The sequence below is a fragment of the Commensalibacter communis genome, from assembly GCF_947179015.1.
Classification (GTDB): Bacteria; Pseudomonadota; Alphaproteobacteria; order Acetobacterales; family Acetobacteraceae; genus Commensalibacter; species Commensalibacter communis.
On sequence record NZ_CAMXCM010000001.1, the window covers coordinates 692,060 to 749,730 of the forward strand.

The 57,671-nt window shown below is 37.8% G+C and carries 49 protein-coding genes and 5 tRNA genes (2 of these 54 running past the window's edge); 46 read left to right on the forward strand and 8 right to left on the reverse strand.

The annotated features are described in order from the left end of the window. The 3 genes from PQG54_RS03275 to fusA form a co-directional block, all read left to right on the forward strand. Positions 1-770, forward strand: the end of a protein-coding gene (locus PQG54_RS03275) for an ABCB family ABC transporter ATP-binding protein/permease (protein WP_271788898.1). 1,057 nt of this gene lie to the left of the window's left edge; 770 of the gene's 1,827 nt are visible here — the last part of the coding sequence; the start codon falls outside the window, past its left edge; its stop codon occupies positions 768-770. A gap of 149 nt (positions 771-919) precedes the next feature. Continuing rightward, positions 920-1,222, forward strand: a complete 303-nt coding sequence (gene rpmB / locus PQG54_RS03280) for a 50S ribosomal protein L28 (protein WP_271788897.1) — start codon at positions 920-922, stop codon at positions 1,220-1,222. A gap of 139 nt (positions 1,223-1,361) precedes the next feature. Continuing rightward, positions 1,362-3,449, forward strand: a complete 2,088-nt coding sequence (gene fusA, locus PQG54_RS03285) for an elongation factor G (RefSeq protein ID WP_271788896.1) — start codon at positions 1,362-1,364, stop codon at positions 3,447-3,449. A gap of 280 nt (positions 3,450-3,729) precedes the next feature. Here fusA and PQG54_RS03290 read toward each other — a convergent pair whose 3' ends face one another. Next, a complete protein-coding gene (locus tag PQG54_RS03290; protein WP_271788895.1) occupies positions 3,730-3,996 on the reverse strand; it encodes a GlsB/YeaQ/YmgE family stress response membrane protein in 267 nt (88 codons plus the stop codon). A gap of 82 nt (positions 3,997-4,078) precedes the next feature. Beyond that, a complete protein-coding gene (locus PQG54_RS03295; protein WP_271788894.1) occupies positions 4,079-6,901 on the reverse strand; it encodes a phosphoenolpyruvate carboxylase in 2,823 nt (940 codons plus the stop codon). A 104-nt stretch (positions 6,902-7,005) separates the two neighbouring features. On the opposite strand from PQG54_RS03295, the gene PQG54_RS03300 reads away from it, so the two are divergent. The 8 genes from PQG54_RS03300 to PQG54_RS03335 all read left to right on the forward strand — a co-directional run bounded on the left by PQG54_RS03300 (position 7,006) and on the right by PQG54_RS03335 (position 15,933). After that, the gene (locus tag PQG54_RS03300) at positions 7,006-8,316 is read left to right on the forward strand and encodes a DUF445 domain-containing protein (RefSeq protein ID WP_271788893.1); all 1,311 of its coding nucleotides are present in this window, start codon (positions 7,006-7,008) and stop codon (positions 8,314-8,316) included. A 133-nt stretch (positions 8,317-8,449) separates the two neighbouring features. Beyond that, positions 8,450-8,866 (forward strand): RrF2 family transcriptional regulator, encoded by a 417-nt coding sequence (locus tag PQG54_RS03305; RefSeq protein WP_271788892.1) that lies wholly within the window; start codon positions 8,450-8,452, stop codon positions 8,864-8,866. Positions 8,867-8,926: 60 nt separating this feature from the next. Beyond that, positions 8,927-10,420 (forward strand): Fe-S cluster assembly protein SufB, encoded by a 1,494-nt coding sequence (gene sufB / locus PQG54_RS03310; RefSeq protein ID WP_271788891.1) that lies wholly within the window; start codon positions 8,927-8,929, stop codon positions 10,418-10,420. Between the two features lie 9 nt (positions 10,421-10,429). After that, positions 10,430-11,212, forward strand: coding sequence for a Fe-S cluster assembly ATPase SufC (gene sufC, locus PQG54_RS03315; protein WP_271788890.1), 783 nt, complete (start codon positions 10,430-10,432; stop codon positions 11,210-11,212). After that, positions 11,205-12,485: a Fe-S cluster assembly protein SufD gene (gene sufD / locus PQG54_RS03320; protein WP_271788889.1), complete on the forward strand. Its 1,281-nt coding sequence runs from the start codon at positions 11,205-11,207 to the stop codon at positions 12,483-12,485. Before sufC ends, sufD begins: the two co-directional genes overlap by 8 nt. After that, positions 12,485-13,717: an aminotransferase class V-fold PLP-dependent enzyme gene (locus PQG54_RS03325; protein ID WP_271788888.1), complete on the forward strand. Its 1,233-nt coding sequence runs from the start codon at positions 12,485-12,487 to the stop codon at positions 13,715-13,717. Before sufD ends, PQG54_RS03325 begins: the two co-directional genes overlap by 1 nt. Before the next feature lie 64 nt (positions 13,718-13,781). Continuing rightward, on the forward strand, positions 13,782-14,252 hold the full coding sequence (locus tag PQG54_RS03330; RefSeq protein WP_271788887.1) for an SUF system Fe-S cluster assembly protein: 471 nt from the start codon (positions 13,782-13,784) through the stop codon (positions 14,250-14,252). 124 nt (positions 14,253-14,376) lie between these two features. Next, positions 14,377-15,933: a glycosyltransferase family 2 protein gene (locus tag PQG54_RS03335; protein ID WP_271788886.1), complete on the forward strand. Its 1,557-nt coding sequence runs from the start codon at positions 14,377-14,379 to the stop codon at positions 15,931-15,933. Between the two features lie 34 nt (positions 15,934-15,967). Here the strand turns inward: PQG54_RS03335 and PQG54_RS03340 are convergent, their stop codons facing one another. Both PQG54_RS03340 and PQG54_RS03345 read right to left on the reverse strand, forming a co-directional pair. Next, a complete protein-coding gene (locus PQG54_RS03340) occupies positions 15,968-17,398 on the reverse strand; it encodes a DEAD/DEAH box helicase (RefSeq protein ID WP_271788885.1) in 1,431 nt (476 codons plus the stop codon). A gap of 131 nt (positions 17,399-17,529) precedes the next feature. Further along, the gene (locus tag PQG54_RS03345) at positions 17,530-17,976 is read right to left on the reverse strand and encodes a hypothetical protein (protein ID WP_271788884.1); all 447 of its coding nucleotides are present in this window, start codon (positions 17,974-17,976) and stop codon (positions 17,530-17,532) included. Between the two features lie 147 nt (positions 17,977-18,123). Here PQG54_RS03345 and PQG54_RS03350 point away from each other — a divergent pair, with 147 nt between their 5' ends. The 34 genes from PQG54_RS03350 to PQG54_RS03515 all read left to right on the forward strand — a co-directional run bounded on the left by PQG54_RS03350 (position 18,124) and on the right by PQG54_RS03515 (position 53,700). Further along, complete coding sequence (locus PQG54_RS03350; protein WP_271788883.1) at positions 18,124-18,693, forward strand: hypothetical protein; 570 nt, start codon at positions 18,124-18,126, stop codon at positions 18,691-18,693. A 121-nt stretch (positions 18,694-18,814) separates the two neighbouring features. After that, positions 18,815-20,230: an NAD(P)H-hydrate dehydratase gene (locus PQG54_RS03355; protein WP_271788882.1), complete on the forward strand. Its 1,416-nt coding sequence runs from the start codon at positions 18,815-18,817 to the stop codon at positions 20,228-20,230. 91 nt (positions 20,231-20,321) lie between these two features. Beyond that, a tRNA-Leu gene (locus PQG54_RS03360) sits at positions 20,322-20,406 on the forward strand. A 114-nt stretch (positions 20,407-20,520) separates the two neighbouring features. Beyond that, positions 20,521-21,852, forward strand: a complete 1,332-nt coding sequence (tig, locus tag PQG54_RS03365) for a trigger factor (protein WP_271788881.1) — start codon at positions 20,521-20,523, stop codon at positions 21,850-21,852. A 175-nt stretch (positions 21,853-22,027) separates the two neighbouring features. After that, positions 22,028-22,666, forward strand: coding sequence for an ATP-dependent Clp endopeptidase proteolytic subunit ClpP (gene clpP, locus PQG54_RS03370; protein WP_271788880.1), 639 nt, complete (start codon positions 22,028-22,030; stop codon positions 22,664-22,666). 70 nt (positions 22,667-22,736) lie between these two features. Continuing rightward, entirely contained in the window at positions 22,737-23,996 is a 1,260-nt protein-coding gene (gene clpX / locus PQG54_RS03375; RefSeq protein ID WP_271788879.1) for an ATP-dependent Clp protease ATP-binding subunit ClpX, read from the forward strand. A 328-nt stretch (positions 23,997-24,324) separates the two neighbouring features. After that, positions 24,325-26,784 (forward strand): endopeptidase La, encoded by a 2,460-nt coding sequence (lon, locus tag PQG54_RS03380; RefSeq protein WP_271788878.1) that lies wholly within the window; start codon positions 24,325-24,327, stop codon positions 26,782-26,784. Between the two features lie 172 nt (positions 26,785-26,956). Continuing rightward, on the forward strand, positions 26,957-27,244 hold the full coding sequence (locus PQG54_RS03385; protein WP_008853656.1) for an HU family DNA-binding protein: 288 nt from the start codon (positions 26,957-26,959) through the stop codon (positions 27,242-27,244). Between the two features lie 93 nt (positions 27,245-27,337). Next, positions 27,338-27,413: transfer RNA gene (locus PQG54_RS03390), tRNA-Val, on the forward strand. A gap of 67 nt (positions 27,414-27,480) precedes the next feature. Then, a tRNA-Asp gene (locus PQG54_RS03395) sits at positions 27,481-27,558 on the forward strand. 32 nt (positions 27,559-27,590) lie between these two features. Further along, a tRNA-Val gene (locus PQG54_RS03400) sits at positions 27,591-27,666 on the forward strand. A gap of 66 nt (positions 27,667-27,732) precedes the next feature. Then, a tRNA-Asp gene (locus tag PQG54_RS03405) sits at positions 27,733-27,810 on the forward strand. A 690-nt stretch (positions 27,811-28,500) separates the two neighbouring features. After that, on the forward strand, positions 28,501-28,866 hold the full coding sequence (ndhC, locus tag PQG54_RS03410; RefSeq protein ID WP_271788877.1) for an NADH-quinone oxidoreductase subunit A: 366 nt from the start codon (positions 28,501-28,503) through the stop codon (positions 28,864-28,866). A 59-nt stretch (positions 28,867-28,925) separates the two neighbouring features. Next, positions 28,926-29,501, forward strand: coding sequence for a NuoB/complex I 20 kDa subunit family protein (locus tag PQG54_RS03415; RefSeq protein ID WP_271788876.1), 576 nt, complete (start codon positions 28,926-28,928; stop codon positions 29,499-29,501). Between the two features lie 61 nt (positions 29,502-29,562). After that, a complete protein-coding gene (locus PQG54_RS03420) occupies positions 29,563-30,159 on the forward strand; it encodes an NADH-quinone oxidoreductase subunit C (RefSeq protein ID WP_271789525.1) in 597 nt (198 codons plus the stop codon). A gap of 33 nt (positions 30,160-30,192) precedes the next feature. Then, positions 30,193-31,446, forward strand: a complete 1,254-nt coding sequence (locus PQG54_RS03425; protein WP_271788875.1) for an NADH-quinone oxidoreductase subunit D — start codon at positions 30,193-30,195, stop codon at positions 31,444-31,446. A gap of 6 nt (positions 31,447-31,452) precedes the next feature. Next, positions 31,453-32,082, forward strand: a complete 630-nt coding sequence (locus PQG54_RS03430) for a complex I 24 kDa subunit family protein (RefSeq protein ID WP_271788874.1) — start codon at positions 31,453-31,455, stop codon at positions 32,080-32,082. Then, positions 32,072-33,397 (forward strand): NADH-quinone oxidoreductase subunit NuoF, encoded by a 1,326-nt coding sequence (gene nuoF, locus PQG54_RS03435; protein ID WP_271788873.1) that lies wholly within the window; start codon positions 32,072-32,074, stop codon positions 33,395-33,397. The genes PQG54_RS03430 and nuoF overlap by 11 nt, the downstream gene beginning before the upstream one ends. 9 nt (positions 33,398-33,406) lie before the next feature. After that, entirely contained in the window at positions 33,407-35,470 is a 2,064-nt protein-coding gene (gene nuoG / locus PQG54_RS03440) for an NADH-quinone oxidoreductase subunit NuoG (protein WP_271788872.1), read from the forward strand. 5 nt (positions 35,471-35,475) lie between these two features. After that, the gene (gene nuoH / locus PQG54_RS03445) at positions 35,476-36,501 is read left to right on the forward strand and encodes an NADH-quinone oxidoreductase subunit NuoH (RefSeq protein ID WP_271788871.1); all 1,026 of its coding nucleotides are present in this window, start codon (positions 35,476-35,478) and stop codon (positions 36,499-36,501) included. A 1-nt stretch (position 36,502) separates the two neighbouring features. After that, a complete protein-coding gene (gene nuoI, locus PQG54_RS03450; RefSeq protein ID WP_271788870.1) occupies positions 36,503-36,991 on the forward strand; it encodes an NADH-quinone oxidoreductase subunit NuoI in 489 nt (162 codons plus the stop codon). A gap of 78 nt (positions 36,992-37,069) precedes the next feature. Beyond that, positions 37,070-37,804, forward strand: a complete 735-nt coding sequence (locus PQG54_RS03455) for an NADH-quinone oxidoreductase subunit J (RefSeq protein ID WP_271788869.1) — start codon at positions 37,070-37,072, stop codon at positions 37,802-37,804. Continuing rightward, positions 37,801-38,121 carry an NADH-quinone oxidoreductase subunit NuoK gene (gene nuoK / locus PQG54_RS03460; protein WP_271788868.1) on the forward strand — a complete coding sequence of 107 codons (321 nt, stop codon included), beginning with the start codon at positions 37,801-37,803 and terminating at the stop codon, positions 38,119-38,121. The genes PQG54_RS03455 and nuoK overlap by 4 nt, the downstream gene beginning before the upstream one ends. 7 nt (positions 38,122-38,128) lie before the next feature. Beyond that, positions 38,129-40,075: an NADH-quinone oxidoreductase subunit L gene (gene nuoL, locus PQG54_RS03465; protein ID WP_271788867.1), complete on the forward strand. Its 1,947-nt coding sequence runs from the start codon at positions 38,129-38,131 to the stop codon at positions 40,073-40,075. A gap of 24 nt (positions 40,076-40,099) precedes the next feature. After that, positions 40,100-41,524: an NADH-quinone oxidoreductase subunit NuoN gene (nuoN, locus tag PQG54_RS03470; RefSeq protein WP_271788866.1), complete on the forward strand. Its 1,425-nt coding sequence runs from the start codon at positions 40,100-40,102 to the stop codon at positions 41,522-41,524. Positions 41,525-41,538: 14 nt separating this feature from the next. After that, on the forward strand, positions 41,539-42,300 hold the full coding sequence (locus PQG54_RS03475; RefSeq protein WP_271788865.1) for a biotin--[acetyl-CoA-carboxylase] ligase: 762 nt from the start codon (positions 41,539-41,541) through the stop codon (positions 42,298-42,300). Positions 42,301-42,302: 2 nt separating this feature from the next. Continuing rightward, positions 42,303-43,097: a type III pantothenate kinase gene (locus tag PQG54_RS03480; RefSeq protein WP_271788864.1), complete on the forward strand. Its 795-nt coding sequence runs from the start codon at positions 42,303-42,305 to the stop codon at positions 43,095-43,097. A 15-nt stretch (positions 43,098-43,112) separates the two neighbouring features. Then, positions 43,113-44,759, forward strand: coding sequence for a ribonuclease J (locus PQG54_RS03485; protein ID WP_271788863.1), 1,647 nt, complete (start codon positions 43,113-43,115; stop codon positions 44,757-44,759). Between the two features lie 85 nt (positions 44,760-44,844). Beyond that, positions 44,845-46,167 carry a proline--tRNA ligase gene (proS, locus tag PQG54_RS03490; protein ID WP_271788862.1) on the forward strand — a complete coding sequence of 441 codons (1,323 nt, stop codon included), beginning with the start codon at positions 44,845-44,847 and terminating at the stop codon, positions 46,165-46,167. A 5-nt stretch (positions 46,168-46,172) separates the two neighbouring features. Further along, positions 46,173-47,435, forward strand: coding sequence for a lipoprotein-releasing ABC transporter permease subunit (locus tag PQG54_RS03495; RefSeq protein WP_271788861.1), 1,263 nt, complete (start codon positions 46,173-46,175; stop codon positions 47,433-47,435). After that, the gene (locus tag PQG54_RS03500) at positions 47,428-48,123 is read left to right on the forward strand and encodes an ABC transporter ATP-binding protein (RefSeq protein WP_271788860.1); all 696 of its coding nucleotides are present in this window, start codon (positions 47,428-47,430) and stop codon (positions 48,121-48,123) included. The genes PQG54_RS03495 and PQG54_RS03500 overlap by 8 nt, the downstream gene beginning before the upstream one ends. 19 nt (positions 48,124-48,142) lie before the next feature. Next, entirely contained in the window at positions 48,143-51,574 is a 3,432-nt protein-coding gene (gene dnaE / locus PQG54_RS03505) for a DNA polymerase III subunit alpha (RefSeq protein ID WP_271788859.1), read from the forward strand. A 448-nt stretch (positions 51,575-52,022) separates the two neighbouring features. Beyond that, complete coding sequence (locus tag PQG54_RS03510; protein ID WP_271788858.1) at positions 52,023-52,469, forward strand: hypothetical protein; 447 nt, start codon at positions 52,023-52,025, stop codon at positions 52,467-52,469. Continuing rightward, positions 52,456-53,700 (forward strand): hypothetical protein, encoded by a 1,245-nt coding sequence (locus PQG54_RS03515; protein WP_271788857.1) that lies wholly within the window; start codon positions 52,456-52,458, stop codon positions 53,698-53,700. The genes PQG54_RS03510 and PQG54_RS03515 overlap by 14 nt, the downstream gene beginning before the upstream one ends. Before the next feature lie 6 nt (positions 53,701-53,706). On the opposite strand, the gene PQG54_RS03520 is transcribed toward PQG54_RS03515, so the two are convergent. Further along, positions 53,707-54,306 carry a cysteine hydrolase gene (locus tag PQG54_RS03520; RefSeq protein ID WP_271788856.1) on the reverse strand — a complete coding sequence of 200 codons (600 nt, stop codon included), beginning with the start codon at positions 54,304-54,306 and terminating at the stop codon, positions 53,707-53,709. Positions 54,307-54,449: 143 nt separating this feature from the next. On the opposite strand from PQG54_RS03520, the gene panB reads away from it, so the two are divergent. Then, positions 54,450-55,271, forward strand: a complete 822-nt coding sequence (gene panB / locus PQG54_RS03525) for a 3-methyl-2-oxobutanoate hydroxymethyltransferase (RefSeq protein WP_271788855.1) — start codon at positions 54,450-54,452, stop codon at positions 55,269-55,271. Between the two features lie 36 nt (positions 55,272-55,307). Here the strand turns inward: panB and PQG54_RS03530 are convergent, their stop codons facing one another. The 3 genes from PQG54_RS03530 to htpG form a co-directional block, all read right to left on the reverse strand. After that, on the reverse strand, positions 55,308-56,201 hold the full coding sequence (locus tag PQG54_RS03530; RefSeq protein ID WP_271788854.1) for a hypothetical protein: 894 nt from the start codon (positions 56,199-56,201) through the stop codon (positions 55,308-55,310). Between the two features lie 70 nt (positions 56,202-56,271). Continuing rightward, positions 56,272-56,928: a bifunctional nicotinamidase/pyrazinamidase gene (pncA, locus tag PQG54_RS03535; RefSeq protein ID WP_271788853.1), complete on the reverse strand. Its 657-nt coding sequence runs from the start codon at positions 56,926-56,928 to the stop codon at positions 56,272-56,274. Position 56,929: 1 nt separating this feature from the next. After that, positions 56,930-57,671 carry the end of a molecular chaperone HtpG gene (gene htpG, locus PQG54_RS03540; protein WP_271788852.1) on the reverse strand. Its footprint extends 1,109 nt past the window's final position, so only the last 742 of its 1,851 coding nucleotides appear in the window; the start codon falls outside the window, past its right edge — the gene reads right to left on this strand; the stop codon is at positions 56,930-56,932.

Here is a 57,671-nt window from a genome sequence, read left to right on the forward strand (position 1 = left end):
AACATTTGCCAGCTAATCTTTCAGAAGCAGGGCCAGCTAAGATCGAATTTCAAGATGTATATTTTGGCTATGATATAGAAAGAGAAATCCTTCATGGGGTCAGCTTTGCAGCCGAACCAGGCAGTCAAGTCGCGATTGTTGGACCAACGGGGGCAGGAAAATCAACGATTAGCCGTTTGTTATTCCGTTTTTATGATGTTAATTCAGGTTCCGTTAAAATTGATGGGCAGGATATTCGTGACTATATTCAATCGAATTTACGCGCTGCAATAGGGGTTGTTCCCCAAGATACCGTCCTTTTCAATGACACCATTGAGTATAATATTGCCTATGGGCGGTTAGGGTGTAGCAAAGAAGAAATAGAACATGCGGCAAAATTAGCACAAATACACGATTTTATTCAAAGCTTACCCGATGGTTATCAAACATATGTAGGGGAGCGCGGATTAAAATTATCAGGCGGTGAAAAGCAACGTATTGCGATTGCTAGGGCAATTTTAAAGAACCCTCGAATTCTGATTTTAGACGAGGCTACGAGTGCATTAGACAGCCGCACGGAACAGGAAATACAGCAAGCTTTGGATAGGGTGGCAAAAGGTCGAACAGTTGTCACGATTGCTCATCGCTTATCGACCATTGTACATTCTGATTTAATTCTCGTGATGATTGATGGGAAAGTCAGAGAGCAAGGCACTCATGAATTTTTGCTTGCAAAAAATGGTTTTTATGCCAGTATGTGGGCTATTCAAGCAAAACAATCTGATGAATAAATTTTATTTATAGAATTTTTCTGGATTTTAATGTAGAAACATTTAAAACCCTTGACTATTATTATAAATTTAGTCATTTAGAACGTATTAAGTATTCGTTATTCTTGCCGAGCATTCGTGTGTCGGCTTTATTATCTGGGGATAAAAGCATGTCTCGCCGTTGCCAAATTACAGGCAAAGGTGTGTTGACAGGAAATAATGTCAGTCACGCCAACAATAAAAATCGCCGTCGTTTCTTGCCTAACTTGCAAGATTATTCTTTATTGTCTGAAATTCTAGGACAATCAATCCGTTTACGTGTTACCAATCATGGATTGCGTACCATTGAACATAATGGTGGTCTTGATAACTTTTTGTTAACAACACCGAATCGTAAACTTACAGAAGAATCTATGGTTATTAAACGCCGTATTCTTCAAGCTCGTAATAAGAAAATGGCTGCAACAGCCTAATTTATTACTTGAATGCTAATAGATAAAACCCCTCTTAAATAATTATTTATTTAGAGGGTATTCTTGTTTTTTATCGATTTGATACTGAATATTTCTTTTATTAAAAATTGTATCATTCATCGTTTGTGGAGGTTTCCCTTTGTCCGCCCAGTCTGAACTTTCAAAAATTCGTAATATAGGTATTACCGCACATATTGATGCTGGTAAAACAACAACAACTGAACGTATTTTATATTACACTGGTGTTTCTCATAAGATTGGTGAGGTTCACGATGGAAACACCACAACCGACTATATGGATCAAGAACGCGAAAGAGGGATTACCATTACCTCTGCTGCGGTGACTTGTGAATGGAAAGATCACCGTATTAACATCATCGACACCCCGGGTCACATCGATTTTAACATCGAAGTGAACCGTTCTTTGCGCGTTCTCGATGGTGCTGTGTTCGTTATCGAAGGTGTTGCTGGTGTTCAACCACAATCTGAAACAAACTGGCGTTTGGCTGATCGTTACAACGTTCCACGCGTGATCTATATCAATAAATTAGATCGTACAGGTGCTAATTTCGATTATGCGTTCAGCACATTAAAAGAAAAATTAGACATCGTTGCAATTCCATTGCAATTCCCAATTGGTGCCGAAGAAAATCTTAAAGGTATTGTTGACCTTGTAGAAATGAAAGCATTAGTTTGGGAAGGTGATGAACTCGGCGCTAAATTTAACGTTGTTGAAATCCCAGAAGAGCTACAAGAAAAAGCAGCAGAGTGGCGTGAAAACCTACTAGATACAGCTTTGGCTATGGATAATGCTGCTATGGAAGAATACTTTGAAAAAGGTGACGTTTCCGTAGAAGTTCTAAAGAAATGTATTAAAAAAGGTACAATTTCTGGTGAATTCCGTCCTGTTGTTTGTGGATCATCTTTCAAAAACAAAGGCGTTCAACCTTTGTTAGATGCAATTATTGATTACTTGCCAGCTCCCGATGATGTTGAAGGTATTCGTATTGCGCCTCCTGAAGATGAAGAAGTTGACGAAAATACATTACCAATTATTCCAGTCGATCCAGATGGAAAATTTGCAGGTCTAGCATTTAAAATTATCAATGATAAATATGGTTCACTGACATTCGTTCGTGTGTATCGTGGTGTATTACGTTCTGGTGATACAGTGTTAAATACAACCCATGGTCATAAAGAACGTATTGGTCGTATTTTCCAAATGCATGCTGATAAACGTCTTGAACTTAAAGAGGTTCATGCAGGGGATATTGCAGCATTCGTTGGGTTGAAAGACACAAAAACGGGTGATACTTTGGCAGATTCTTCTGATCCGGTCATTTTGGAACGTATGCAATTCCCAGTACCTGTTATTGATATTTCTGTTGAGCCAAAAACAAAAGAAGCAGTGGAAAAAATGACACTTGCTCTTCAAAAATTGGCTGCTGAAGATCCTTCTTTGCAATTAAAAACAGATCAAGAAACTGGACAAACCATTCTTTCTGGTATGGGTGAGTTGCATCTTGACATTATCATTGATCGTTTGCGTCGTGAATATGGCGTTGATGCGAATATTGGTGCACCTCAAGTTGCTTATCGTGAAACCATTACTCAGCCTCATACTGAAGTTTATACACATAAGAAACAATCTGGTGGTGCAGGTCAGTACGCTGAAGTCAAAATTATTTTCGAACCAACCGAGCGTAATGAAGGTATTGTGTTTGAAAATAAAATTGTTGGTGGTGCGGTTCCAAGAGAATATATCCCAGCTGTTGATAAAGGGATCAGAAACCAAGCATCTTCTGGTGTTCTAGCTGGCTTCCAAACCGTTGACTTTAAGTTCACATTGGTTGACGGTAAATACCATGATGTTGACTCTTCTGCATTGGCGTTCGAAATCGCTGGTAAAGCTTGTTTCCGTGAAGGTATGAAAAAAGCTGGTCCAGTCATTCTTGAACCAATTATGGACGTTGAAATTACCACACCAAATGATCACGTTGGTGATGTGGTTGGTGATCTTAATCGTCGCCGTGGAATGATCCAAAATCAAGAAACAGCAGGCAGCACCGTTATGGTTCGTGCTTATGTTCCTTTGAAAGAAATGTTTGGATATATTTCTGACTTACGTTCTATGACAAAAGGTCGTGCATCATTTACGATGCAATTCCATCACTACGATCCAGTTCCTCGTAACGTTGCTGATGAAATTATCAACCAATCTTCATAAGATTGAGTTGATAGTCTAATTATAAAAGCGAATGTCAAACTGGCATTCGTTTTTTTTTAGTTAAATTACTTATATATTAGAAATCTATTTTTCGATTTCGTTGATTATGACTAGCTCAAAATCTTTATTTTAATACAGGTCATATAATGTGAGAATAAGCTTAATTAATTTAGCATAGTCACATTTGTGACGACTATTAAAGTTGACCAACATTATTTTGACAATAATGTTGGTTTTATTAGAAATTCATCAATTTTGAATACTGTAAGTGAAAAATGGATTAGGTGTTTGGGTTATTATACATAACTTCAACAACTTTTTTATAAATATATAGAAGAATTAATGCACCAATTACAGAGAAAATAAAGCCAGCGCTTTGCCCTTCGTGATATATGTTGAGTGCTTTCCCTAGCCAAGTTGCAAAGCTTGATCCAGCAATCCCTAAGATTACCGTGATGATAAAGCCTCCAGGTTGTTTTCCTGGCATTAAAAATTTAGCAATAGCACCGATAATGAATCCGATAATGATTGCCCAAATAATTGACATTGTTTTTTCCTTTATTTTGATATCAGTATTAATTAATAAGATGTACTGTTTTTGAATAAAAACAACCTAAGATAATCAAAATTTAACCAAAAGCGTGTAACCTGTGAATTAATGCAACACTTATTTCACGGATCAGATCGAAATTCCTTTGAATGGGTTTAAATATTTGACGATCATCCATTGCATAGGCACCTTCATTACGAGGGGCTTTAGGTTCATAAAAATATAAATCAGAGACATGTTCTTCAGCCTGAGGAAACACATGTAGCAATACATTGAGTGCCGTTGGAATTTCTAATGAAAGAATTTTTGTTTCAAGTGCTTCCCTACTGAAATCATGATATGGAGAAAAATATGGGATCTGCGTTGAAAGCATCCATATTTCTTCAATGATAGTTAATCGAATAGCATGAAGTAAGATTTCTTTGGCATCCATACTGGGGGCTTCTTCCCAAATGGATAGTAAGGTAATATTATCAGCTTGCACACGTTGAAACGTAGCTTGAGTACTTGCCCACAAATCCATTCTTCTTAGACCTTTTGCCAATGATAAATACGATTCACGTAAATTAGGGTCATCTTCTGAATTCGCTCTGTCCAACCATATGCCTGGATCAAGCATGTAGATAATTGCACGTAAAACAGTAGAGTTAGAATGTTTCAACGCATGACGAGCAAAGTCAAGAGATCTTTTAAAACGAGGACTGTGTTGTAACATTTCTTGGAATGTTTCAGGATTTGCAGATGCGGCTGTACCCAATCCTTGTAGTGTGTTTGCACACCACCCCAGCTGCTGCAAGATTGCGTTGTTTGGAATGGCCCTCAATTGTCTTGGGTGTTTAATTGTTGTCACACTGGAAGAAGTATCACTTTGTCTTACAGCAGGACGGGAACCTGTGCGATCAATAAGGGCTGGGCCGAAAACGCTTAATAAGGTTCCATATCCTTTATCTTTGACTAGTTCTTTCATTTCAGAGCTAATGGTAGAGAAAAAATCAGCACTAAAATCGCTTTCTTCATAAATGGGATCTTCTTCATCAAGATCAAAATTATAAATATGTTTTGCAATGATACTGATGGTTGCGTTGGCCATCGCTTGTGATCCAAAAAGCAAATATCCATCGCCACCTTGAAAAGAGGTCTCTTGCCGTGTGCATATCCCATGTTTTTCAAACACGAGTTCTGTTTTTTTAGGAGATAAATACTTAAGGCGATCTTCCATACTAAATGGATGACCACCACGTCCCATGCTTTCGCCGTGTGTATCAAAAAGAATAAGGTTAACTTCAGTTAATTCATATTTATTTAACAATGCAGCGATTTTTTGGCGTAGTTTTTCAATTTGATATGTTGCTGAAATTTGACCGATGAAACGGCCAGAATCAGAATATCCAAATTGTAAACATAATTTTCCTGTGTGACGCAGATAATCTCTCCAATGGGGGGATCTCAGTGCTTGTTCAATAATATTTGCACCGTGTTGAAGGGCATTATCTGTTTCAAATAAAGGCGATATTTCAATTTGTTTTTCAATACCAAATAAGCGTGCCAGCCACAGTGCAACTAATAAAGTGTATCCATTTTCAGTTTCCGCAATTAAGAAACGAATGGGGGTTTTAGTATCAACATGTTTAATAATTTGTGTTAATAACATCATTAATGTGCTGGCAGATGCTTTTTCGGTAATTAGAGATCCAAAATCAACAGGGATTGGTGTAACATTTTCCAAAGCGGTATTAATTGTGTTGAACAATGTCCTTGTATGAGAACGATTATCAGGATTGCTGGTAATCCCTAAACGCTGACGCGCCATATTATGGATTTGGACAGAATTTAAACGCACATGTGTATGACATAAACTCATGCCGTGGCTTATAAAACCAGCGCGTGCAATCAGCAAGTCGATTTTGTAGTTTTCGCTGACTTGAGTGAGGGCTTGATCAAAAAGTGGAATTAAGTCATCACTTGACAATAAAGCATCTTGACGGTTTTCAATTAACTCTCTAGCAAAGTCAGAGAATTGATCTGGATTATCATTTGCTGGGCACTGTTGTCTTTGTTTTTTTACAGTTTTCAAAGCAAGAGAAACGCGTTGTTTTAACTCATCAATTCCATTTTCGATGGGCTCCAGTTGATGATGCAATCGTTGTAATTGTAACTCTTTCATTTTCAAGCGAATATTAAGACTGTCCCACCAACCAATATCCGTACGCCCATCCGTGTCATATCCAACCCAGCTGCTTAATAAAATAGAGCAAGGTGTCAAACTAGTCCAATAATCAGGCCAATATTTTTGTGCAGTCTCAAAGAGATATCGATTGAACATATCTAATGCATTTCTGGCACGTTCAATCGCATGAATTGCAAGGTCTAGTTCTTCTTTTAAAGTTGGAGCTTCGGCTCTGCGGTGGGTTGAAAAAAAAGGAACTCGAGTATCTTCGTCAATTGGGTGACTGGCGATGTCTGCAAGTGCAGTATAAACAGTATTTGCTATTGAAAAGGTAGGATGTGCAGTAAATACAGCGGCAAATTGACTGACTTCCACTAATGAACGAAAAGTTTCAAAACTTTCCTTAGTATTAGATTTGCATGAAGTCGTGGCTTGTTGCACTATATTTTGAATGGTTGCTTCTATGCGGCTTTCGATAATTTCTTTATCAGGATTATTTACATATTTTCGTAAATGTATAGCATGCGACAGAAATGCTGAATCTCTGAGATGTTGAATAATTTCTTGTAAATTATCAAAAGAAATTTGACCAGATTTTAACTGTTGTTTAATTTTTTGTGATAATGTTAATACTGGGTTCTCTGTTGGTTCATGGTTGTGTTTAGACATTAATTGAGAGGTTAACGCAACCAGTTGATCCAAAATTTCGGAAGATGATGCTGAATTGTTATTCATAGGTAAATAATCCATATGGTAATAAAATAACTTTATATATGGTGTTTATGATTGAATATTATGGATAAAATGAAAAGACATAAATTTTATTTTTAAGAATAAAAATGCAAGAAAAAGTTGAAAACACAGAAAAAACGTCTGAATCAGATCATTTGGCATGGGTATCATTTATTCGATATCGTCGAATAGCAACAGGGCTATTGATGTTGATGGGGATACTTACCTTTTTAGGATATCTGCTGCCATATTACGGAATTATTCACGACAGTTTTTTGCTTAATGTTTTTCGAACAGGAGCGCAAGCTGGCTTTATCGGTGGATTTGCGGATTGGTTTGCTGTCACAGCATTATTTCGTCATCCAATGGGTTTGCCTATTCCACATACTGCGATTCTTCCTATGCAGCAAAAGCGTCTGGGAAAGGGATTGGGGTATTTTATCGCACGATATGTTTTTACCAAAGATGAAGTGAAAGATACGTTAAATAAAATAGATTTTCCTAGTTTAATTGCACGGTATTTATCTAATCCAACGAACATCGATGTGTGTGCTAAAATTATAATGAATTCTGTTCCCAATATGCTGGATCGTTTTGAAGATGGGCGAGCCAGCACGTTTGTAAGCCGTATCTTCTCACGTTTATTGAGTGGTGAATCGCTTTCGCCATTAATGGTAAGATCATTGCGTACGATGGTCGATAACGAACATCATCAAGAAATTGTCTCATTTCTATTAGAAGTTATAAAAAAGAATTTAAAAGAGAAAGAAGATAGTCTGAAAGAAATTATCCAAGATCGTGTTAAAGAGCAGGGTGGGCGTTTTCTGGGGTGGATGATTGGTGGATCTGTTGCATCCAAGGTTTTGCTTGGAATTAATAAAGAAATGGATCGTATTGATCCACAAAATTCAGATTTGCGACATGGTATTGCAGAATGGATAAAAAAAGAAATTGATAAATTTGAAACCAACCCAGAGCGAAGTGAGAAAATATCAGAAGCTTTAAAGATTTTTGTAGATCATGAAAGTGTTCAAGATTGGCGAGAGGATATTTGGCAAAAAATTCGAACACTTGTCGAGGAAGATATTGAAAATGACGATGGTTGGATGAAAAATCTGATTCATGATACGCTTCTTTATTTAGCAACACAGTTGCGCGAAGATCCATCCGTCCGTGAAAAAGTCACAGCAACGCTTCAGGGGGCTGCTTTGCGATCTTTACCTCACACGCAACAGTGGTTAGTGGACTTTACTGAAAATGTTGTTGCTGGATGGGACAGTAAGGCTCTTGTTTCACGTTTAGAAACAAGAATAGGAAAAGATTTACAATTTATCCGAATTAATGGCTCTATTGTAGGTTTTTTAGTAGGTATAATTATCTACTTATTCATCTATGTATGCTTTGGTTCTGTTACTTAACAGAGAAAATTTCATCACTTTTACAAATAGATCTTTTAAAACGCTTTTAAATGGACTAAAGTAGTCCTATATACAGTAAATAGTTAACGTTAAGCTGAAATACGGCTTGCCCTTTTATAATGAAACATGATCTATGCTTAAGATATCTAAATTAACAGATTATGCAACTATTCTTTTAATTCACCTTTCACGCCATCAAAAGGCGATTTCGTCCTCGATATTGGCTGTTGAAACAGGTGTTCCAGAGCCCACTGTGGCTAAGGTTTTAAAGATGTTGACGCGAGCAACCCTTGTGCAGTCATGTAGAGGTGCAGGCAGTGGGTATATGTTAAAATCTACTTTGGATCAAATTACACTTGCTTCAGTTATTTTAGCGATAGAAGGTCCCATAGATCTGGTAAATTGCGATCATGAGCATTGTCGCGTTACTTTGAAAAATTGTACATTATATGGAAAATGGGAAGGGATTAGTTTGCAAGTAAGAGATGTATTTGAAAAGGTAACTATCGCTGATTTGCAAAATCAAAATAAAGCGATTCATTCGTGCTAAATGATTGTCTAAACCGTTAAAAATAAAAATATAAAATATTCAAGAAACAAGAGTACTAGAATGACTAAACCAACTCAGGATGAAGCCCTGTTAAAGCAATTAGAACCGAATGCTTACAAATGGGGATTTGAAACTCAAATTGAAATGGATATGGCTCCGAAAGGTTTAAATGAAGATATTATTCGTTTAATTTCCGCTCGTAAAGAAGAGCCTGAGTGGATGTTGGCATGGCGTTTAAAAGCCTATCATTTATGGTTAACGATGACACCACCACAATGGGCAAAGGTTGGTCATCCAGAGATTGATTTTCAAGATTTGCATTATTATGCGGCACCTAAAAAGAAAAAAGGGCCGAAATCCTTGGATGAAGTCGATCCAGAGCTTTTAAGGACCTATGAAAAATTGGGTATACCATTAAAAGAACGAGCTATCTTGGCTGGTGTCGAGGGTGCAGAAGAAATGTCTGATAATCACCCACCCGTTGCAATTGATGCTGTGTTTGACAGTGTTTCCGTGGCAACTACGTTTAAAGAAACATTATCCAAAGCGGGTGTAATTTTTTGCCCAATTTCAGAAGCCATCAGAGACTATCCAGAGCTGGTGAAAAAATATCTGGGGAGTGTTGTTCCCCAAGGTGACAACTTTTACTCTGCGTTAAATTCAGCTGTATTTACTGATGGTTCTTTTGTGTATATTCCAAAAGGGGTGCGCTGCCCGATGGAGCTATCAACTTATTTCCGTATCAATGCTAAAAATACAGGTCAATTTGAGCGCACTTTGATTATTGCAGACGATAAATCTACCGTATCTTACTTAGAAGGTTGTACCGCACCTCAACGCGATGAAAATCAGCTTCATGCCGCCGTAGTTGAACTCATTGCCATGGAAGATGCCTTCATCAAATATTCCACCGTTCAAAATTGGTATCCTGGCGATAAGGATGGCAAGGGCGGGATTTATAATTTTGTGACGAAACGTGCTGCTTGTCGTGGTGCGCGTGCTCGGGTATCGTGGACACAAGTTGAAACGGGTTCAGCAATTACATGGAAGTATCCATCTTGTATTTTACAAGGTGAGGGATCAATTGGTGAATTTTATTCTGTTGCAGTGACCAATGGTCATCAACAAGCCGATACAGGTACAAAAATGATTCACATTGGACGGAACACGCGTTCAACAATTTTAGCAAAAACAATCAGTGCTGGTAAATCTGACAGTACTTATCGTGGTTTAGTTAGAATGTTGCCAAGAGCTAAAGATGCACGTAACTTCACTGAATGTGATAGTTTGTTGATTGGGGATCAATGTGGGGCGCATACGGTTCCTTATATTGAAAGTCAAAATAGCTCTGTTAAAATTGAGCACGAAGCAACAACCTCTAAAATTTCAGATGAACAGCTCTTTTACTGTCAACAACGTGGTCTTTCAAAAGAAGAAGCGATTGGGTTGATTGTCAATGGCTTTTGTAAAGATGTATTAAAAGAACTCCCGATGGAATTTGCAGTGGAAGCACAGCAGCTTTTGCAAATTAGTCTTGAAGGAAGTGTGGGATAAATAAAGAAAATGAATATGGTTTTAGAAATTAAAAATTTGCATGCTTCTGTTATTGATGAAACTGCAGAAGATAGTCGGAAAGAAATTTTAAAAGGCGTTAATTTATCTATTCCAGCTGGTGAAACACATGTCATTATGGGGCCTAATGGTTCTGGGAAATCGACTTTATCTTATGTATTATCAGGGCATCCAAGCTATGAGGTGACAGAGGGATCTGTAACTTTCAAGGGGCAAGATTTGTTGGTAATGACCCCTGACGAACGTGCTGCAACGGGTTTATTCCTGGCGTTTCAAGCACCCGTCGAGTTGCCTGGTGTCAATAATGCGAATTTTCTACGCACTGCGGTGAACTCTGTTCGTAAAGCACGCGGGCAAGAGGAGTTAGATCCTGTTAAGTTTCTTAAACTAGTACGTGAACTTGCTAAGAAACTGTCTTTTTCAACCGATATGTTAAAACGTAATGTGAATGTTGGGTTCTCGGGTGGGGAAAAGAAACGTAACGAAGTTTTACAAATGACGTTGTTAGAGCCTTCTTTTGCAATTCTAGATGAAACCGACAGTGGACTAGATATTGATGCACTTCGTATTGTTGCGGAAGGGGTGAAGTCTTTACGTTCTCCTGAGTTTTCATCATTGATTATTACCCATCATCAAAGATTATTAGATCATATTCAACCTGATTATATCCATGTTTTGGCTAAAGGTCGTATTATTCACACGGGTGGTCCAGAGCTTTCTCGTCAATTAGAGGCAGAAGGCTATGGTCGTCTTGTTGGAGAAGCTGATGCATAAGAATTCTGAGGAGAGTAAAGATACGGGACTATCTTCACTTTTGTCTCGTGTTAAAGGAAAAAACACCTCTTCTGAACAGGAGAAAGCAATCAGATTGCTTTCTGAAGCAGGGCTTCCTTCACGACGTGTTGAAAATTGGAAATATACGGATCTAAGATGGTTCAATCAGCACCAATTCGTAAAGCCTGTGCCAGTAAATACACAACAAGTGCAAGAATGGTTAGAGGAAAACGTTTTTCCTTTGCCTAACTTATCTGAACTTCCGCGTTTAATTATAGCGAACGGTCAAATTATCAAAGAATTTTCTACATTGTTTGATGACTCAAATTGCCAAATTGACATAAAAGATGGTGTATATGGGTCTTTGGGGCGACTCCAAAAAGACATTATGACCACTTTGAATTATGCAATAGGTCAACAAACGCTTCAGCTGACAATTTCAAAAGGACAACAAGCGGGTACAATCTTATTCGTTTATTTGGGTTATGGGCAAAATGATGGATTGGTTTCTTTTCATCATAGATTGAATATTGAACTACAAGATCATGCGCAGTTGTCCGTTATTGAAATGAACGCGGGTTGTGGTGAGTATTTTACCAATCCTGTTTGTGAAATTAAAGTTGGCCCCAGAGCCAATTTCGAATATAATAAACTGCTTAATTCTTCTCTAGAAAGTTATAATTGTGCTAATTTGTATGTATCATTGGCAGATCATGCAACGTACCGTCAGTTTTTAATTTCCAAAGGCTCTAAATTTTCTCGTCAAGAAGTTTATATTGATATAAATGGCGAATGGAGCAACGCCTCTTTTCAAGCTGTTCAAAAACTTGCTGATAGACAACATGCAGATATTACAACGGTGTTTTCTCATTTAGTGCCGCATTGTCAATCAGACCAGAACGTCAAGAATATTTTAACTGATCAAAGTCATGGGGTTTTTCAAGGGAAAGTTTTTGTTCATCAAAAAGCCCAGAAAACAAATGCACAACAGCAAAATCAAGCATTGTTGCTTTCCGATCAAGCTGAAATTAACACAAAACCAGAGCTTGAGATCTATGCAGATGATGTGAAATGTTCTCATGGTGCGACTGTTGGGGCTTTGGATGAAGATCAACTATTCTTTTTAATGGCCAGAGGCATCCCCTTCCATCAAGCCAGAGATATTTTAATTAATGCCTTTGTTGCTCAGGCAGTTGAAGATGTGAATGATCCAATTGCCAAGCAGCTATTAAAAGAACAATTGGGCGTTGAAGTGGTAGAGGATATTACATAATGCACGAATCAGCTATTTTTGACATTGAAGCGATCAGAAAAGATTTCCCTATTTTACAGCAAAAAATTAACGGTAAACCATTTGTTTTTTTAGATAGTGGGGCATCTGCTCAAAAGCCGATACAGGTTATTGAGGCAATACAGAAATCTGTTTATACGCAATATGCAAACGTTCATCGTGGTGTTTATACGATGAGCGAAGCAATGACAGACCAATACGAAGCTGTCCGTCAAAAAGTGGCTGATTTTATGGGTGCGGCCTCTGCTGATGAAGTCATTTATACGAAAAACAGCACTGAGGCGATCAATCTTGTCGCGCATTCTTATGGCTCTTTACTACAAAAAGGGCAGGGTATTGTTATTACCGAGATGGAGCATCATGCTAATCTTGTCCCTTGGCAAATGCTGCGCGACCGTACGGGGCTTCATTTATATGTCGCACCAATTACGGATCAAGGGGATATAGATTTAATTGCGTTAGAGCAAATTCTTGTTGATAATGATATTGCTTTGGTTGCTGTGACGCATATGTCAAACGTGCTGGGAACGATCAATCCTATTAAGATGATTGCAACAATGGCACATCAAAATGGAGCAAAAATCTTAGTCGATGGTAGCCAAGGAATTGTACACCAACAAGTAAATGTTCAAGATCTGGACGTTGATTTTTATACATTTACGGGACATAAACTTTACGGCCCTACGGGGATTGGGATTTTGTGGGGTAAAAAAGAACTGTTAGATCAAATGCCACCTTTTATGGGCGGTGGGGATATGATTGAACGGGTAACTTTTGAAAAATCAACATGGGCTCTACCTCCTGTAAGATTTGAAGCGGGTACGCAACCGATCTTAGAAGTAGTAGGGCTTGGCGCTGCGATTGATTATGTTTTATCGATTGGTTACGAAAATATAACTCAACATGACGAACGTCTAGTTGAGTATGCAATTAAAAAAATGCAAGAAATCGAGGGATTATCTATTTTAGGTAACCCAGAGAAACGCGGTGGTGTAATTGCTTTTACCATGGACAAGGCACATGCGCATGATATTGCAACGTTGCTTGATCAAAATGGGATTGCCGTGCGTGCAGGGTCTCATTGCGCAGAACCTTTGTTACATCGGTTACATCAAACCAGTGTGGCTCGGGCAAGCTTTGGTATTTATACTTCTTTTCAAGAAATAGATTATTTTGTCGATACGTTGAAAGTTATTAAACAATTATTTATTTAATAAAGAAGTATTTTTATTACTAGTTTTATGATAGTTTAAATTAATCGTTATAGTTGGTGTTTTAATGGAAAATAGCGTTATATCATCTGTCGATAAGCAAGAGGTCGATTCTGTGTCTGAAAATATTCAAACTGATATTCATACAGAAGAATCTAACCCAAAGTCTTCTGTCGAATCCTGGAAACCAGATGAAGACCAATCCAGTTCGGAAGAGGGTAAATCTGCTGGTGGAGAAATTAATGAAAATGCTGTTATAGACGCAATTTCAACGGTTTATGATCCTGAAATACCCGTTAATGTTTATGATTTGGGATTGATTTATGCAGTCGATTTGCATGATGATGGTCGTGTTCATGTTGAAATGACGTTGACAGCACCAAATTGCCCTAGTGCTCAGGAACTTCCTATCATGATCCAACAAGCAATTGAAAAAGTAGATGGCGTTGTTGAAGTCAAAGTAGATGTTGTGTGGGACCCACCTTGGGATGTTTCCCGAATGAGTGATGAGGCTCGTCTGACACTCAATATGTTTTAATTTTCTTTCTATTCTATGCTACACTCTGGGCAATCTTTATAAAAGATTGCCTTTTTTTTATCAAGCTTATAGGTATAACTTTGTGTAAGATCAATAATCTAAAAATATTAAGGATAATTTAATAATGACCAAAGTCGCTATTGCTCTATTTGTTAAAAATGAACATAGCGATATTGCTGGTTGGATAGCTTGGTATCAAGCTATAGGTGTTGAAAAATTATATATATTCGACGATTATTCAACTGATGGCACTTTTGAAATTATCTTAGCTGCAGCACGACTTTACAATATTCAATATTTTAGAACTGATCCTATTCAACAACCGAATTTTTATTGGCGACAGCGAGATTCTTTTATGTTGGCAGCAAAATTGGCAAAAGGGGAATATGATTGGATTGGTTTTCTAGATGCAGATGAATATGTTTATTTAAACGCTTACGATAATATTTCTGATTTCTTAGATCAATTCCCTCATGCCGATGCTGTGGCAATAAACTGGTGCATTTATGGGAACTCTAATAAAGTCATACGTCCAAAAGGAATGACTGTAGAAATTTTTCTTGAGCATTCAGATGCTTTCTTTGGTGATAATCAACAAGTCAAAAGCTTCATTCGTCCTGAGAAACTTGGATGTCGTTACATTAATCCGCATCAATATGATATTGATTTATCAAGATATGTCGATGTAAAGGGAAATGTAATTGAATGGCGTGGTTGTAACAAAGATGTAGAGTGGGACGGTGCGAAAGTAATGCACTATATTTGTCGTAGCATGGAGCAATATATAGGGCGCATTAAGAAACGAGCTGATGATTTAGGAGATAATATCAAACATTGGCAACGGTATGGTTTCCACTTTGATAATATCTATATTGATGAAGAACCATTAAGAATGATGCCAAAAGTGCGGCAATATTTATCAGAAATAAGTCGACAGATTATTCGCAATATTAGAAAGCAGATAAAAGAAAAGCCTTTTTTAGAAGCAATTTCTTTTTATCCTGATACATATGAATATTCTTTGAAGCCTCAGGAAAATAGCTTATATCAAACCTTTAAAAAAATGACTGATTTTGAAGAGAATTTTCCTATTATTGTAAAATTAGTTGGTAAGGATGAATACAATCTTTATATATCCGTCATTGAACAACAATTGGTACAAACTGCTGAGCAACATGCCAAAATAGAGTCTTTCCTTCCTATTTATGGCCTTATTTTTCCATATTTATCAGATGTTATTATTCTAACCGCATTGCTTGATGAAAAATATGTTCCAGTTTCTTTTATTATCGATGGGCAGAATCTATTGTCATCGGAACATTATTTACAAGCTTCATTAAATGAGAACCAACAAAAATATTGCTTAACTTCTATCTACGATTCTAAAAGATTGGGTTTTCCCCAGCAACAAATAGAAAATATTCAGTTTTATGACAAAGCAAATGCTCATTCAGCAAACTTTGATTGGGAAATTCAGGTCATCCAAACAACATTAAATGAAGAAAATATAGATATACCTCATCTTTATCCTCATACGAGTTTGAAAGATTTATATCCAATTTTAAATAAACTGTCTCAGGAAGCAGACAGAGAGTTTTTACGTATCGTTTCAAATTTAAACCCTTTTGAAAAGGGAAAATTAAAATTGTTATTTCCAGGACAGATCGACCAGTTTTTATAAAAAAAGCTAGAACATATGTTCTAGCTTAACTTAATTACTTCCGAAAAGGGGATAGCATAAACGCTGGAACAAACTGTCCGAACCCGATGACTGGATTATCGTCATCAGGAATTGCTTGAGATAACGGAACGCGAGGCACGATCGTTTTTTCTTTTTTAAAGTGTTGTTTTTTAGTTGTTTTCTTTTGTTCTTCTTCTTTTGATTTATATTGTTTCTTCGTATCTTGGTCTTTTTCGGTATCGGCCGTTTCTGGTTTATTCAAAGAAATTAAAGGAATAGATTTTTGTATTAATGCTTCAATCGCTTCAATAGTTTCTTTGTCATTATCTGTTGCAATACTATATGCAAATCCAGTTCTTCCCGCACGGCCTGTTCTGCCGATACGATGGACATAATCTTCTGCTTGTCTGGGTAGATCGAAATTGAACACATGAGATAAATTATCAATGTCAATGCCTCTGGCGGCAATATCGGAGCAGACTAAATATTGAATGTCGCCATTTTTGAATTCTTCCATCGTTTTCGTACGATGTTGTTGCGTTAAATCACCGTGCAAGGCACTACTTTGAAATCCATGACGATTTAATGATCGAGTTAAAATATCGACGTCTTTTTTACGATTACAAAAAATAATTGCGTTTTTAACATTGTCATTACGCAATAGTTGACGAAGGGTGGCTCTTTTTCTTTTTTCTGGAACGATTACCAACCCCGATTCAATAGTCGTTGCAACGGAGGAGGGAGGAGCAACGGTAATTTCAGTTGGATTAGATAAAAAAGATTCGGTTAATCTTTTAATTTCTGGAGCCATCGTTGCAGATAGAAGTAACGTTTGTCTGCTTTTAGGTAGGTAGGAAATAATTTTTTCGACGTCTGGGATGAAACCCATATCTAGCATACGATCTGCTTCGTCAATAACCAATATTTTGATTTGGTTTAGGAGAATGGCACCTTTTTCGAACAGATCCATTAATCGTCCGGGTGTTGCAATAATAATATCTACACCACGATTTAATGTGTCTTTTTGTTCGACAATACTTTCGCCACCAACCAATAAGGCGTGGGTTAATTTCAAATACTGACCATATTGTTTCAGGTTTTCAGCCACCTGAATTGCAAGCTCTCTGGTTGGTTCCAAAATCAAGGCGCGAGGCATCCTTGCACGCCCTTTACTACTTGTCAGGATTTCCAAAATAGGTAACGTGAAAGAAGCTGTTTTCCCAGTGCCTGTTTGAGCGATACCAACTAGATCCTGTTTTTGTAGAATGACAGGAATGGCTTGTGCTTGGATCAGAGTGGGTGTTTTATACCCGATTTCATCAACAGCACGCATAATGGATGCTGATAATCCAAGATCACTGAAAAGAACGGGAGACTCCGTTTCCAGAATTTGTGTGTCTGAAATTATGTCTGTTTTTTTTTGGTTAGTTTTTCTAGAGATCGCAGGCAAAGTAGTTTCTACCATTTATGTCAATAAAATGAAAAGAAGTCTTAAGAGATTAAAACTGTAAACTTTTCTTATATTGACATAAAAGGAAAGAATCAATCTTTATATGCTTAACGATCAGATATATATAATTATTTTGTAAAGATATATCAAAAAGCAAGTAAAACTAAGTCAATAATTCCTAAAAATATAATTAATTTTAAAGGATTATTTATTTTTCTAAAGACTTCAGGCTTTGGTCTTAATGCACGGCGAGCAGTGCGATATGCAGATGTAAATACAGAAAATTGTAAAATAATCATTATAACAATAATGGTTAAGGCAGCCCACGCAGACCACGTTATGGTATGAATATCAAATGAGTTACTAAAAAGTAGCAAGGCTTGTGTTAATAACGTGGTAACACCGAAAATCCAGCTAAATTGAAATAGTTTTCTAAGACCTTGAAGTTGTAAAGATGTTTTTTGTGTTGGATCCAGCAGGCTTAAGCAGGATTGTAATCCAAATATATAATAAAACATACTGCCGATCCAAAAGGCAAAACTGATGTGATGAACAGCATTGATAGGTCCCCAATAAAAAGCAATTTGAGACATTATTTTTCCATTTCCAAAATATGATAGCGTATACAACCGAATTATTGAATTTTAATGGTAATATATACAAAGAAAATTAAATTGCGCAGGATTTTATTTATTTTATGTTAGTTTAATATTTTTCATTTTAAATTATTGAAGAAAATTATGAATGAAATCAAAGCATTTGAAAACCTATTAAGCATATTGAAACAACATGATGATCTCAATTTTATTAGAGTGGATAAAACGAATATTGATCCTTCGTATTTGCATAATAACGACATTTTAATAGAGCTGTATAATCAATTTGATTTGTCAAATCTTATTGTTGAAACAGGAATGTCCTCTTTATCATTTATTGATTATTCAAGTCTAAAGCAAAGAAATAACACTTATTCCTTTTCAAGTTTACAAGAAAAAGATTACATTATTTTCATAGAGAAGGTCGGTGGTGGTGAGCCTATTTTGCTTAATTTTAGAGAGAATGTTAGCCCTGCTATATATGCAACATATGATGTATTCGAACCATTTAAAATTGCAGATAATTTAAGTCAATTTATAAACGCTTTGACCGTAATTGTCGACATTGTGTACAATGAGTATGCCATTTACGAAATATACACCAACGATGATTGTGATGAGTTAAAACCAGACTTCTTACCAAAAGTGAAAATGAAACTCTTCCCGATTTTAGGGGAGAATGCTGGTAATTTTATGAAGTATTTTTATGGTTAGCGTGAAGATATAAAAAAATATTAGATATGCGTGACGAGTTCAGAAAGTTAAATTTATCGAAGCTTAAATTACTTATTTAAACTAAAATATATTTATAACGCTCACGGAGAGAATTAAGATCATGACAAAACAGATTTCAGAATTAGCGTTACTAACCCCTTCTCAGATGAATGATATAGATCGAGAAGCTGCCAAAACAACGCCTGTTATACAATTGATGGAAAATGCAGGTTGGGCAGTTACGCGAGAAATTTTGAAACGATATAAACCTTGTTCTGTCTTGGTTTTATGTGGCCCGGGTAATAATGGCGGGGACGGTTATGTTGTGGCACGTTTGTTGGCCAAGGCTGGATGGCCTGTTTATGTTACAGCTATTGCCAAGCCTAAAATGAGGAGTGATGTAGCACGAGTTGCAGGGCAATGGACTGGCACGGTTATAAGTAATTCAGCGTCTTATATTGAAAAGGTAGGATTGGTTATTGATGCAATTTTTGGTGCGGGACTGAATAAAGCGCTTGATTTAGAAATTACGAACCTCTTACGCAAAGCAAAGCATGTGGTTGCGATTGATATTCCTTCGGGAGTGCACGGTGAAACAGGTCAAATTATGGGATATGCTCCACACGCCGAACTAACTGTCACTTTTTTCAGGGCAAAACCAGGGCATTATCTGTTACCTGGTCGTGAGTATGTGGGTGAATTAGTTGTCAAAGATATAGGGATTTCTTCTAATACTTTATCTAAAACATCTACACGATGTTGGTTAAACGAACCTGGGTTGTGGAAAATCCCAACTCACGAAATAACAGATTATAAATATAGTCGCGGCATTGTTAGTATTGTTGGTGGTTCTCAAATGACAGGGGCTGCGAAATTATCTGCACATGCAGCGTTAAATACTGGTGCTGGGTTAGTCCATATTTTTGCTTTGGGGAGTGCCGATTGTTATAGTGCTTCATCCCCTTGTTTTATAGTGGATAAGGATTCGCTTGAAATTGCGCTACAAGATTCGCGTCGAAAAATATGGGTATGTGGGCCAGGATTATTGCCAGAAGAAGTTAATGAAATATTACCAAAGCTAGTTGCAGCCAAGGTTAAAATAATTGCTGATGCGGGTGTGTTCCAATCTAACCAATCCGAGTTGTTAAAAGGAGCATCAATCATTACCCCTCATATTGGTGAATTTAAGCGTGTTTTTGGTGATATTGAAGAAGATAAAGTCAGTGCTGCAAGGTTAGCTGCCCAACAAACTGGGTGTGTGGTGGTTCTGAAGGGGGCTGATACGGTAATTGCATCCCCTGATGGACGGGTGGCAATTAATCAACATGCTTCTTCTCAATTGGCGACGGCAGGTTCAGGGGATACATTGACTGGAATCATTGCGACGTTATTAGCATCAGGGTTGTCCGAGTGGGAATCAGCTTGCGCAGGGGTATGGATCCATGGTGAAGCGGGTTTTTTGTGTGAACATTCTTGGCCAACTGCAGAAGATTTGGCACAAAACCTTGGAAATGCAAGAGATAATGCTGCAAGATAAAAAAAATTCGTTATTTTGTAAAAAATATATGAAAAAGAGGTTGCTCTGAATCAAATAGTGCGTTAATACAACATGCATAAAGCACGGATGTGCGGATGTGGTGAAATTGGTAGACACGCTAGACTTAGAATCTAGTGGCGTGAGTCGTGGGGGTTCAAGTCCCTCCATCCGCACCAAAAAACAAGTTTCTACTAACTTGTTTTTATTGAGTGAAATAAAAAATCCGTTTACAATTATATAAGAACCCGGCTTGGGTAAAATACATTTTGACCGAGAGGATGGCCTAGCTTATGCAGGTTACTGAAACGCTTTCTGAAAGCCTCAAGCGTGGCTTTACAATCGTAATTAAAGAAACTCAACTTGCTGAAAAAAGAAATGCACGTTTAGCAGAGATGGGGCATCAAATGAATATTCCAGGATTCCGTCCTGGTAAGATTCCTTTGGCCGTTGTTAAACAACGTTATGGCGAAACAGTACAGAATGAAGTTCTGAATGATGCTGTTGGAGATGCAGTCAAAACAACCCTTGAAGAAAGAGGTTTGCGCGCAGCTGCTCAACCACAAATTACCCTTAAAGAAGGGTATAAAGAAGGCGATGATTTAGAATTTTCTTTTGAAGTTGAGTTAATTCCTGAATTTGAAGTGCCAGATTTCAAAGGGATCAATTTAACACGTCTAAAAGCTAAACCTGATGATGAAGCTTTGAATAAAGCATTGGAATCAATTGCTCAACGTCAACGTGACTATAAAGATATTGAAGAAAAACGTCCTGCTGCAAAAGGCGATGTTCTTGTTGTTGATTTCGTTGGTAAAGTTGATGGTGTTGCTTTTGACGGTGGCACAGCAGATGATGTTAATGTTGAAATTGGCGGTAGCGGATTTATTCCTGGATTTGCTGAGCAAATCGAAGGCATGACCCCTGGTGAAGAAAAACAAATTACTGTTACTTTCCCCGAAGATTACCAAGCACCTAATCTTGCAGGTAAAGAAGCAACATTCGATATTAAAGCTAAAGGGTTAAAAGAAGCAGTAACCCCAGAAATTAACGATGAATTTGCAAAAAAAGTCGGATTGGAAAGTCTAGATAATTTAAAAGATCTCGTTGGAAAACAAATTTCATCTGAATATGACCAAATGTCTCATATGAGATTAAAACGTGATATTTTGGATGTATTAGCTGAAAAAGTTTCTTTTGAAATTCCAGCAGGTTTATTAGATGCTGAATTTAATCAAATTTGGCAACGTATCGAAGCCGACCGTAAAGAGGGTCGTCTTGATGAAGAAGATAAAGCAAAAGACGAAGAAACGCTTAAAGCAGATTATCGTAAAATCGCAGAACGTCGCGTTCGTTTGGGCTTGTTATTAGTTGAAATTGGACGTTTGAATTCAATTGCAGTTACTGACGAAGAATTAACCCAAGCAATGCGTAGCGAAGCTATGCGTTATCCTGGTAAAGAAAAAGAAGTTATTGAATTCTTCCAAAAAAATCCTCAAGCAATAGATTCTTTGCGTGGTCCAATTTACGAAAATAAAGTTATTGATTATATCTTGGAGCTTGCAACGATTGAAGATAAAGAAGTAACTGCTGAAGAACTTGCTGAAATGCCAGCTTCCAAAGTTTAATTCTTTGTTAAATAAGTAAGATGAATGTCTAGATTTGCGTCTAGACATTTTTTTTTTGCTTTTTGTGCTGTGTTGAATTAAATATCTATTTTGATTATCTATATGTATAAAGTACGCATAATGTATAAATTACACATAGATAAATAAAGTATCGTCTAACTTTAGGAAAAAATTGATGAGGGATTCCCACCCGTTAGAAATTTATGATAATGCACTCGTACCTATGGTTGTTGAACAAACATCAAGAGGTGAGCGTGCATTCGATATCTATTCACGTTTGTTAAAAGAAAGAATTATCTTTTTAACAGGGGCTGTTTATGATCAAGTAGCTTCTTTGATTTCAGCACAGTTGTTATATTTAGAAAGCGTTAATCCCAAAAAGGAAATTTCTTTTTATATCAATAGCCCGGGTGGTGTGGTTTCTGCAGGTTTAGCTATTTACGATACAATGCAATATATTCGTTGCCCTGTCAGCACAGTTTGTATTGGACAGGCAGCTTCTATGGGATCCTTGTTATTGTGTGGCGGCGAAAAAGGTCAGCGCTTCGCGTTACCCAATGCTCGTGTGATGGTGCATCAGCCTTCTGGTGGTGCACAAGGACAAGCAAGTGATATTGAAATTCAAGCAAAAGAAATCCTAGCCATTCGTAAAAGACTAAATGAGATCTATAACGTTCATACGGGTCGAACATTAGAAGAAATTGAGCAACGTCTCGAAAGAGATAGTTATATGTCTGCAGAAGAAGCAAAAGATTTTGGAATTATCGATCAGGTTGTTACAAAGCGTGATACTGATCTGTCTATAGATAAATAATGATTTTCCCTCTTGGTTAAATTCTCTTTAATAAAGTATGTTTGGTGGTTATTAAAGGGTAGGAGTACAAATGACTGATAAGAAGAATGATTCCAAAAATGCACTCTATTGCTCTTTTTGTGGTAAATCTCAACATGAAGTTCGCAAATTAATTGCTGGTCCAACAGTGTTTATTTGTGATGAGTGTGTTGAATTATGCATGGATATCGTGCGTGAAGAAAATAAAACTCAGATCACAAAAGATCAGGGAAGTTTACCTACACCGAAAGAAATATGTAAAATTCTTGATGACTATGTAATTGGACAAGGTGATGCTAAGAAAGTATTGTCTGTGGCAGTTCATAATCATTACAAGCGATTGAATCAAGCTGAAAAGTCTGGTGATGTAGAAATTGCAAAATCTAATATTTTGTTAATTGGTCCAACAGGGACTGGGAAAACATTGTTGGCTCAAACATTGGCTAGAATCCTAGATGTTCCATTTACAATGGCAGATGCAACTACATTAACTGAAGCAGGTTATGTAGGTGAAGACGTTGAAAATATTATTTTGAAGCTATTGCAATCAGCTGATTATAATGTTGAACGGGCTCAACGTGGTATTATTTATATTGATGAAATCGATAAAATTACTCGTAAATCAGAGAATCCTTCGATTACTCGCGATGTAAGTGGTGAGGGTGTACAGCAAGCCTTATTAAAAATTATGGAAGGTACAGTTGCTTCGGTTCCTCCACAAGGTGGGCGTAAGCATCCTCAGCAAGAATTTCTCCAGGTTGATACAACCAACATGCTGTTTATTTGTGGTGGTGCCTTTGCTGGTTTGGATAAGATCATCAGTGCTAGGAGTGTTGGTTATGGTATTGGGTTTGGTGCAGAGGTTCAATCAGCCGACGATCATAATATTGGTGCTCTATTCCGCCAGCTGGAATCAGAAGATTTGATGAAATTTGGATTGATTCCAGAATTTATCGGTCGTTTACCAGTGATCGCCACCCTTGATGATTTAGATCAAAAAGCATTGGTTCAGATTTTAAGAGAACCTAAAAATGCGTTGGTCAAGCAATATCAAAAGCTTTTTGAAATGGAAAATGTTCAACTAACATTTTCTGATGAAGCGGTTGAAGAAATCGCTAACAAAGCGATTGAACGTCGTACTGGGGCTCGTGGATTACGATCAATTTTAGAAACTATTCTGCTTTCAACAATGTTTGAATTGCCTGATTTAAAAGATGTTTCTGAAGTCTTGATAAGTAAAGAAGTGATTAATCGTCAAGCTGAACCTGTTTATGTATATGACAAATCAAAGAAAACCGATAAAACTGCTTGATCTTTGCGTATAATTTGACAAGATAGAAAGGATCTATTTCGGTAGATCCTTTTTTTATTGATATGTTAATAATAACATATCGAAATAAAATTTGCAGGTGGTATTATTGTAATTTTCTGCAATTATGCTTATATTTGAATAGAAGTTATAAATACCGCTTGAGCCTTTAATCAGTGTTACAACATAGCTTTTGAATTTTGCTACTCTTTAGTTAGTCATATTTTCATTAACAAAAAGATATTAATAAAAGGTAATTATTATACAATAAAGCGTGCCAATTTTGGGCGCTTTGTTTTAAAAAGATCGTCCAATGAGGAGGTCATAGTTTATGACAGAAAAAAAAGATAACACTTTGAGCAATGATATTGAAGTGGAACAAACAGATGTACAAGAACAGACAAATTCAGGGTTAATTGCAGTATTACCTTTGAGGGATATTGTTGTTTTTCCTCACATGATTGTTCCTTTGTTTGTGGGACGGGAAAAATCGGTAAAAGCGCTGGAAAAAGTTGAAAGTCAACGCAACCAAATTTTATTGGTTTCTCAAAAAGACGCATCCCTAGAAGATCCAACCGAAAATGATATTTATCATTTTGGTACCGTTGCGTCGATTCTTCAAATTCTAAAGCTGCCAGACGGAACGATTAAAGTTCTAGTAGAAGGATTTCAAAGGGCAAGGGTCAAAACACTTTATGATCGTGAAGCTTTTTTCGAGGCTGATGTTGAGATTATTGAAGAAGTAGATAATGAATCAAACAAAGAGCTTGATGCTTTACAACGAACGGTCACGACTCAATTTGAGCAATATATCAAATTAAATAAATCCATTGCTCCCGAAGTTCTGGTGGCGGTTAATCAGATCGATAATCCTTATAAACTTGTAGATACGATTACCAGCCATTTAAATCTTAAAGTTGCCGATAAACAAACCATTTTAGAGACGATTCCTGTTGAAGAACGTCTTGAAAAGCTACTTGAACATTTGGAAGCAGAGCTAGGGGTTTTACAGGTTGAAAAACGCATTCGAAATCGCGTTAAGAAACAAATGGAAAAAACTCAACGCGAATATTATTTGAATGAGCAAATGAAAGCCATCCAAAAAGAGTTGGGCGAGGGGGAAGATGGCAAAGATGAGTTGTCTGAACTCGAAGAGAAAATTAAAAAGACTCGTTTAAGTAAAGAAGCAAGAGATAAAGCATTATCCGATCTTAAAAAATTGCGCACTATGAGTCCAATGTCCGCAGAAGCGACCGTTGTAAGAAATTATTTAGATTGGATCGTGGGGATTCCTTGGAAAAAACGTTCTAAGATTTCAAGAGATCTAAAAAATGCAGAAAAAATTTTAGATCAAGATCATTACGGTCTAGAAAAAGTAAAAGAACGAATTCTTGAGTATCTAGCGGTTCAAGTTCGAGCCTCCAAACTCAAAGGGCCGATTCTGTGCTTGGTTGGTCCTCCTGGTGTGGGTAAGACTTCTTTGGCACGCTCAATTGCCAAAGCGACGGGTCGTGAATATGTGCGTATGGCTTTGGGCGGTGTACGTGATGAGGCAGAGATTCGTGGCCATCGTCGGACGTATATTGGTGCAATGCCAGGTAAAATCGTACAAGGCATGAAAAAAGCTGGCACTTCGAATCCCTTATTTTTATTGGATGAGATCGATAAGCTTGGTTCAGATTGGCGCGGTGATCCTACCTCAGCTTTATTAGAAGTATTGGATCCAGAGCAAAATTCAACTTTTGCTGATCATTATCTAGAAGTCGACTATGATCTTTCTGATGTAATGTTTATCACAACGGCTAACAGCTACAATATGCCTCAACCATTATTAGATCGTATGGAAATCATTCGTCTTTCCGGATATACAGAGGATGAAAAGGTTGAAATCGCACGTCGTCATTTGATTAAAAAGCAAGGTGAGGCGCATAATCTTAAACCAAAAGAATGGTCTGTATCTGATGATGTGCTTCGTGAGCTGGTCAGAACTTATACGCGAGAGGCTGGCGTTCGTAACTTAGAGCGTGAAATTGCTAAGATTGCTCGTAAGATTGTTCGTAAAATTGTTGTGGGTGAATGCGATCATGTTGCTGTTACTCTTGATAATTTAGAGGATTACGCAGGTGTTAAGCGATTCCGTTATGGTGAAAGTGAAAGTGAAGACTTAATCGGAATTGTGACTGGTTTGGCTTGGACAGAGGTCGGTGGTGATATCTTGCACATAGAAAGTGTGACTGTCCCTGGTAAAGGTCAAATCAAACACACGGGTAAATTAGGCGATGTGATGCAAGAGAGTGTTGTGGCTGCACTTTCTTATGTAAAAAGCCGAGCATTCCAATTTGGAATTAAACCAGAGCTATTTGATAAGAAAGATATCCACGTTCATGTGCCAGAAGGGGCTACTCCTAAAGATGGTCCTTCTGCTGGTGTCGCTATGGCAACCAGCATTGTCAGTGCGATGACTGGGATACCTATCCGTCGTGATGTGGCAATGACAGGGGAAATTACACTTCGTGGTCGTGTGTTGGCAATTGGTGGGTTAAAAGAAAAGTTGCTAGCTGCTTTGCGTGCAGGAATTAAAACGGTTTTCATTCCAAAAGAGAATGAAAAAGATTTGATTGATGTTCCAGAAGTCGTTAAAAGCAATCTAACAATTATTCCTGTTTCTAATGCCGACGAAGTGATTATCAAAGCATTGATTCGTCCATACGAATCTATTGAACCAGATGAAACAGCAGAATCGATAAAAATTGCTGATACATCTGCTCAAGAAGTGCCTTTGACACATTAAAATGTGATGATCTTGCAACCTGGCATGGAATAAATGTAAGAAAAAGCCTGTTGAAGCACAGAGAATGGTTGACGTTCAGCCAAAGTGCTTCAATAGTCTTGAGTATGGATTAATGATACAGTCCAAAAGATATAATTTTTTGTATCCTCACTATAGTGGAAAGATAAAATAAATGGAAAAGCCGCTTAATAAACAAGAACTCGTTGCTGCTGTTGCAGAAAAAGTTGATCTATCAAAAGCAAAATCTGCAGAGGTTGTAGATGCAGTGTTGAGCACAATTGAAGAAACACTTGCTAAAAAACAAGAAGTGCGTCTTGTTGGTTTTGGTAGCTTTGTCACCGCAACACGTAAAGCAGCAAAAGGTCGTAACCCTCGTACAGGCGAAGAGATTGATATTCCAGCATCTATTTCTGTTCGTTTTAAACCTGGGAAATTACTAAAAGAAGCTGTTAGCAAATAGTTTCAAGTTATTTGAAAAAACGACTAGACAGACAACGGCTTCGATGCTATGAAGTCGTTGTTCTGTTAAAAACGTTAAGTTCAAATAGAGCAAGGGCGATTAGCTCAGTTGGTAGAGCATCTCGTTTACACCGAGAGGGTCGGCAGTTCGAGCCTGTCATCGCCCACCATAAAGTTTCAAAGTAAGTGTATTTACTTTGAAATAGTGACTAGTCTGAAAAGACGATAATACCCTGCGCGGGTGTAGCTCAGTTTGGTTAGAGCGTCGGCCTGTCACGCCGAAGGTCGCGGGTTCGAGCCCCGTCACTCGCGCCATTAAAAGTTTGTTATTTTTCTTTAAAAATAATGGGCGATTAGCTCAGTTGGTAGAGCATCTCGTTTACACCGAGAGGGTCGGCAGTTCGAGCCTGTCATCGCCCACCATAAAGTTTTAAGGCAGTGTTAATGCTTTAAAATAGTGACTAGTCTGTAAAGACGATAATACCCTGCGCGGGTGTAGCTCAGTTTGGTTAGAGCGTCGGCCTGTCACGCCGAAGGTCGCGGGTTCGAGCCCCGTCACTCGCGCCATAATAATATATAAATTAAAAGAATCTTATTGATATCAATATAAAATTCCTAATAAAGATATTTACTTTTTTCAATTTGTAATTTTCAGATTTCAAATTTATTTTATGATTTTGGGCATATGGCGTTGTATTCTCAATTATCTGATCTTTAAAAACGGATTTTTTGATGAAGACAAATATCAATTTTTATACAAAGACTATAATGTAAGTCAGTAAGACTGGTATTGATACGAAATAAATTTTGTATAGATGGTTGTGACGCTTTACTAATATTATGTAATACATTTGTCTGTCAGCAAAAACTTAAAATTATTAATAGAAATCCTCGATAGCCTACGAAATCATCAAATTCTAAAAGATTCATTTATTGTAATTATTTGTGAAAAATAAAGAATTTCTAGAAAATTAACGTGAAGGGTTTCGTTATATTAAACTGAATGAACTGTTTAATTGATGAGTGATAAATATTTTATTCGAAGTTATGTAATGAGTTCGACTATAACGTTGATATAGCTATCATTAATGTACATATTTATATTTAAAGAGGTCTGTTTAGTTGATGGATTTTTAATATGTATCTGTAAAAAATACAGATTAGCAGTATAATTTTATTTTATTGTCTGTTATAAGATTAACAATATTCAATATTTGTTGATGATGTTAATTATTATAGAAGCTAAAGAGTTATCTCATGCAAGCTATTTTAGGTAATTATTTACCAGTGCTGATTTTTGGAGTAATTTCATTAATTATAGCATGTGCCATGTTAGGGGCGGCGTTATTTTGTGCCAAACAAAAACCTTATGCTGAAAAAAATTCTCCTTATGAATGCGGATTTCCAGCGTTTGAGGATGCACGCCAATTATTTGATGTTCGCTATTACCTAGTAGGCATCCTATTTACTATTTTTGATCTTGAAATGGTGTTTTTGTTTCCGTGGGCATTAACGCTTTCAAAAATTGGAATGTTTGGTTTTTTTTCAATGCTTGCTTTTCTAGTCGTTTTAACCGTTGGTTTTATATACGAATGGTGCAAGGGCGCATTAGAGTGGGACTAGGTTCACAAAGAGTAAGTGCGTAACTATTAAACAGATTTATATCTGTAAATGAGATTGTGATGAATCAGAATACAACAGAAAACTCTGGTCTTGAAAAAGTCTATTGGAATCAGGATGCTTTGCCGCCAGGGTCAGAGCAAGATGCCGTTATAAAAGGTATTACTGGGGCAATTACAGACAAAGGGTTTGTGGTTGCAAAGCTGGATCAATTAATTAACTGGGGCAGAACAGGCAGTCTTTGGCCGATGACTTTTGGGTTGGCTTGTTGTGCTGTTGAGATGATTCATGCTTATATGCCAAGATATGACTTAGATCGTATGGGGGTTGTTCCGATGGGATCGCCTCGTCAAGCAGATGTAATGTTAGTTGCAGGAACCGTAACCAATAAAATGGCTCCTGCTTTAAGACGTCTGTACGATCAAATGTCTGAGCCTCGTTGGGTTTTGTCTATGGGGTCTTGTGCGAATGGGGGGGGATATTATCATTATTCTTACTCTGTCGTCAGAGGGTGTGATCGTATTATTCCTGTTGATGTTTACGTACCAGGTTGCCCACCAACGGCAGAAGCTTTGATTTACGGGATTATGTTGCTCAAGAAGAAAATTCAACGGACAGGGACAATTATTCGTGGTTGATCATATTGATACATATAATAGAAGCTATGTAAATACACCTCGTTTGGAGGCGATTGGTTTTATGTTATGTACCTCTGTCAAAGGGGTTATTAAAACTGATTTTGAGCAAGATGAGCTTGTTGTTCTGGTTGAATTAGATCATCTTGTGGATTTGCTTATTTTGCTCAAAGAGCACCCCTTATGTCGTTATGAACAATTAATGGATTTGTGCGGTGCCGATTATCCGCAACGTGCAGATCGCTTTGATATTGTTTATAATCTACTATCTGTTTCATTAAATCAACGCATTCGAGTAGTTACGCATACCGATGAGCAAACTCCTGTTCCTTCTGTTCGTAATTTATGGAAATGTGCAGATTGGTGGGAACGCGAATGTTATGATATGTTTGGCGTTTTATTCTCTGGTCAACCTGATTTGCGTCGTATTTTAACAGATTATGGTTTTGATGGTCATCCTTTACGCAAAGATTTTCCTTTAACAGGATATGTTGAGGTGCGCTACGATGCTGATCAAAATAAAGTGGTTTATGAACCTGTTAAACTAACACAGGATATGAGAGATTTTGACTTTGACTCTCCTTGGGAAGGCTTAGTTACCTTGCCAGGTGATGAAAAAATTCATGAGAAACGTCAAAATATTAAGCCGTATTCTTTGTAATAACATGCAGTGTAGTCGGCAAAAGGATATTTGATGAGTAGTGAAGTTTTAAAAAAAGAATTGGCAACCAAAACAGAGGAATTAAATGCTCAAGTAAAGCAAAATATTTCTCAAGTTTTATCTGGTGATTCTCATACGTTGAATTTTGGCCCTCAACATCCATCTGCACATGGTGTACTACGTGTTGTGATGGAATTAGAAGGGGAAGTTATCAAGCGTGCAACACCGCATATCGGTTTGTTACATCGTGGAACGGAAAAATTACTTGAGCATAAAGCGTATCATAAAGGTTTGCCTTATTTTGATCGTCTAGACTATGCTTCACCAATGAGTGAAGAGCATGCTTATGTTCTTGCAACTGAAAAGTTATTGCGTGTTGATGTGCCTGATAGGGCAAAATGGATACGCGTTTTATTTGCAGAAATTACCCGTATTTTGAATCACCTGTTGAACGTAACGGCGATGGGCTTGGATTGTGGTGCGATGACACCAGCATTATGGGCTTATGAAGAGCGCGAAAGATTAATGGAATTTTATGAAGGCGTATCTGGTGCACGCTTTCATGCTAATTACTTCCGTCATGGCGGTGTGGCAAAAGATTTGCCAGCTGGTATGGAAGATAAAATCGGTAAATGGGTTCAACATTTTCCAAAGATTGTTGACGACATAGAGGGTCTTTTAACCAATAATCGTATTTGGAAACAAAGAACGGTTGGTATTGGCGTTTGCACAACTGAGGAAGCATTATCTTGGGGCTTTTCAGGTCCCTGTTTGCGTGCGTCTGGTGTGCCATGGGATTTGCGTCGTTCTCAACCTTATGATAATTATAATAAGGTTGAATTCCAAGTTCCAGTTGCCCGCCAAGGTGATTCTTATGATCGGTATTTAATCAGAATTATCGAGATGCGTGAAAGTGCAAAAATCATTGAACAATGTTTAAATAAAATGCAACCTGGCGCAATTAAGGTTGAAAACGAAAAGATTTCACCACCAAAGCGTAAAGATATGAAGCATTCTATGGAAGCTTTAATTAATCATTTTAAACTTTATAGTGGCGGGTTCCATGTTCCTGCTGGGACAACATACACAGCAGTAGAAAGTCCCAAAGGGGAATTTGGAGTTTATTTGGTTGCGGATGGTGGAACAAAACCATATCGTTGTAAAATACGCCCAACTGGTTTCTCTCATTTGCAAGCATTGGGTGAGTTGTCGCATCGTCATATGTTGGCTGATATGGTGGCGATTATTGGCTCTATGGATTTGGTTTTTGGTGAAGTGGATAGATAGGGCGTTATGTCAGAGAAATCTATGAATATACAACCTGCTGAATTTACTTTCGATCAGGAAAGCGAACAGCAAATTGAAAAAATACTAGCAAAATATCCAGCTGCACGAAAAGCTAGTGCTGTTATTTCGTTATTATACGTGGTTCAAAATCAGATGAATCGTGAAACCAAAAGTGCATGGGTTCCAAAGGTTGCGATGTCTGTCGTTGCAAAACGCTTAGAAATCTCACCTGTGCGTGTTTTCGAAGTTGCAACATTTTATACAATGTTCAATTTGGAACCTATTGGTCAGTATCATCTGCAAGTTTGTGGAACAACGCCTTGTTGGTTGCGAGGTTCAGATGACATTGTTACGGCTTGTAAAAATGCAACTGGGATTAAGGAATTTGGGCAAACCAGTGATGATGGTATGTTTACACTTTCCGAGGTTGAATGTTTAGGTGCGTGTGCGAATGCGCCAATTTTGCAGGTTGATCATGATTATTATGAAGATATGACGGCAGAGAGCACGACTAAATTAATTGACCTATTGCGACAAGGGAACAAGCCTGCACATGGTTCAATGATTGATCGTTTTAACTCTGCACCCATAGGTAAGAAATTTTCACAAAATACAGAGGCCAAAGATGTTAAGTGATAAGGATCGTATTTATCTTAATTTACATGGCCAAGATGATTGGAAATTGGCAGGCGCACGCCGCCGAGGTGATTGGGATAATACAAAAGATATACTTGCTTTGGGACGTGAAACAGTTATTAAAACTGTTATTGATTCTGGTTTACGTGGTCGTGGTGGTGCAGGGTTCTCTACTGGGTTAAAGTGGTCTTTTATGCCTAAAAATGAAGGTCCACTACCCCATTATCTTGTTATTAATGGTGATGAGTCTGAACCAGGCACGTGTAAAGATCGTGAAGTCATGCGGCATGAACCCCATAAAATTGTTGAAGGTGCTTTATTGGCTTCTTTTGCAATTGGGGCTCACACTGCGTATATTTATATTCGTGGTGAATATTATAATGAAGCAAATCGGTTGCAGGTTGCGATTGATGAGGCTTATGAAGCAGGTTTGATCGGAAAGAATGCCTGTGGCAGTGGTTGGGACTTTGACTTTTATATTCACCGTGGTGCAGGAGCTTATATTTGTGGTGAAGAAACGGCTCAGCTTGAAAGTTTGGAGGGCAAAAAAGGGCAACCTCGCCTTAAACCACCTTTTCCTGCAGGTAAAGGATTATACGGCTGTCCAACAACCATTAATAACGTCGAAAGTATTTCTGTAACACCAACAATTTTGCGCCGTGGATCTGCCTGGTTTGCAGGAATTGGTCGTCCAAATAATACCGGACCGAAATTAATGGCTATTTCTGGTCATGTAAACACGCCTTGTGTTTTTGAAGAGGCTTTGGGTCTACCAATCAAAGATGTTATTGAAAAGCATGGTGGTGGTGTTCGTGGTGGATGGGATAATTTATTAGCAGTTATTCCAGGTGGTACTTCAATGCCAATGTTAAACAAAGAAACCTGTGAATCTACTCTATTCGACTTTGATGGTTTACGAGATGCTGGCTCTGGTTTAGGGACTGCATGTATGGTGGTGATGGATAAATCAACGGACATTATTCGTGCAGTAACATTGCTTTCAAAATTTTATAAGCATGAAAGTTGTGGACAATGTACACCATGTCGTGAAGGTTCAATCTGGGTTCTGAAAGTTATGCAACGCATGACCGAAGGGCGTGCAGAAATTGAAGAAATTGATATGTTGATGGATGTTACCAAAAACATTGAAAACACAACAATTTGTGCAATGGGAATGTCAGTTGCTTGGCCTGTTCAAGCATTAATTCGTAATTTTCGCCCTGTAATGGAACAACGGATTATGGATTATAAAAAATCACGTGGTGGGGCCTCACAAATCCAGGTTCCAGGTGATGCGGCAATAGGGAGCTTTTAGGTAAGGGATATGGCAAAAGTAATCGTAGATGGTATTCCTGTAGAAGTACCAAATGGTTCTTCTGTATTGCAAGCTTGTGAAGCTGCAGGGAAGGAGATTCCTCGTTTTTGTTATCATGATAAGCTATCCGTTGCGGGTAATTGCAGAATGTGTATGGTGGAGATTACGGGCGCTCGCAAACCGTTAGTTTCTTCTTGTTCTCATCCTGTTATGGAAGGGATGCATGTCACAACAGATTCTGAAACGATCCGAACAGCACGACGAAGCACGATGGAGCTTTTGTTAATAAACCATCCTTTGGATTGTCCAATTTGCGATCAGGGTGGTGAGTGTGATTTGCAGGATCAAGCAGTTGGATATGGACGGGATTGTTCACGTTATACTGATGAAAAGCGTGCTGTAGTTGATAAATATATGGGTCCATTGATCCGCACCGTGATGACACGTTGTATTCAATGTACACGTTGTATTCGCTTTACCAATGAAATTGCTGGGACGGCTGAACTAGGCGGTATTTATCGTGGTACTAGTTTAGAAATTACCCCTTTTATTGAACAAAGTTTAGTATCAGAGCTTTCTGGCAACTTGATTGATGTATGTCCAGTTGGTGCGTTAACATCTAAACCAACAGCGTTCCACTATCGTTCGTGGGAATTAAAAAATACAGATTCTATTGATGTCGTTGATGCAGTTGGCACAAATATCATGTTGCAAATACGTGGTAATGAAGTTATGCGTGTGTTGCCCCGCAAAAATGACGATGTGAACGAGGAGTGGCTTTCTGACAAAGGACGTTTTTCTTTAGACGGTCTTAAGCGCCGTCGCCTTGATCGTCCATGGATCAAAAAGAATGGGAAACTTGTTGAAGCTTCCTGGACTGAGACCATCCAATATGTTGCGGATAAATTAAAAACAGTTGCAGCAGATCGTATTGGTGCCATTGCCGGTGATTTGTGTGATGCTGAAAGTATGTTGGCATTAAAACATTTGGTAAATGGATTAGGATCTGCAAATACAGATTGTCGTCAAGACAATGCGTATTATGATATCTCTGAACGCGGCAATTACGTGTTTAATAGCTCAATTGCAGGGATAGAAGATGCGGATGCTTTATTAGTAATTGGTTCATTTCCAAGGCAAGAAGCGCCTGTATTAAATGCGCGTATTCGTAAACGTTGGTTATCTCTAACAGAACAATTCCCAATCGCTTATATTGGAGAGCTTCCTGATGATCCAACTTATAAAATAGATCATCTAGGTGAAAGCCCAGAGCTAATTAACGAACTATTAGCTGGCAATCATGCGTTTGTAGACATTTTGAAAAATGCAAAACGTCCAATGATTATTTTAGGGCATGGTGCGTTGATCCGCCCTGATTCCAAGGTCATTTTCGAAAAAACGATGGCATTGGCAAATGCAATTGGTGCAGTTTCTGAAGATTGGAATGGATTTAATATCTTACACCATGCAGCATCTCGCGTTGCAGGTCTTGATTTAGGCTTTATCCCTCAAGGACAAGGTAAAGATGTTGCTGCTATGATAAATGGTGGTGTTGATGTATTGTGGATGTTGGGTGCTGATGAAGTGGACATTTCTACACTAAGCCCTGAATGTTTTGTTATTTATCAAGGGCATCATGGAGAAAGAGCAGCATCTCGTGCAGATGTGATTTTACCAGGTGCTACCTATACAGAAAAATCAGGCACTTATGTAAATACAGAAGGGCGTGTCCAACGTAGTTTCCGTGCAATTTGTCCTCCAGGCGAAGCAAAAGAAGAATGGTCAGTGATTTGCTCAATTGGTCAAGCTTTAGCTGTTGAACAACCTTATCAAAATTTAGAAACATTGCGGCAATATATGACAGAGGTGAATCCAGTTTTCGCACAATGCGGATTGGTTAAAAATTCTGTGGCTGTTTCTGTTGGTGATGGTGCGCAGGGAAACTTTGAAAAACAACCACTTACAGCTGTTATCTCAGACTATTTCTTAACGAATTCTATCAGTCGGGCAAGTTTGACAATGAACGAATGTTCGAAGTTGCGATATGCACCTTCGGCTGAGGCAGCGGAGTAATCGACGTGGAACATTTCTTTTTACATACGATGGTTGGATCGATTATTCTGATTGTTTTAAAAGTCCTTGCTGTCTTAGTTCCCTTACTGATTGGGGTTGCTTATCTGACTTGGATCGAACGTAAAGTATTGGCTGCAATTATGCTGCGTAAAGGGCCGAACGTGGTTGGGCCTTTTGGGTTATTGCAACCATTTGCTGATGCCGTGAAAATGATTTTCAAAGAAACCATTATTCCTGCAAAAGCAAATAGAGTTCTTTTCTTCATTGCGCCTATTCTTGGATTTTCGCTTTCTATGCTTGCTTGGGCTGTTATTCCAGCGAATGACGGTTGGGCAGTTGCGAATTTAAATATTGGTATTTTATATCTACTAGCTATTTCTTCAGTTAGCATTTATGCAACATTGCTTGCAGGTTGGGGATCAAACTCAAAATATGCATTGCTTGGTGCGATGCGTGCTGCTGCTCAGATGATTTCTTATGAATTAGCAATGGGGCTGGTGATTGCTTCTGTGTTATTATTGGTTGGTAGTGCCAATTTGAATGACATTGTGTTGGCACAACGTCATGTTTGGTTCTTTTTACCAATGTTTCCTATGTTCATCATTTTCTTTATTTCTTGTTTAGCAGAAACAAACCGACCACCATTTGATTTTGCTGTTGGTGAAAGTGAATTGGTTGCAGGATTCTTTGCAGAATATTCATCCATGGCATTTGGTTTATTTTTCTTGGCTGAATATGGGAATATGATTTTAATGTCAGCCATTATCAGTATTTTATTTTTAGGTGGTTGGTTACCTCCACTTGATTATGTTCCATTTACATGGATCCCAGGACCTTTCTGGTTAATTATTAAGATTTTGATCTGCTTGTTCTGCTTTATTTGGGTCAGAAGTGCTTTCCCAAGATATCGTTATGATCAATTAATGCGCCTAGGTTGGAAAGTATTCTTGCCATTTACATTAGCTTGGGTTGTGTTGACTGCAGGATTTATGATGGCTACGGGCATTGGTATTTATGGAGGAGCAGCTTAAAATGGGGTTTATCGATAGAACCGCGCGATCCTTTTTGTTGTCGGAGTTGCTGACTGGCTTAGGGATCACATTACGTTACTTTTTTAAACCAAAAGCAACGATTAATTATCCTTACGAAAAAAGCCCATTGTCTCCTCGCTTTCGTGGAGAGCATGCGTTACGTCGTTATGCAAATGGTGAAGAACGTTGTATTGCTTGTAAACTTTGTGAAGCGACATGTCCTGCCGAAGCAATTACAATTGAATCAGAGTCAAGAAATGACGGTTCAAGAAGAACTACGCGATATGACATTGATATGACCAAATGTATTTATTGTGGTTTATGTCAAGAAGCCTGTCCTGTGGATGCGATTGTTCAAGGACCAAATTACGAGTTTGCAACCGAAACCAGAGAAGAGTTGATGTATAATAAACAAAAATTATTATCCAATGGCGATCAATGGGAAAGTGCTTTGGCACTTCGGTTGGAACAGGATGCCCCTTATCGGTAGGTGGGAATTAATAACAATGATGGATAACATGTTTTTATTACAAATAGGCCTTGTGCCCCTACACAAAGGATCTGGGGCATGATGCCAATTATTCTTTTTTATATTTTTGCAGTGATTTTGCTGTTATCAGCCGTGATGGTTGTTATTTCTCGCAATTCTGTTCATGCTGCTCTGTTTTTGGTTCTAGCGTTTTGTAACGCCTCAGGATTATTTCTGATTGCTGGTGCTGAATTTTTGGCGATCTTACTGATTGCGATTTACGCTGGTGCAGTGATGATTTTGTTCCTTTTCATTGTCATGACCATGCAAACCAATCTGGTTCAGCTTAAGGAGGGAATGCAACATTATTTGCCTGTTGGTTTTTGTATCGCTATTGTGTTAGTTGTAGAGTTAATTATTGTTGCAATTAACTGGCATATAGACCCAAATGTTGCGGAGGCTGCACGTCAACCTTTATTGCAAAACATGTCGAATACCAAGGCTTTAGGTTCATTAATTTATACAAATTATATTTTCTTGTTCCAGATGGCTGGTTTAGTTTTATTGGTTGCGATGATTGGCGCCATTGTTTTGACCCTGCGTAAGCGTCCAACTAACCGTAGACAGGTTGTTGCTCGTCAACATATGCGTGAACCTAATCAGACATTGGAAATGCGTTCAGTCGAATTGAATAAAGGAGTTGATGATTTGGGCGGCTATTTAAGACCAAAAGAAACTTACTATGGCATTGCTCAAGAGGATTCATTCGGACCAAAGCCTGGAGATAAGATGGATATCACAGAAAAAAGACAAGAACGGGAGCAATCAAAATGAATATTTTGAATACTGTAGGGCTTGCTCCTTATTTAATTGTAAGTGGGCTTTTGTTTACAATTGGTTTGTTTGGCATTTTTGCAAGTAGAAAGAATTTAATTGTTATTTTGATGTCAATTGAATTAATGCTTTTGTCTGCTAATCTTAATTTAATTGCTTTTTCTTCAGCTTTAGAAAATTTGACGGGTCAAGTTTTGGTTATGTTTACTTTAACCGTCGCTGCAGCTGAGTCTGCAATTGGTTTGGCAATTGTGATGGTTTACTATCGAAATCGTCATTCTGTCGAAGTTCAAGATGCAACGATGATGAAAGGGTAACAAGAAAATGGCACCGATAACATCGTCGTTGTTTGCAATATCTGTCTTTGCCCCTTTGGGTGGATTTTTAATTGCAGGTTTATTAGGTAGAGTTCTTGGCGATAATTTTGCTAAATTTATTGCTATTTTAGGAATGTTGATTGCAGTTGTGTTCTCATGGTGTGTATTGGGAAACATGTTGCATTCTGGTATTAGCAGTACGATAGTACCATTATTTGATTGGATCCATGCTGGTAGTTTTAACGTCAGCTGGTATCTAAGAATGGATATGCTTTCAGTATCCATGTTAACCATGGTTACAAGTGTGTCTTTGCTCGTGCATATTTACAGCATTGGTTACATGTCTCATGAAACCATGCCAACTTATCGTTTCTTTGCATATTTATCATTATTTACGTTTAGTATGTTAATGTTGATTACCTCAGATAATTTAATTGAATTATTCTTTGGTTGGGAAGCTGTTGGTTTATCCAGTTATTTATTGATTGGATATTGGTATACACGTCCTTCAGCTGTTGCAGCAGCGATTAAAGCATTTGTCGTAAACCGTATTGCTGATTTGTTCTTTCTTATTGGTATTTGCGTATTATTTATACTATCTGGTTCTGTATTTTATGATGATATTTTTCATAAAATTCCTGAACTGGCGAATACACAATATCATTTGTTTAGTTACGGTTTTCAAGCTTATGAATTTATTGCATTATTACTATTTATTGGGGCAATGGGCAAATCGGCTCAATTATTCTTACATGTTTGGTTACCTGACGCGATGGAAGGCCCAACACCTGTATCTGCATTAATTCATGCTGCAACCATGGTTACAGCGGGTATCTTCTTAATGGCACGTATGTCACCATTAGTTGAATTTGCACCACATGTTAAAATGTTCATTGTTATTATGGGTGCAACGACGGCATTCTTTGCTGGAACGGTGGCACTGGCTCAACCTGATATCAAAAAGTCAATTGCATATTCCACTTGTTCTCAATTAGGGTATATGTTCGTGGCTGTTGGTGTTGGCGCGTATCAAGTTGCAATGTTCCATTTGACAACACATGCTTTTTTTAAAGCGTTACTGTTCCTTGGTGCAGGTTCTGTTATTCATGCATTACATGACGAGCAAAATATGTTCAAAATGGGTGGTTTATCAAAGAAATTACCTGCGACTTGCTTGTTAATGTGGATCGGTTGTTTAGCATTAGGTGGGATTTTCCCTTTTGCAGGATATTGGTCTAAAGATGCTATCTTAGAAGCTGCTTGGATGTCAGGGAGTACCGTTGGTTATTATGCTTGGATTATGACAGCGATTACTGCATTCTTAACGGCGTTTTATAGCTGGCGTATACTATTTTTGGTATTTCATGGTAAGCCAAGAGATCAAAAAATATATGACCATGCGCACGAATCTTCTTTTGTAATGACTTTGCCTATGTGTGTTTTGGCAACAGGGGCCACAATTGGTGGATTTACTTTAGCGCCATATTATATTGGAAAATACCAATTGGCTTTTTGGAATGATTCTATTTTTAATGCGCCAACAAATCATATTATGACCTTGATGCACCATGCACCTTATCTAATTGCAAAAGCTCCCTTGGCTCTTGGTATATTAGGGATTATTGTTGCGTTTATATGTTATATTGCAGCTCCTAGAATACCTGTTATTATGGCTTCTGGATTAAAGGGAATTTATCAATTCTTATTAAATGCATGGTATTTTGACAAATTATATGATTTTATTTTTGTTCGCCCATATATTGCGTTATCCAAAATATTGTGGAAAGTGGGAGATCAAGAAATTGTAGAAGGAATGCCTGTTGCTGTTGCACGGATTACAGATCGTTCAGCAAAAGGGATTTCTTGGATACAAAATGGATCTTTTGCTTTTTATGCGTTTACCATGGCAATTGGGTTGGTGGTGGTTCTTGCCACTTTCCTGATCTATCATTGATTTTAGAAAGTCAGGATTAATCCGATGAATTGGACACTTGCTATTCCAGAGATTGCTTTATCAATCAGTGGTCTTATTATTCTCTTATGGGGCGCGATTCAAAAGAAAGGTAATGCTTTCTTTCCTTGCGCAATCCTTTCTATTGCTGCCTTCGTTGCAGTGGGTTTTTTAACGCTTACGGTTTCAAATGGCGTGGGTTATAATGGATTATTCATCAACGATGAATTTTCACGTTATATGAAGATTTTGATTATTATTGCTGGATTTTTAAGTATTATTTTATCTATTGATTTTAATGGGAAGAATGATACGAATTGTTTTGAATATATTGCATTAATTGTATTTTCAACGGTTGGTGCAATGGTGATGGTGTCATCAAATGATTTGATGACCTTGTATATGGGGCTAGAGTTATCATCTTTAGCTCTATACATTCTATGTGCAATTGATCGTAAAAATGTATTCTCGGCAGAATCTGGGGTTAAGTATTTTGTACTAGGTTCCGTTGCTTCTGGTATTCTTTTATATGGAATTTCCATGATCTATGGATTTTCTGGCGGAATGGGTTATTCAACTATTCATCAAATCATTGCTTCAAATCATGCTTTATCAGCAGGTTTTGCTGTTGGTTTAGTGTTTGTTTTGGTTGGTTTATGCTTCAAGATCTCTGCGGTACCATTTCATATGTGGACACCTGATGTGTATCAAGGCGCACCAACACCAGTGACGACATTCTTATCAACCGCACCTAAATTTGCAGCTTTCGCGTTATTTTTACGCTTAATGATTGGACCCTTTGGTCATTTGTCACCACAATGGCAGTTATTAATCGAAGTGATCGCTATTTTATCAATTATTATTGGTAGTGTTGGGGCAATTGCTCAGACAAATATTAAACGAATGATGGCATATTCTTCTATTTCACATATGGGATTTGCCTTGGTTGGTTTGGCAGCAGCAACGCCTGATGGTGTAATGGGGACATTAATTTATTTAACAACTTATTTGTTTATGAACGTCGGCACTTTTGCTGTGATTGCTGCGATGTCTAGAAAAGGACATGTTGTTGAAAATATCAATGATCTTGCCGGATTGGGAAAAACAGATCCTGGAATTGCAACAGCGATGGCCATCTTTATGTTTAGTATGGCTGGTGTGCCGCCTTTGGCTGGGTTTTTTGGTAAGTTCTTAGTGTTCAAAGCTGCCCTTGGTGCTGATCTATATAGTTTGACGATTATTGGTCTTTTGGCCAGTGCTGTTGGTGCATTTTTCTATCTGCGTATTGTAAAGATTATGTTCTTTGATAAGGCTGTAGAGGCATTAGATCAACGATCTTTATCTTTATCATTCGTTACATTTAGTATGGGAACATTAACGCTCGTATTTATGCTCTTTTTATCTCCAATGATACAAATGGGGCAAATCGCAGCACAATCTTTATTTCATTAATGATGTAGGTTAAGGTGGATAATAAAATTACCTGGCAGGTAGAGCATTATCCAACCTTGCCATCGACGAATGATTATTGTATTGAACAAGCCAGATTAAAAGAGAAAATTAATCTGGCTGTTTTGACAGATTCCCAGACTGCTCCACGAGGAAGTCGCGGGCGTGAATGGGTTGAGCCGACTGGGAATCTGGCATTATCTTTTTTGTATTGGCCGTCGTTTTCTGTAGAAAAGATAGGTTGGGTGCCTTTTATTTCCTCGTTGGCACTATTTGATGCTGTAACTGAGCTTTGTGGTACCTATTCAGATTTATATATCAAGTGGCCAAATGATTTACTTTTTCAAAACAAAAAAATCGCTGGTATTCTTATTGAAAGTCATGTCGAATATCCAAATGTATTAGAATGGTTTGTTATCGGAATTGGATTAAATATTTGTTCAGCACCGATGGTTGAAGGGCGAGAACTTGGTTGCTTGAGAGATTTTGTCAGTGACGAACTGCCCAGTCCATTGCTTATTGCTGACAAGATAAGGCAATATTTATCTTATTGGATATCGCGTTTGGATCAAGGTCAAGAACAATTTATTCGTGAATCTTGGTTACAAAAAGGGTTGCCTTTGGGTAGATCTTTAACAGTGACAAGTGGCAATGAAAAATATATTGGTATATATAAGGGAATAGATGAAAAAGGGTTTTTGTTATTACAAACAGAAACAAGTTTAAAACATTTATCAGCAGGTGAATTGTTTTGTTTGTATGAAAGTAGGAATGAATAGACGTGCTTTTAGTAATTGATGTTGGAAATACGAATATTGTATTTGCCGTTCATGATGGTCAGGATTGGTTGGGAACGTGGCGTGTCGCAACGACAGCTAATCGAACCTCTGATGAATATGCTGCAACTTTACTTGTATTAATGGAAAAACAAAATATTCCTGTTCATAAGATTACGCGTGCTATCATTGGGACTGTTGTTCCACCTGTTTTGTATCAACTGTTGACACTATGTCGTAAATGGTTTTTTGTTGATCCGATTGTTGCTTCGGCAGGCTTGGATTGGGGATTTGAGATTCAAACGGATAATCCACAAGAAGTGGGTGTTGATCGTTTGTTAAATGGATTAGCAGCACATCAGTTATATGGTGGTCCGTTGGTTGTGGTGGATCTGGGAACAGCCACAACGTTTGATATTGTTGATAAAGACGGAAATTATTGTGGCGGGGTTATTTCGCCAGGACTAACCCTGTCATTAGAAGCACTTCATAGTGCGGCAGCAAGATTGCCAAGAATTGGTTTTGGAAGACCTCAATCTGTGATAGGAAAAGAAACAATTGGGGCGATGAAGTCAGGTATTTATTGGGGATATATCGGGCTTATTGAAGGTATTATTGAACGAATTAGAAAAGAATATTCTGTCTCAGAGATGACTGTTGTTGGGACAGGGGGTTTGGCACGGTTATTGGCCGAAGGAACCCCTATATTTAAAGAAATTAATGCAGAGTTAACTCTGGAAGGACTTAGGATCCTTGCAAATCGAAATTCATCAGGAAACAAAAAGATTAATAAAATATAAAAGAAAAGGACGAATATGAATGAACAAATGAACGATTTTGCCTTTCTTCCACTTGGGGGAACGGGTGAGATCGGTATGAATTTTAATCTATATCGGTTAAATGGAAAATGGTTGGCAATTGATTGTGGAATTGGCTTTAGTGGCAATGATATGCCAGAGGCTGATATTTTGGTTCCAGATCCAGAATTTATTGCTCGTCATAAGGAAGATCTACTAGCCTTAGTCATTACGCATGCACATGAAGATCATATTGGTGCGGTAACCTATTTGTGGCAAGATTTAGAATGTCCTGTTTATGCCACGAAATTTGCGGCTTCGATTTTAAGACGTAAATTGCGTGAAGCAGGAATGTTGGAAGACGTCACTATTCATCTTATCAATATGAGTGATCGTTTCAATATTGGCGAATTTGATCTGGAATTTATCCCTGTGACGCACTCTATTCCAGAAGCACAGAGTGTATTTATTCGCACCCCATATGGAAATGTGTTACATACTGGGGATTGGAAACTTGATCCAGAGCCTGTGATTGGGAATATAACTAATTTAGAAAAATTTGCAGAATTGGGTCGTGAGGGCGTGTTGGCAATGGTATGTGATAGTACCAATGTTATTGTAAAACGCGCACCTGAATCCGAAATGCAAGTTCGTCGTAGTTTAGTTGAGTTGATTGCCAGTATCAAAGGCCGTGTTGCGGTAACTTGTTTTGCAAGTAATGTGTCACGTGTAGAGAGTATTGCTTATGCTGCAAAACAGGCCAATCGTCCTGTTGTAATTATTGGTCGTTCTTTGAAAAACCTTGAAATCGCAGCCAGAGAAAATGGATATCTAGCTGATATTCCTCCCTTTTTCACTGAACAAAATATGAACGATGTTGATTTGGATCACGTTGTTTTCATTGTAACAGGCAGTCAGGGTGAAGAACGTTCCGCGTTGACCCGTATTTCTTTGGATGTGCATCAACATATTTCCTTTGGTAATGGCGATACGGTGATTTACAGTAGCCGTACTATCCCAGGAAACGAGTTAGCGATTATGCGTGTTCAGGATAATTTAGCCCGACGCGGTGCCAGAGTGATCACCTCAAGAGATCATTTCGTTCATGCTTCTGGGCATGCATGTTATGAAGAGGTGTGCGAGCTTTATAAATTAGTTCAACCAACTTACGGCATTCCTGTGCATGGTGAATGGATTCATTTGAACGCACAAGCCAATGTTGCCAAAGAATATAATGCAGAACCTATTTTACTTGAAGACGGTGATATTTTACGCCTTGGTCCAGGAAAACCACAAATTGTTGCTGGGGTACCTTGTGGACGGTTAGTGATTGATGGTAATCGATTATTATCTGTGGACGGAGACGTATTATCGGCACGCCGTCGTATGTTATATAATGGTGTTGTTGTTGCCAGTTTTGCAGTAAATATGAATGGGGATTTGTTAAGCGATCCAAATATCAGTGCACCTGGGTTGTTTGATCAACATGACGAAGAATTTGATGATGTGATTGATGAATTCGGAGAATTATTAGAACGTCTTCCTCACAAGGTACGTTTGAATGATGAAGAATTGGTGGATAATGCTAAGATGATACTACGTCGTATTCTTGGACGCAGGCTCAAAAAGAAACCAATGGTTGATATTCATTTATTACGTCTTTAATTTTAGTAAAGAATCTCATTATAATGATGAGATTTTTTATTTTCGGATTCATCCTTCATAGGCCTATTTTAGGATTTATTAGTTTATGCGTTTATCTTCAAGTTTTCTTCCAACATTAAAAGAAGTTCCAGCTGAGGCACAAATTGTCTCACATCGTTTTATGCTTCGAACAGGAATGGTTCGTCAAATGTCTTCTGGTATTTATGCATGGCTGCCTGCTGGCTTACGTGTATTAAATAAAATTGCTGACATCGTTCGTGAAGAACAAGAAGCAATTAATGCCCAAGAAGTATTAATGCCAACTTTGCAATCAGCTGATCTTTGGAAACGCTCTGGACGTTATGATGCATATGGGCCAGAAATGTTGCGTATTGTCGATCGTCATAAACGTGATTTATTATACGGACCGACAAATGAAGAAATGATCACGGATATCTTTGATCAGTTTGTCACGTCTTATAAAGGATTGCCTGCTTTATTATATCAAATCCAGTGGAAATTCAGAGACGAAATTCGTCCTCGTTTTGGAGTGATGCGTGGACGTGAATTTTACATGAAAGATGGCTACAGTTTTGATGTCGATTACGACAGTGCGGTCGTAACCTATCATAAAATGATGTTGGCCTACTTGCGGACTTTTCAACGTATTGGGGTGAAAGCCATTCCAATGTTGGCGGATACTGGCCCGATTGGTGGCGATTTAAGCCATGAATTTATCATTTTAGCTCCTACAGGGGAAAGTGGCATTTTCTTCGATTCTGCGTTTGCAGATCAAAATTGGCTAGAAATGCCAGTAGATATTGCAGATAAAGATTCTTTGGCTTCTTTTTTCAAACGGATGACCAGTTTTTACGCTGCAACAGATGAAAAGCATGATGAAGTCGAATGGGATAAAGTGCCAGTAGAGAGAAAATGTGAAGGGCGTGGGATTGAAGTTGGTCAAATTTTCTACTTTGGCACAAAATATACGGAATCAATGGACGTTTCTGTAACAGGTTCAGATAGCAAGAAAATTTATCCTCATATGGGCTCTTATGGAATTGGCGTTTCACGTTTAGTCGCAGCGATTATCGAATCGTCTCATGACGAAAACGGGATTATTTGGCCAGATGCTGTTGCACCGTTCAAAGCTGTCATTATTAATCTTGGGATGAAAGATCAGGCCTGTAAAGATGTTTGTGAGTCTTTATATAAAACTGATCCAGAAAATTTCCTATACGATGATCGTGATGAACGGGCTGGTGCAAAATTTGCTGATGCTGATTTAATGGGACATCCTTGGCAAATTATTGTTGGTCCACGTGGGGTTGCACAAAATATTGTCGAGATTAAACGCAGAAAAACAGGAATGCGGGCTGAGGTTCCTGTTGATCAGATTATAGAATATATGGCCTCTCATCAGGATTAGTAGATATGTTTGGCTCTTTTGAAAGAATGGTTGCAAAACGTTATTTACGAGCACGTAAAGGCGAGCGTTTTGTTTCAGTTATTGCGATTTTTTCCTTAATTGGAATAGCTTTGGGAGTAGGAACCTTAATTGTCGTTATGGCCGTGATGAATGGCTTTAAAGATGATTTATTGGGCCGTATTCTTGGGTTGAACGGGGATCTGAGTGTTTATGGACAAGTGTCTTATAATGGCCCTCAACCCATTACCGATTATGATCGCTTGGCTTTGCGTATGGAAAAAATGCCTGGTGTAAAAACCGCCATTCCTTTCACTGAGGGTCAGGTTTTATTAAGTGCTGGGAACTATAATTCTGGTGGCATGGTAAGGGGGATGAGTGCCGAAGGGTTAAAAAAGCTAACGGTTGTCAGCAAAAGCTTAACCTCTGATGCGTTTGAGCGGTTTAAAGGTGATGACGCTATTGTCATTGGTAAGACATTAGCGGATCGCGCGGGTCTTGGGATTGGTTCCAAAGTCACTTTAATCTCACCGCAAGGGCCAGCAACCGTGATGGGAAATATTCCTCGAATTAAAGCCTATACAGTTGTTGGTATTTTTGATTCAGGCATGCATGAATATAATTCCAGCTATGTCTTTTTACCAATCTCAGCAGCACAAAAATTCTTTCAAATCAAAAATGGCGTTACTGGAATACAAATTTCCACGACTGATCCAGCCAAGGTTCAAAAAACGACTCAATCTTTGATGTCAGAATTTCGTGATGAAAATTTGCGTTTCTTAGATTGGACACAAAGTAATAACGCCTTTTTTGGTGCGGTTCAAGTTGAGCAAAACGTGATGTTTTTAATATTAACACTCATTATTTTGGTTGCTGCATTTAACGTCATTTCGTCATTGATTATGATGGTCAAAGATAAAACTAGAGATATCGCCATTCTAAGAACGATGGGTGCTTCGCGTGGTGCCATTATGCGGATATTTTTAATGTGTGGTGCTTCTGTTGGGGTAACAGGAACTATTGCAGGAACCGCTATTGGGATTTTATTTTGTCAAAACATTGAGCATATCCGTCAAGGATTGCAAAAATTGACTGGCACGAATTTATTTAATCCTGAAGTATATTATTTAGAGCATTTACCAGCTAAATTGGATTGGGCGGATGTGATCCAAATTGTTATCATGGCGTTGGCTTTATCGCTGCTGGCAACTTTATATCCGTCTTGGAAAGCCGCTCGTACCGATCCAGTCGAAGGATTGCGCAATGAATAATATCATTCAAGCTGTATTAGAGCTTAAAGATGTTCACGTTTCCTATAAAAGTGGGGACGAGCAATTACAAGTGTTAAAAGGTGCTGATTTTACTTTGAACTCAGGTGAAATTGTAGCTTTGGTTGCGCCGTCTGGCACGGGAAAATCGACTTTATTGCACGTGGCAGGGTTATTGGAAAAGCCGACTAAAGGCGAAATTTTTGTTAATGGGCAAAATACTGCCAAGTTAAGCGAAAAAGACCGCACGGTATTGCGATTACGTTCTATTGGTTTTGTGTATCAGTTTCATCATTTATTGCCAGAATTTACAGCTGTTGAGAATGTTATGATGCCTCAGATGATTGATAAAAAGTCAAAATCATTAGCGTCCAAAAAAGCAAAAGAATGGTTGGAGAAATTCGATCTAGGGCATCGTGTTCACCATCAACCTGGGAAACTCTCAGGCGGTGAAAAACAACGTGTGGCAATCGCCAGAGCCTTAGCAAATTCTCCTCATATATTATTAGCAGATGAGCCAACAGGCAATTTGGATGAGAAAACTTCGGATCATGTCTTTGGTTTGTTGTTACAAGCGGTGCGACAAGAAGGGCTGGCTGCTTTGATTGTTACCCATAATAATGACCTTGCCTCTAAAATGGATCGTGTGATGACATTGCATGAAGGAAAGATTGTTCCTTTTACACTCTAGTTGAAATTAAGGTATCATAATGGCTTTGGCTCCTTTTATTCACTTACGTAATCACTCAGCATATTCCCTTAGCCAAGGGGCTATTCGAGTGCCGAAAATGGTAGAGTTGGCAAAGAAAATGAATATGCCAGCGATTGCTATTACCGATACAGGGAATTTATTTGGAGCTTTGGAGTTTTCAAAATATTGCGTTGATGGTGGAATTCAGCCTATTATTGGATCACAAATTGGTATTCCTGCCATTGGCGAAAATACAGAATATGCGCGCAGTTGGCCGATTGTTTTATTGGCTCAAAATGAAACAGGATTACTCAATTTACAATATTTATCTTCTGAAGGATTCTTAAAAGGAGATCCTTCTGATCCTGCGGTTGCTGTTGAGACAATTTGTGAACATTCAGAAGGGTTGATTTTGCTTAGTGGGGGAACGAGAGGCCCTATTTTCAAACTTCTTTCTGAGGGACAGGAAAAACATGCTTCTGATCTGATTGAGCAATTTGCAAAGGCTTTTCCAGATCGTTTAGTGATAGAGCTTAATCGTCTTGGTATTGCAGAAGAAAAATCTATCGAGCCAGGAATTATAGGGCTTGCAGATCGTTATGGTTTACCGTTGGTGGCGACGAATGAATGTTTTTTTCCAACACCAGATTTATACGAAGCGCATGATGCGTTGATCTGTATTGCACAAGGCTGCACGGTGGATATGCAAGATCGGTGGAAGGTTACGCCAGAAAACTGGTTTAAACCACCTGAAATGATGGGTGAGCTTTTTGCAGATTTGCCCGAGGCATGTTCAAATACCATCGAAATTGCCAAGCGCTGTGCGGTTAAAATTGAAACGCGCAAGCCAATGCTGCCTCAAAGTCGCAAGATCAAAGAAGGAATGACTGCGGATGAAACTTTACAGCAAATGGCGCAAGCAGGATTAAATGATCGCTTAACAGCTTATCCCGAACTATCCGAAGATGATCGTAAAATTTATCAAGATCGTTTAGAATATGAAATCTCTGTTATTCAAAAAATGGGATTTCCTGGGTATTTCTTAATCGTTGCAGACTTTATCCAATGGGCTAAAGAAAATGATATACCTGTGGGGCCAGGCCGTGGATCTGGGGCAGGGTCTTTGGTGGCTTGGGCGTTAACCATTACCGATTTGGATCCTTTGCGATTTAATTTATTGTTTGAACGGTTCTTAAATCCTGAACGTGTTTCAATGCCCGACTTTGATATTGATTTCTGTCAGGATCGTCGTGATGAAGTGATTGAATATGTACGCCATGCGTACGGATTAAATCAGGTTGCCCAAATTATCACATTTGGTAAATTACAGGCTCGAGCTGCCGTGCGAGATGTTGGACGGGTGCTTGGATTGCCTTTTGGAATGGTCAATAAGGTTGCTGAATTAATCCCAAATAACCCTGCTAAACCAACAACGCTGGGTCAAGCAATTGATGGTGAACCACGATTACAAGAAATGCGTGATAGCGATGAAAACATCAGGCGTTTGATGGAAGTTGCTTTGCAACTTGAAGGGTTATATCGTCACGCAGGTACCCACGCCGCAGGCGTCGTGATTGGTGATCGTCCTTTAGTTGAATTGGTGCCACTCTATCGAGACCCACGTAGTGATATGTTGGTTACTCAATATAATATGAAATTTGTTGAACAAGTCGGCTTGGTAAAGTTCGATTTTCTAGGATTAACAACGCTGACAATTTTGCAGCGTGCTGTGAATATGCTGGAAAAGTTGGGTCAGTATATTGATTTATCATCAATCCCGCTGGATGATAAATTGACGTATGAAATGTTAAGTCGTGGTGAATCAGGTGGCGTGTTCCAGTTCGAAGGCGCGGGCATGCGCGACGTATTGCGTCAAATGCAGCCGACACGAATTGAGGACTTAATTGCGGCAGTGGCGTTGTATCGTCCTGGGCCAATGGCCAATATTCCAGATTATTGTCGCAGAAAACATGGGGAAGCGTGGGAGCCACCACACGAGCAAATTCGTGATATTCTTGAAGAAACCTATGGCATCATGGTTTATCAAGAGCAAGTCATGCAGATTGCTCAAAAAATGGCAAAATATAGTCTTGGTGGCGCTGATTTATTGCGTCGTGCAATGGGTAAGAAAATCCGTGCAGAAATGGATCAGCAACGTGAGATTTTTACCAAGGGTGCCATTCAAAATGGTGTCGATGAGAAGAAAGCGATTGAAGTTTTTGATCTGATGGCGCGTTTTGCCGATTATGGCTTTAATAAATCCCATGCTGCAGCCTATGCGTTAGTATCCTATCAAACAGCATGGATGAAAGCCAATTATCCTGTAGCTTTTTTTGCCGCTTGTATGTCGTTAGCCATTGAAAAAACGGATAAGTTGGCAGTGTTAAGGCAAGAAGCTAAACGAATTAATATTTCAGTTTTACCGCCCGATATTAATAAATCAGGTGCCGATTTTGAGATTGAAAAGCAAGAGGATGGAACCTATGCTATTCGTTATGCTCTGGCAGCGATCAAACGGGCAGGTTTCTCTGCGATGCAAGCGATTGCTGAGGCTAGAGGAAAGCTACCTTTCAAAGATTTGGTTGATTTTGCTGAACGCATTGATTGTCAGAACCTTAATAAAGGGCAGTTGGAGAATTTAGCCAAAGCAGGGGCGTTTGATTCCATTGAGCCTAATCGCCATAAGGTGTTTGCATCTGCTGAAGTCATTTTACGCAGGGCGCATGCTCGTAAAGATGAGAAAGCCAGTGGTCAAATAGGCCTATTTCAGATGGGAGATGTCAAGACGGTTGAACCGCTAAAATTACCAACGGTATTTGAGTGGCCAGAAATTGAGCGTCTGACGATGGAAGCTGAAGCCATTGGATACCATATGACGGCACATCCGTTAGATTCATTTAGAGCATTATTGCAAAAGATGGCTATTCAACCGATGACTAATTTGGAACATCTTGCTCGTTCTGGCAATACACGTATTCGATTGGCAGGTTGTATATTGAATATGAAAGAACGTCCTACGAAAAAGGGGACAAAGATGGCTTGGGTAGGACTGTCTGATAAAAGTGGTGCTTGCGAAGTAACTTTTTTCTCTGAAACGCTCAATCGTTCGAGAGATTTACTTGTCACAGGACGCATGGTCATCGTGACAGTTGATTTGCGTATGGATGAAGAAAATTTACGCGTTACAGCACAACATGTTGAGGATCTGGAAGAGGCCATCACTGGATTAGTCAAAGAAATCAAAATCTGGGTGAAAGATTTAAATGCTGTTGAGAAAATATCTAGTATTCTAGAAAATGCCCAAAAAGGTAGAGGTAAAGTGGTGTTGGTGCCTCAATGCGTTAATCAGCAAGAAGTAGAAGTTATTTTACCCGAATTATACAATGTCTCTCCAATGTTAGCTCAGCATATCAAAGTTATTCAAGGTGTAGAAAGAGTAGAGCAGTACTAGTCGGAAAAAATCAAGATAGGGTTTTAAATAGGATGTTCAAATAAAATAGTTATTTCAATAATGTGGAATTTTAAACGGTGATATTATATTCGTTTTTGACTATGTCTTAATTGTTTAGATCACTTTTTTAGTTTACTTAGCAGATGCAACTCATTCATTTTCATTTTTTTGTAACATTTTTGAGTATTTTAGGTTTGATATTATTTTTATCTCAAAGCTTTGTAAAATCTCGAGATGGAATATTAGGGTTAAAATTATTTCAATGATTACACTCAGTCTGGTATTTGCCAGTTTTAATTTTGTAGCTTTTTTATATGAAAGCTCTGGGTCATACGTATCCTTATGTAAAAATCTAACTTGGTTATGTTGTTAATAGTAGTTGCTGGTTATGTATTAACGAATATATAACTCGATAATTATAAATATTTCTGAGAATATAAGTGAATAGATGAATCAAAAAGTAATTTCTATAATCTATATCTGTTTAACACTTGTTGCGATTGGCTGCACTTTGCTCTTTTTCTCTGCATGGAACTCTGGCGCGTCCGTTGAAAATCAACTTCATGGAAAATTTTTAAAGAATTTTAATATAGATGTATGTGAAATCAATAAACGTAAAGTCTATATTTCAGGGTGGTCATATATTCCAAATCAAGATCATACCGTCACGAAGATATATGCAGAAATACAAAATGGTAAATTATTGCCTATTTCTAGCAATTTTATTATTCGACAAGATGTAAGTAAGCTATTCAGTGATGGTAAACTATATAAAAACTCAGGATTTCAAGCATCTAAACGATTAATTAATGAAAAAAACTTAACAAAAAAAATCTTTATTGTTACTCAAAATGAAAATAATCTATCTTATGTTGCACAATTTGTCTGTAAATAAATATTTCAAAGTTTTTTGTTTTAGTATAATCGTTTTTTTGTTAATTTTGCTCTCTATAAGCGTGCATCTTGACCGAGCTACGGATGATGATTTCTTTCTATCAATTGTAGATCATTGGAATATTGTTGATTTTCTAGTAGAGCGATATAAAATATGGACAGGACGCATCCCTTTAGAAGCTCTGATGGTGTCTACGATTAATTATCCAATCTTTTGGAGAATGGCAATACCTTTGTCTTTGTTGCTATTATCGACTTCGATTAGCAAGATAGTATGCCAAAAAGTAACATTATATTATACTTTCATAATTTTAATATTATTGTTTGCAATACCACTTTTTATTAATGCCAATGCGGCATGGTGGATCACAGGTTTTTATATTTATTTACTGCCTTTATCCTTAGCAACATATGCAATTTCATTCATATTAAATCAAACACAATCTAAGATACAATTTATTTTAGTTTGTATGACGACATTTTTTTTTGCCTATGCCGAGCAAATAGGTGTTTTCTTCTTTTTGATCGTATTTACTGTTTTCTATAGTGAGAAAAGAACTCGAAATTATAAAAATTTTATTATTTATGGTTTAGCGCTTATTAATTTTTTTATATCAATCACAGCACCTGGGAATTATGTAAGGTTACGCGCAGAAACATGGAGTTGGTTTCCTGACTATCTTAATTATTCGTTTATACAAAAGCTAAGCTTTGGCTTTGATAAACTTCATCAATTATTTGGGTTTTACTGGAATATTCCTCTGATAATATTTATGCTTTTATTGGCTCTGTTATATATAGTTTATGGAACCAAATTTCTTGTTGGTAATATGTGTTTGGCAACAGTTATTGCATTTACGAGTATTTCCATAGTTCAGTGGAATGGTCTTAGTTTTCCTTTATTTGGGAAAAACTTTTTAAATGCAAATATACTTAATGCAGAGAAGTGGGTTTCAGTATCGACCTACATTTCATATTTTTTTGTGATGATGGTGATAATATCTCTTCTTGTTTTAATACTTGCAACATTAAAGAATAACCATACAAAATTAATGGTTTTGAGTATCTTTACAGTAGGTATTTTGGACACAATTATTATTGGTTTGTCACCAACAATATACGCTTCCAGTCTTCGAGTAGACTATGTATTTGAAGTTTGTTGTGTAATGAACTGTATGTATTTAATCCATCATATCAATCAATTGAACCACAGAGAAACACAACAAACTTAATATAAGTTATTTAATTGATTTTATCCATTCTTCGTGATTAATCACGTGTGAGAAAAATGTCAGATCTTTTTCTAATGCTGTATTATGTTCTTGCATACTCAAAGTTGCACAACAGTCACTGAGTGTCGTAACATCGTAGCCTTTTTCGTAGGCAGTGCGCACAGTTGATTCGACACAACAATTGGTTAAAAAACCACATATTGCGACTGACTGGATATTTAACTGGCGTAAAATAAAATCTAGGTTTGTGCTATAAAAAGCATCTAGGCCACGTTTGCCTTCAAGAGTAATATCTGTTTGTAAAGGCTTAACATCTTCAATAATTTGTGCGCCCCAACTATTTTGGCGAAATGCTTTGGTTTCAACAAGTTTTTGTAAAACACCATAAGTTGGTTTTCTAATTTCACGATAGTAATTAGGAAAACTGATCGGAGAATGAATAATATGGATTCCTTTTTCCCTGGCTGCTTTCAATGCAGCTTTGCTGTTTGCCAACATATTAGTTTGTTGCATACAATCTTTGACTCCCTCGTGTAAAGCACCATTCTCGGAGGTAAAATCATGTTGATATTCAATTAAAATTAATGCGGTTTGTGATGCAGTCATAAAAGAACCTTTAATATTTTATAAAATTAATAATTTACATTCTACTTTTAAAGGATGTACTATGTTTAAAGTGATAGTAAATACATATTACTATTTTACAAAATTTTATTTTATATATTTTAATAGAAGCAAAGTTATTATTGATGAGTAATACACCTGTAAAACGTTTAAGTGTGCCAAATATTATGGCAAAAAAAGGCAAAGAGCCAATTGTTTCTTTGACCGCTTATACAACCCCAGTGGCGCAATTGATGGATGATGATGTTGATTTGATCCTAGTCGGTGATTCATTGGGAATGGTGATTTATGGATTGGATACAACACTAGCGGTTACAACGGAAATGATGATCGCGCATGGTCAAGCGGTAATGCGTGGCTCTAAAAAAGCATGCGTGATGGTGGATTTGCCTTTTGGTTCTTATCAAGAAAGTCCAGAGCAAGCATTTCGCACAGCTTCTCGTATTTTACAAGAAACAGGTGCAGCAGCAGTAAAGCTGGAGGGTGGTGAGGAAATGGCTGAAACGGTGGAGTTTCTAACCAAACGAAATATTCCTGTATGCGGACATGTCGGATTAATGCCTCAAGCCGTGCAAATGATGGGTGGATTTAAGGTTGCGGGTAAAAATGATGCTGGCGTGCAAAAAGTTATTCGTGACAGTCATGCCATTGCGGATGCTGGGGCGTTTGCAGTGGTATTAGAAGGGGTTGTTGAACCCGTAGCAGAAACCATTACACAGCAACTTTCTATTCCTACGATCGGTATTGGTGCCTCGCCAGCTTGTGATGGTCAAGTCTTGGTTTGTGATGATATTTTTGGCGTGTTTCAAGGGTTTAAACCGAAATTTGTAAAACGTTATGCGCAGGTTGGGCAAACGATGCAAGATGCAGCAAAGCAATATGCAGATGAAGTGCGCTCTAGGGCATTTCCAAGTATGGAATATTGTTTTCAGCCTAATAAGAAATAGGTGTAAGTTGCCATGATCTAAAATTAGGTCATGGTTTTAATCTAAATTTTTAATGTTACCATCTTTAAATACTATCTGTTTTTTGTTGGTAGTATAGTTATGAATGATCCCCAGTATTTGTTGCATCAGATCGATATTAATATTGTGTTTTGTGGGTTTATCCCAACAGTAAGTTAGATTGTATCCTTTAAGCTTTACTTCTAAATCACTGTCTATAAATTTTAAATATGAATTATCTAATATTTCGCCATAAACACCTTGTTTATCCTCATAGTGCTTATTAACAATTTTTTCTTTTGCGTAGATTGCAAACTCCTCTAATGAGAGTTGAGTATTTTTAGTTTTATTGACTATATAAGAGTTATTATCTATAGCGCCATTTTTAAATTTTTGTTTTATTGTTTGTTGAATGAAGGGAGGTTGTAGTGTGAACCAAGAGATGTCTGGTTCAAAATTCATAGATTTTATTTGAATAGGCTTTATAATCATAGTGCATATAATCTGACGTATTAACTGGATACCATCTTTTGTTATAAAATCTTTATCATTAGCTCCTCTAACAACTAATAAGTCAATATTATGTTTTTCAGCTTTTGTTAATGCTCCACTTTGATATCCGGTTTTAGTGGCATAAATTAATCTAAGGCCTGGAATATCAATAGTTTTTCCTAAAAAAGCATCAATTTTCTCAATACTTACTTTGGAAGCATAGTCTTTACACTCTATAACACTGCAATATTGATATCTACCATATTCAAACTCCCAATATAGGTCAAATTCTCTAGCTATTTCATTTTTATCGTGTATTATTTTGTTGCGTTCAATAGTTATATGTTTCGTAGGGCTAAGATCTGAATTTGATAAATTCAGGATTGTTTCTTGTATAATTTTAACGAAGTTTTCGTATTCTGTACCAGTGTTTTTGGCCACGATTCACCATAAAATTATAATTAAAAGATTACTTTTTAAGAGTTTATCATAAAATTTTTTAATATTGCAGTTAAACAATAATATCATTGCTGGTAAGGTAAATTACACCTAATTCTTGTAATTCATGCCTTGCTTTGTTTGCTGTTGTTTCATACTTTTTCATAGGAAGCGCAACAGGTTTGGTCGCATCTTGAATAATATAAGTTTGAAACCCAGCTTTAACAGCATCTTGGGCGGAATAGGCAACACAGAAATCTTCTGCCAAGCCTGTGTAGAATATTCGTTTAATGCCAATATTTTGTAACCAGCCAACTAATCCTGTTGAAGTCATCTGATCATTTTCATAAAAGGCAGAATAGCTATCAATATGCTGATGCCATCCTTTGCGAAGGATCATTTGGAAATATTGTTGTTGTAATTTAGATGATAATTCTGCGCCGAATGTATTTTGCACAGCATGGGCAGGCCATAAAGTTTGTTGACCATAAGGCAATTCTATTTCGTCATAAGGCTTAGCACCCAAATGGTTTTCAGCAAAAGAAATATGATTTTTGGGATGCCAATCTTGCGTGGCAAAAGAACGTTGAAAGCGGTGGGTTAACAGGTGGTTAATGACAGGAATAATATGATCCCCATCCTTTACACCCAGCGCCCCACCAGGCAAAAAGTCATTTTGCACATCAATCACAGCCAAAATATCGGTTTGTTGATTAATGTGCATTTTCATTTTATTTACCTGTTAACGCAGTTGCAATACGACGAGCAAACAAGGTTGGATCAACGGGCATTTCACCATCTTGAACACGCGCAAGATCAAGCAAAATAGTTGCTTCTTCACTGATATCTTTGCCATCTTTTGCTTTAAGAACCAAAGATTTAATCCAAGGATGATTTGGATTTAATTCCAACACAGGGGCAGGAGAAGGCATCGTTTTATCATTACGGCGCATAAGGCGCTGCATTTGTAAATCTGGCCCACCAGCAGAAGCGGCCAAGATTACAGGACTATCAACAAGGCGCTGTGTTGTGCGAACTTCAGTAACTTTGTCAGCTAGGATTTCTTTTAGAGATTTTAAAAGACCTTCTTCTTCTTCGCTGTTTACATGTTCGACATCACCCATTAGCTTTTCAAGATCTTCTTTGGCTTGAGTAATGCTGCGTAAAGGTTTTTCTGCATATTTACCTACGCGATCAGGCCAGAAAGCATCAACAGCATCGGTAAAGAGTAATACTTCAATACCTTGCGCTTTAAATCCTTCCAACTGAGGAGAAGAGGCAAGAATATCTTTGGAATCTCCAGCAAGATAATAGATTGCTTCTTGGTTTTCTTTCATCCGAGAAACATAATCGGGTAGGGTTGTGAAGTCTTCTTGGGTAGAAGAGTAAAATCTTGAAAGCTTAATGATACTTTCTGAATGTTCTCCATTTTCCCAAAGGCCTTCTTTGAAAATCGCCCCAAAGAGATTCCAG

Bases quoted from the DNA above. Each gene is read 5' to 3' on its own strand.
- nuoG (WP_271788872.1), top strand. From the start codon at position 33,407: ATGGCAAAAGTAATCGTAGATGGTATTCCTGTAGAAGTACCAAATGGT.
- PQG54_RS03295 (WP_271788894.1), bottom strand. From the start codon at position 6,901: ATGAATAACAATTCAGCATCATCTTCCGAAATTTTGGATCAACTGGTT.
- ndhC (WP_271788877.1), top strand. From the start codon at position 28,501: ATGCAAGCTATTTTAGGTAATTATTTACCAGTGCTGATTTTTGGAGTA.
- nuoI (WP_271788870.1), top strand. From the start codon at position 36,503: ATGGGGTTTATCGATAGAACCGCGCGATCCTTTTTGTTGTCGGAGTTG.
- PQG54_RS03485 (WP_271788863.1), top strand. From the start codon at position 43,113: ATGAATGAACAAATGAACGATTTTGCCTTTCTTCCACTTGGGGGAACG.
- nuoN (WP_271788866.1), top strand. From the start codon at position 40,100: ATGAATTGGACACTTGCTATTCCAGAGATTGCTTTATCAATCAGTGGT.
- PQG54_RS03350 (WP_271788883.1), top strand. From the start codon at position 18,124: ATGAATGAAATCAAAGCATTTGAAAACCTATTAAGCATATTGAAACAA.
- PQG54_RS03305 (WP_271788892.1), top strand. From the start codon at position 8,450: ATGCTTAAGATATCTAAATTAACAGATTATGCAACTATTCTTTTAATT.
- proS (WP_271788862.1), top strand. From the start codon at position 44,845: ATGCGTTTATCTTCAAGTTTTCTTCCAACATTAAAAGAAGTTCCAGCT.
- nuoK (WP_271788868.1), top strand. From the start codon at position 37,801: ATGAATATTTTGAATACTGTAGGGCTTGCTCCTTATTTAATTGTAAGT.
- PQG54_RS03325 (WP_271788888.1), top strand. From the start codon at position 12,485: ATGCACGAATCAGCTATTTTTGACATTGAAGCGATCAGAAAAGATTTC.
- nuoL (WP_271788867.1), top strand. From the start codon at position 38,129: ATGGCACCGATAACATCGTCGTTGTTTGCAATATCTGTCTTTGCCCCT.
- PQG54_RS03430 (WP_271788874.1), top strand. From the start codon at position 31,453: ATGTCAGAGAAATCTATGAATATACAACCTGCTGAATTTACTTTCGAT.
- PQG54_RS03290 (WP_271788895.1), bottom strand. From the start codon at position 3,996: ATGTCAATTATTTGGGCAATCATTATCGGATTCATTATCGGTGCTATT.
- PQG54_RS03495 (WP_271788861.1), top strand. From the start codon at position 46,173: ATGTTTGGCTCTTTTGAAAGAATGGTTGCAAAACGTTATTTACGAGCA.
- sufD (WP_271788889.1), top strand. From the start codon at position 11,205: ATGCATAAGAATTCTGAGGAGAGTAAAGATACGGGACTATCTTCACTT.
- PQG54_RS03385 (WP_008853656.1), top strand. From the start codon at position 26,957: ATGGAAAAGCCGCTTAATAAACAAGAACTCGTTGCTGCTGTTGCAGAA.
- tig (WP_271788881.1), top strand. From the start codon at position 20,521: ATGCAGGTTACTGAAACGCTTTCTGAAAGCCTCAAGCGTGGCTTTACA.
- PQG54_RS03335 (WP_271788886.1), top strand. From the start codon at position 14,377: ATGACCAAAGTCGCTATTGCTCTATTTGTTAAAAATGAACATAGCGAT.
- PQG54_RS03415 (WP_271788876.1), top strand. From the start codon at position 28,926: ATGAATCAGAATACAACAGAAAACTCTGGTCTTGAAAAAGTCTATTGG.
- nuoF (WP_271788873.1), top strand. From the start codon at position 32,072: ATGTTAAGTGATAAGGATCGTATTTATCTTAATTTACATGGCCAAGAT.
- clpX (WP_271788879.1), top strand. From the start codon at position 22,737: ATGACTGATAAGAAGAATGATTCCAAAAATGCACTCTATTGCTCTTTT.
- PQG54_RS03420 (WP_271789525.1), top strand. From the start codon at position 29,563: ATGTTATGTACCTCTGTCAAAGGGGTTATTAAAACTGATTTTGAGCAA.
- PQG54_RS03425 (WP_271788875.1), top strand. From the start codon at position 30,193: ATGAGTAGTGAAGTTTTAAAAAAAGAATTGGCAACCAAAACAGAGGAA.
- PQG54_RS03330 (WP_271788887.1), top strand. From the start codon at position 13,782: ATGGAAAATAGCGTTATATCATCTGTCGATAAGCAAGAGGTCGATTCT.
- sufB (WP_271788891.1), top strand. From the start codon at position 8,927: ATGACTAAACCAACTCAGGATGAAGCCCTGTTAAAGCAATTAGAACCG.
- PQG54_RS03455 (WP_271788869.1), top strand. From the start codon at position 37,070: ATGATGCCAATTATTCTTTTTTATATTTTTGCAGTGATTTTGCTGTTA.
- PQG54_RS03345 (WP_271788884.1), bottom strand. From the start codon at position 17,976: ATGTCTCAAATTGCTTTTTATTGGGGACCTATCAATGCTGTTCATCAC.
- rpmB (WP_271788897.1), top strand. From the start codon at position 920: ATGTCTCGCCGTTGCCAAATTACAGGCAAAGGTGTGTTGACAGGAAAT.
- clpP (WP_271788880.1), top strand. From the start codon at position 22,028: ATGAGGGATTCCCACCCGTTAGAAATTTATGATAATGCACTCGTACCT.
- PQG54_RS03355 (WP_271788882.1), top strand. From the start codon at position 18,815: ATGACAAAACAGATTTCAGAATTAGCGTTACTAACCCCTTCTCAGATG.
- panB (WP_271788855.1), top strand. From the start codon at position 54,450: ATGAGTAATACACCTGTAAAACGTTTAAGTGTGCCAAATATTATGGCA.
- PQG54_RS03510 (WP_271788858.1), top strand. From the start codon at position 52,023: ATGAATCAAAAAGTAATTTCTATAATCTATATCTGTTTAACACTTGTT.
- PQG54_RS03340 (WP_271788885.1), bottom strand. From the start codon at position 17,398: ATGGTAGAAACTACTTTGCCTGCGATCTCTAGAAAAACTAACCAAAAA.
- PQG54_RS03520 (WP_271788856.1), bottom strand. From the start codon at position 54,306: ATGACTGCATCACAAACCGCATTAATTTTAATTGAATATCAACATGAT.
- pncA (WP_271788853.1), bottom strand. From the start codon at position 56,928: ATGAAAATGCACATTAATCAACAAACCGATATTTTGGCTGTGATTGAT.
- lon (WP_271788878.1), top strand. From the start codon at position 24,325: ATGACAGAAAAAAAAGATAACACTTTGAGCAATGATATTGAAGTGGAA.
- PQG54_RS03300 (WP_271788893.1), top strand. From the start codon at position 7,006: ATGCAAGAAAAAGTTGAAAACACAGAAAAAACGTCTGAATCAGATCAT.
- PQG54_RS03500 (WP_271788860.1), top strand. From the start codon at position 47,428: ATGAATAATATCATTCAAGCTGTATTAGAGCTTAAAGATGTTCACGTT.
- sufC (WP_271788890.1), top strand. From the start codon at position 10,430: ATGAATATGGTTTTAGAAATTAAAAATTTGCATGCTTCTGTTATTGAT.
- dnaE (WP_271788859.1), top strand. From the start codon at position 48,143: ATGGCTTTGGCTCCTTTTATTCACTTACGTAATCACTCAGCATATTCC.